At 70.7% G+C, this 56581-nt stretch carries 54 protein-coding genes and 2 pseudogenes (2 of these 56 only partly in view); 33 read left to right on the top strand and 23 right to left on the bottom strand.

Annotated elements, in window-relative coordinates; all coding sequences use genetic code 11:
- From KBX00_RS19935 to rny, 9 genes and pseudogenes are all read left to right on the top strand, one after another.
- Window positions 1-559, top strand: partial view of an acyl-CoA dehydrogenase family protein gene (locus tag KBX00_RS19935; RefSeq protein ID WP_210829156.1) — the final stretch only. Its footprint begins 581 nt before the window's first position; the window shows 559 of its 1140 coding nt (coding positions 582-1140); its start codon lies off the left edge, out of view; its stop codon occupies window positions 557-559.
- A 68-nt stretch (window positions 560-627) separates the two neighbouring features.
- Window positions 628-2010 (top strand): MFS transporter, encoded by a 1383-nt coding sequence (locus tag KBX00_RS19940; protein ID WP_210829157.1) that lies wholly within the window; start codon window positions 628-630, stop codon window positions 2008-2010.
- Window positions 2011-2014: 4 nt separating this feature from the next.
- A complete protein-coding gene (locus KBX00_RS19945; protein WP_210829158.1) occupies window positions 2015-2215 on the top strand; it encodes a DUF3046 domain-containing protein in 201 nt (66 codons plus the stop codon).
- Window positions 2216-2400: 185 nt separating this feature from the next.
- Window positions 2401-3015, top strand: a pseudogene (recA, locus tag KBX00_RS29400) (recombinase RecA); the annotation flags it as partial.
- Window positions 3016-3339: 324 nt separating this feature from the next.
- Window positions 3340-3879, top strand: a pseudogene (locus KBX00_RS29405) (LAGLIDADG endonuclease); the annotation flags it as partial.
- A 171-nt stretch (window positions 3880-4050) separates the two neighbouring features.
- Window positions 4051-4551, top strand: coding sequence for a hypothetical protein (locus KBX00_RS29410; RefSeq protein WP_374225335.1), 501 nt, complete (start codon window positions 4051-4053; stop codon window positions 4549-4551).
- 9 nt (window positions 4552-4560) lie between these two features.
- On the top strand, window positions 4561-5325 hold the full coding sequence (locus KBX00_RS19955) for a regulatory protein RecX (RefSeq protein WP_210829159.1): 765 nt from the start codon (window positions 4561-4563) through the stop codon (window positions 5323-5325).
- Between the two features lie 661 nt (window positions 5326-5986).
- Window positions 5987-6112 (top strand): hypothetical protein, encoded by a 126-nt coding sequence (locus KBX00_RS29415; RefSeq protein WP_301548273.1) that lies wholly within the window; start codon window positions 5987-5989, stop codon window positions 6110-6112.
- The gene (rny, locus tag KBX00_RS19960; RefSeq protein WP_210829162.1) at window positions 6109-7875 is read left to right on the top strand and encodes a ribonuclease Y; all 1767 of its coding nucleotides are present in this window, start codon (window positions 6109-6111) and stop codon (window positions 7873-7875) included. The genes KBX00_RS29415 and rny overlap by 4 nt, the downstream gene beginning before the upstream one ends.
- Before the next feature lie 105 nt (window positions 7876-7980).
- Here the strand turns inward: rny and KBX00_RS19965 are convergent, their stop codons facing one another.
- The 4 genes from KBX00_RS19965 to KBX00_RS19980 are packed head-to-tail and all read right to left on the bottom strand — an operon-like array spanning window position 7981 to window position 11384.
- The gene (locus KBX00_RS19965) at window positions 7981-8967 is read right to left on the bottom strand and encodes an amino acid ABC transporter permease (protein WP_210829164.1); all 987 of its coding nucleotides are present in this window, start codon (window positions 8965-8967) and stop codon (window positions 7981-7983) included.
- Window positions 8964-9671, bottom strand: a complete 708-nt coding sequence (locus KBX00_RS19970; RefSeq protein ID WP_164445613.1) for an amino acid ABC transporter permease — start codon at window positions 9669-9671, stop codon at window positions 8964-8966. Before KBX00_RS19970 ends, KBX00_RS19965 begins: the two co-directional genes overlap by 4 nt.
- Before the next feature lie 24 nt (window positions 9672-9695).
- Complete coding sequence (locus tag KBX00_RS19975) at window positions 9696-10577, bottom strand: glutamate ABC transporter substrate-binding protein (protein WP_210829166.1); 882 nt, start codon at window positions 10575-10577, stop codon at window positions 9696-9698.
- Window positions 10578-10637: 60 nt separating this feature from the next.
- A complete protein-coding gene (locus KBX00_RS19980; protein ID WP_210829168.1) occupies window positions 10638-11384 on the bottom strand; it encodes an amino acid ABC transporter ATP-binding protein in 747 nt (248 codons plus the stop codon).
- A gap of 188 nt (window positions 11385-11572) precedes the next feature.
- On the opposite strand from KBX00_RS19980, the gene selD reads away from it, so the two are divergent.
- Both selD and KBX00_RS19990 read left to right on the top strand, forming a co-directional pair.
- Window positions 11573-12562: a selenide, water dikinase SelD gene (gene selD, locus KBX00_RS19985; protein WP_210829170.1), complete on the top strand. Its 990-nt coding sequence runs from the start codon at window positions 11573-11575 to the stop codon at window positions 12560-12562.
- Between the two features lie 218 nt (window positions 12563-12780).
- Window positions 12781-13260 (top strand): hypothetical protein, encoded by a 480-nt coding sequence (locus tag KBX00_RS19990; RefSeq protein ID WP_210829172.1) that lies wholly within the window; start codon window positions 12781-12783, stop codon window positions 13258-13260.
- 4 nt (window positions 13261-13264) lie between these two features.
- Here KBX00_RS19990 and KBX00_RS19995 read toward each other — a convergent pair whose 3' ends face one another.
- Window positions 13265-13495 (bottom strand): DUF2277 domain-containing protein, encoded by a 231-nt coding sequence (locus KBX00_RS19995; protein ID WP_210829174.1) that lies wholly within the window; start codon window positions 13493-13495, stop codon window positions 13265-13267.
- Window positions 13496-13548: 53 nt separating this feature from the next.
- Here KBX00_RS19995 and miaB point away from each other — a divergent pair, with 53 nt between their 5' ends.
- From miaB to KBX00_RS20020, 5 genes are all read left to right on the top strand, one after another.
- Window positions 13549-15072, top strand: coding sequence for a tRNA (N6-isopentenyl adenosine(37)-C2)-methylthiotransferase MiaB (gene miaB, locus KBX00_RS20000; protein ID WP_210829176.1), 1524 nt, complete (start codon window positions 13549-13551; stop codon window positions 15070-15072).
- A gap of 122 nt (window positions 15073-15194) precedes the next feature.
- Complete coding sequence (locus KBX00_RS20005; protein WP_210829178.1) at window positions 15195-16211, top strand: tetratricopeptide repeat protein; 1017 nt, start codon at window positions 15195-15197, stop codon at window positions 16209-16211.
- A 3-nt stretch (window positions 16212-16214) separates the two neighbouring features.
- Window positions 16215-16565, top strand: a complete 351-nt coding sequence (locus tag KBX00_RS20010) for a hypothetical protein (RefSeq protein ID WP_210829180.1) — start codon at window positions 16215-16217, stop codon at window positions 16563-16565.
- Window positions 16546-18825, top strand: coding sequence for a CHAT domain-containing protein (locus tag KBX00_RS20015; RefSeq protein WP_307868944.1), 2280 nt, complete (start codon window positions 16546-16548; stop codon window positions 18823-18825). Before KBX00_RS20010 ends, KBX00_RS20015 begins: the two co-directional genes overlap by 20 nt.
- Window positions 18822-19790, top strand: a complete 969-nt coding sequence (locus tag KBX00_RS20020; protein WP_210829181.1) for a tetratricopeptide repeat protein — start codon at window positions 18822-18824, stop codon at window positions 19788-19790. The genes KBX00_RS20015 and KBX00_RS20020 overlap by 4 nt, the downstream gene beginning before the upstream one ends.
- 51 nt (window positions 19791-19841) lie before the next feature.
- Here the strand turns inward: KBX00_RS20020 and KBX00_RS20025 are convergent, their stop codons facing one another.
- Window positions 19842-20804 carry a GntR family transcriptional regulator gene (locus tag KBX00_RS20025; protein WP_210829182.1) on the bottom strand — a complete coding sequence of 321 codons (963 nt, stop codon included), beginning with the start codon at window positions 20802-20804 and terminating at the stop codon, window positions 19842-19844.
- A 219-nt stretch (window positions 20805-21023) separates the two neighbouring features.
- Here KBX00_RS20025 and KBX00_RS20030 point away from each other — a divergent pair, with 219 nt between their 5' ends.
- Window positions 21024-22148 (top strand): helix-turn-helix domain-containing protein, encoded by a 1125-nt coding sequence (locus tag KBX00_RS20030; protein ID WP_307868960.1) that lies wholly within the window; start codon window positions 21024-21026, stop codon window positions 22146-22148.
- Window positions 22149-22461: 313 nt separating this feature from the next.
- Here KBX00_RS20030 and KBX00_RS20035 read toward each other — a convergent pair whose 3' ends face one another.
- Both KBX00_RS20035 and KBX00_RS20040 read right to left on the bottom strand, forming a co-directional pair.
- Window positions 22462-23901 carry an RICIN domain-containing protein gene (locus KBX00_RS20035; RefSeq protein WP_210829184.1) on the bottom strand — a complete coding sequence of 480 codons (1440 nt, stop codon included), beginning with the start codon at window positions 23899-23901 and terminating at the stop codon, window positions 22462-22464.
- Window positions 23902-24328: 427 nt separating this feature from the next.
- Window positions 24329-25537, bottom strand: a complete 1209-nt coding sequence (locus KBX00_RS20040) for a DUF349 domain-containing protein (RefSeq protein WP_210829185.1) — start codon at window positions 25535-25537, stop codon at window positions 24329-24331.
- Window positions 25538-25788: 251 nt separating this feature from the next.
- On the opposite strand from KBX00_RS20040, the gene KBX00_RS20045 reads away from it, so the two are divergent.
- Genes KBX00_RS20045 through dapF form a run of 3 tightly spaced genes read left to right on the top strand, consistent with a single transcriptional unit; the run spans window position 25789 to window position 28281 of the window.
- Complete coding sequence (locus KBX00_RS20045) at window positions 25789-26520, top strand: class III extradiol dioxygenase subunit B-like domain-containing protein (RefSeq protein WP_210829186.1); 732 nt, start codon at window positions 25789-25791, stop codon at window positions 26518-26520.
- The gene (gene miaA / locus KBX00_RS20050; RefSeq protein WP_374225336.1) at window positions 26403-27434 is read left to right on the top strand and encodes a tRNA (adenosine(37)-N6)-dimethylallyltransferase MiaA; all 1032 of its coding nucleotides are present in this window, start codon (window positions 26403-26405) and stop codon (window positions 27432-27434) included. Before KBX00_RS20045 ends, miaA begins: the two co-directional genes overlap by 118 nt.
- A 7-nt stretch (window positions 27435-27441) precedes the next feature.
- Window positions 27442-28281 carry a diaminopimelate epimerase gene (dapF, locus tag KBX00_RS20055; protein ID WP_210829189.1) on the top strand — a complete coding sequence of 280 codons (840 nt, stop codon included), beginning with the start codon at window positions 27442-27444 and terminating at the stop codon, window positions 28279-28281.
- 22 nt (window positions 28282-28303) lie between these two features.
- On the opposite strand, the gene KBX00_RS20060 is transcribed toward dapF, so the two are convergent.
- On the bottom strand, window positions 28304-29776 hold the full coding sequence (locus tag KBX00_RS20060; RefSeq protein WP_210829190.1) for an NAD-dependent malic enzyme: 1473 nt from the start codon (window positions 29774-29776) through the stop codon (window positions 28304-28306).
- A 175-nt stretch (window positions 29777-29951) separates the two neighbouring features.
- Here KBX00_RS20060 and hflX point away from each other — a divergent pair, with 175 nt between their 5' ends.
- Window positions 29952-31400 carry a GTPase HflX gene (gene hflX / locus KBX00_RS20065; protein ID WP_210829193.1) on the top strand — a complete coding sequence of 483 codons (1449 nt, stop codon included), beginning with the start codon at window positions 29952-29954 and terminating at the stop codon, window positions 31398-31400.
- Window positions 31401-31464: 64 nt separating this feature from the next.
- Window positions 31465-33159: a hypothetical protein gene (locus KBX00_RS20070; protein ID WP_210829194.1), complete on the top strand. Its 1695-nt coding sequence runs from the start codon at window positions 31465-31467 to the stop codon at window positions 33157-33159.
- A gap of 57 nt (window positions 33160-33216) precedes the next feature.
- Here KBX00_RS20070 and lexA read toward each other — a convergent pair whose 3' ends face one another.
- On the bottom strand, window positions 33217-33999 hold the full coding sequence (gene lexA / locus KBX00_RS20075; RefSeq protein ID WP_210829195.1) for a transcriptional repressor LexA: 783 nt from the start codon (window positions 33997-33999) through the stop codon (window positions 33217-33219).
- Between the two features lie 552 nt (window positions 34000-34551).
- On the opposite strand from lexA, the gene nrdR reads away from it, so the two are divergent.
- The 3 genes from nrdR (at window position 34552) to KBX00_RS20090 (ending at window position 39251) form a co-directional block, all read left to right on the top strand.
- Complete coding sequence (gene nrdR, locus KBX00_RS20080) at window positions 34552-35040, top strand: transcriptional regulator NrdR (RefSeq protein ID WP_210829196.1); 489 nt, start codon at window positions 34552-34554, stop codon at window positions 35038-35040.
- 66 nt (window positions 35041-35106) lie between these two features.
- The gene (locus KBX00_RS20085) at window positions 35107-37986 is read left to right on the top strand and encodes a vitamin B12-dependent ribonucleotide reductase (protein WP_210829197.1); all 2880 of its coding nucleotides are present in this window, start codon (window positions 35107-35109) and stop codon (window positions 37984-37986) included.
- 296 nt (window positions 37987-38282) lie between these two features.
- Window positions 38283-39251, top strand: coding sequence for a DUF2332 domain-containing protein (locus KBX00_RS20090; protein ID WP_210829198.1), 969 nt, complete (start codon window positions 38283-38285; stop codon window positions 39249-39251).
- Window positions 39252-39285: 34 nt separating this feature from the next.
- Here KBX00_RS20090 and KBX00_RS20095 read toward each other — a convergent pair whose 3' ends face one another.
- Window positions 39286-40467: an RNA polymerase sigma factor gene (locus tag KBX00_RS20095; RefSeq protein ID WP_210829251.1), complete on the bottom strand. Its 1182-nt coding sequence runs from the start codon at window positions 40465-40467 to the stop codon at window positions 39286-39288.
- A gap of 86 nt (window positions 40468-40553) precedes the next feature.
- Window positions 40554-40895, bottom strand: coding sequence for a YciI family protein (locus KBX00_RS20100; protein WP_210829200.1), 342 nt, complete (start codon window positions 40893-40895; stop codon window positions 40554-40556).
- A 91-nt stretch (window positions 40896-40986) separates the two neighbouring features.
- Between KBX00_RS20100 and KBX00_RS20105 the strand changes: the two genes are divergently transcribed.
- Complete coding sequence (locus tag KBX00_RS20105) at window positions 40987-41226, top strand: DUF5522 domain-containing protein (RefSeq protein ID WP_210829202.1); 240 nt, start codon at window positions 40987-40989, stop codon at window positions 41224-41226.
- A gap of 11 nt (window positions 41227-41237) precedes the next feature.
- On the opposite strand, the gene KBX00_RS20110 is transcribed toward KBX00_RS20105, so the two are convergent.
- Window positions 41238-41930: a metal-dependent transcriptional regulator gene (locus tag KBX00_RS20110; RefSeq protein ID WP_210829203.1), complete on the bottom strand. Its 693-nt coding sequence runs from the start codon at window positions 41928-41930 to the stop codon at window positions 41238-41240.
- A gap of 98 nt (window positions 41931-42028) precedes the next feature.
- Here KBX00_RS20110 and KBX00_RS20115 point away from each other — a divergent pair, with 98 nt between their 5' ends.
- From KBX00_RS20115 to KBX00_RS20125, 3 genes are all read left to right on the top strand, one after another.
- Window positions 42029-42871 carry a sulfurtransferase gene (locus KBX00_RS20115; protein WP_210829204.1) on the top strand — a complete coding sequence of 281 codons (843 nt, stop codon included), beginning with the start codon at window positions 42029-42031 and terminating at the stop codon, window positions 42869-42871.
- Window positions 42872-42991: 120 nt separating this feature from the next.
- On the top strand, window positions 42992-44173 hold the full coding sequence (locus KBX00_RS20120; RefSeq protein ID WP_210829205.1) for an acetoin utilization protein AcuC: 1182 nt from the start codon (window positions 42992-42994) through the stop codon (window positions 44171-44173).
- Between the two features lie 36 nt (window positions 44174-44209).
- Window positions 44210-46768: a bifunctional GNAT family N-acetyltransferase/acetate--CoA ligase family protein gene (locus tag KBX00_RS20125; protein WP_210829206.1), complete on the top strand. Its 2559-nt coding sequence runs from the start codon at window positions 44210-44212 to the stop codon at window positions 46766-46768.
- Between the two features lie 12 nt (window positions 46769-46780).
- Here the strand turns inward: KBX00_RS20125 and KBX00_RS20130 are convergent, their stop codons facing one another.
- From KBX00_RS20130 to sigB, 4 genes are all read right to left on the bottom strand, one after another.
- Window positions 46781-47188: a VOC family protein gene (locus KBX00_RS20130; protein ID WP_210829207.1), complete on the bottom strand. Its 408-nt coding sequence runs from the start codon at window positions 47186-47188 to the stop codon at window positions 46781-46783.
- A complete protein-coding gene (locus KBX00_RS20135) occupies window positions 47185-47676 on the bottom strand; it encodes an SRPBCC family protein (protein WP_210829208.1) in 492 nt (163 codons plus the stop codon). The genes KBX00_RS20130 and KBX00_RS20135 overlap by 4 nt, the downstream gene beginning before the upstream one ends.
- Window positions 47673-48026: a helix-turn-helix transcriptional regulator gene (locus KBX00_RS20140; protein WP_210829210.1), complete on the bottom strand. Its 354-nt coding sequence runs from the start codon at window positions 48024-48026 to the stop codon at window positions 47673-47675. Before KBX00_RS20140 ends, KBX00_RS20135 begins: the two co-directional genes overlap by 4 nt.
- 121 nt (window positions 48027-48147) lie before the next feature.
- Window positions 48148-49158, bottom strand: coding sequence for an RNA polymerase sigma factor SigB (sigB, locus tag KBX00_RS20145; RefSeq protein WP_301548275.1), 1011 nt, complete (start codon window positions 49156-49158; stop codon window positions 48148-48150).
- A gap of 248 nt (window positions 49159-49406) precedes the next feature.
- On the opposite strand from sigB, the gene KBX00_RS20150 reads away from it, so the two are divergent.
- Window positions 49407-50195, top strand: a complete 789-nt coding sequence (locus KBX00_RS20150; protein ID WP_210829212.1) for a sporulation protein — start codon at window positions 49407-49409, stop codon at window positions 50193-50195.
- Window positions 50196-50218: 23 nt separating this feature from the next.
- On the opposite strand, the gene KBX00_RS20155 is transcribed toward KBX00_RS20150, so the two are convergent.
- From KBX00_RS20155 to KBX00_RS20175, 5 genes are all read right to left on the bottom strand, one after another.
- Complete coding sequence (locus KBX00_RS20155; protein ID WP_210829214.1) at window positions 50219-50659, bottom strand: SRPBCC domain-containing protein; 441 nt, start codon at window positions 50657-50659, stop codon at window positions 50219-50221.
- Between the two features lie 89 nt (window positions 50660-50748).
- A complete protein-coding gene (locus KBX00_RS20160) occupies window positions 50749-51087 on the bottom strand; it encodes a metalloregulator ArsR/SmtB family transcription factor (RefSeq protein WP_210829216.1) in 339 nt (112 codons plus the stop codon).
- Window positions 51084-51542 (bottom strand): SRPBCC family protein, encoded by a 459-nt coding sequence (locus KBX00_RS20165; protein WP_210829218.1) that lies wholly within the window; start codon window positions 51540-51542, stop codon window positions 51084-51086. Before KBX00_RS20165 ends, KBX00_RS20160 begins: the two co-directional genes overlap by 4 nt.
- Before the next feature lie 78 nt (window positions 51543-51620).
- Window positions 51621-52043 carry a D-aminoacyl-tRNA deacylase gene (gene dtd, locus KBX00_RS20170; RefSeq protein ID WP_210829220.1) on the bottom strand — a complete coding sequence of 141 codons (423 nt, stop codon included), beginning with the start codon at window positions 52041-52043 and terminating at the stop codon, window positions 51621-51623.
- A gap of 52 nt (window positions 52044-52095) precedes the next feature.
- Window positions 52096-53580 carry a methyltransferase gene (locus KBX00_RS20175; RefSeq protein ID WP_307868962.1) on the bottom strand — a complete coding sequence of 495 codons (1485 nt, stop codon included), beginning with the start codon at window positions 53578-53580 and terminating at the stop codon, window positions 52096-52098.
- A 177-nt stretch (window positions 53581-53757) separates the two neighbouring features.
- Here KBX00_RS20175 and KBX00_RS20180 point away from each other — a divergent pair, with 177 nt between their 5' ends.
- Window positions 53758-54978, top strand: coding sequence for a S8 family peptidase (locus KBX00_RS20180; RefSeq protein ID WP_210829222.1), 1221 nt, complete (start codon window positions 53758-53760; stop codon window positions 54976-54978).
- A gap of 190 nt (window positions 54979-55168) precedes the next feature.
- Here the strand turns inward: KBX00_RS20180 and KBX00_RS20185 are convergent, their stop codons facing one another.
- Window positions 55169-55546: a GNAT family N-acetyltransferase gene (locus tag KBX00_RS20185; protein ID WP_210829224.1), complete on the bottom strand. Its 378-nt coding sequence runs from the start codon at window positions 55544-55546 to the stop codon at window positions 55169-55171.
- A gap of 123 nt (window positions 55547-55669) precedes the next feature.
- Here KBX00_RS20185 and KBX00_RS20190 point away from each other — a divergent pair, with 123 nt between their 5' ends.
- Together KBX00_RS20190 and KBX00_RS20195 are read left to right on the top strand one after the other, a co-directional pair.
- Window positions 55670-56251: an HhH-GPD-type base excision DNA repair protein gene (locus tag KBX00_RS20190; RefSeq protein WP_301548276.1), complete on the top strand. Its 582-nt coding sequence runs from the start codon at window positions 55670-55672 to the stop codon at window positions 56249-56251.
- A gap of 35 nt (window positions 56252-56286) precedes the next feature.
- Window positions 56287-56581, top strand: the 5' portion of a protein-coding gene (locus KBX00_RS20195) for a low temperature requirement protein A (protein ID WP_210829227.1). Its footprint extends 932 nt past the window's final position; the window shows 295 of its 1227 coding nt (coding positions 1-295); its start codon is at window positions 56287-56289; its stop codon lies off the right edge, out of view.

The raw sequence follows: 56581 nt of genomic DNA on the forward strand, positions 1-56581 counted from the left end.
CCGGGGCCGCCGGCTGGCCAAGGTCGGCCTGAAGGCCAACGACACCGCCGAACTCTTCTTCGACGACTGCCGGGTGCCGGCGGCCAACCTCGTCGGCACCGAGAACCACGGCTTCTACCACCTGATGGCCAACCTGCCGAGGGAACGGCTCAGCATCGCCATCGCCGCGGTCGCCGCCGCGGAACGGCTGCTCGCCCTCACCCTGGACTACGCGCGTACCCGGGAGGCGTTCGGCCGGCCGATCGGAAAGTTCCAGCACAACCGGTTCCTCCTCGCCGAACTGGACACCGAGGTCACCATCGCGCGGACCTTCGTCAACCACTGTGTCGCCGAGTTCAACGCCGGCCGGCTGTCGGTGACCGACGCGGCCAAGGCCAAGTGGTGGACCACGGAGCTACAGAACCGGGTCGCCGACCGGAGCGTGCAGTTGCACGGCGGCTACGGCTTCATGGCGGAGTACCCGGTGGCGCGGGCCTGGCTGGACAGCCGGGTGCAGACCATCTACGGCGGCACCACGGAGATCATGAAGGAGATCATCGGTCGCGGCCTGGGGCTGTGACGAAAACCGGGCTGCCGACCGTCGGTCGGGTGCGAAAAGATGGTCACCCCTTACCAAGGAGCCTCCCGTTGGCCACTGACCTGACGACCACACCGGCGCACCCGGACGTCGCGCCGATCCAGCGGCGCACCCTGCGGCTGCTCTTCACCACCCAGGTCGTCGGCGGCATCGGCGTGACCATCGGCATCGCCGTCGGCGCCCTGCTCGCCGCCGAGATCGCCGGCACCGCTGTGGCCGGCCTGGCGCAGAGCGCCGCCGTGGTCGGCGCGGCCCTGCTCGCCGTACCGGTCACCCGGATCATCACCGGGCACGGCCGCCGCCCCGGCCTGGCCGTCGCGTACCTGGTGGGGGCGCTCGGCGGAACGCTTGTCGTGCTCGCCGCGGCGACCCGGTCGGTCCCGCTGCTCTTTCTCGGCATGCTCCTCTTCGGCGGCGGCTCCGCCGCCAACCTCCAGGCCCGCTACGCCGCGGTCGACCTCGCCGAACCGGACCGGCGTGCCCGGCAACTGTCGCTGATCGTCTGGGCCACCACCATCGGCGCGGTCGCCGCCCCGAACTTCGCCGCCCTCGCCGACCGCACCACAAGCGGCTGGGGACTGCCGGCACTGTCCGGCCCGTTCGCGTTCAGCGCCGTCGCGTTCGTGCTCGCCGCCGGCGTACTGCTGCTGTGGTTGCGGCCCGACCCGCTGCTCACCGCGCGCCGGCTCGCGACGGGCCGGGCCGGCGAGTCCGAGCCGACCCCACCCGGACCGCCACCGGCACCGGCCGAGCCGGCCCAGGCGGCGTCCGCGCTCGCTCCGGCCGGCCCGGTCCCGGCACCGGCAGCGCCGGCCCGGAACGGCGGAGGCATGCGCGCCGCCTGGTCGGTGGTACGCGCCCGGCCGGCCGCCCGGCTCGGTGTGTCCGCCGTGGCCGTGGGGCACCTGGTGATGGTGGCGGTGATGGCGATGACCCCGGTGCACCTGCGGGAGTACTACGCCGTCGACGAGGTGCTGCCGGTGGTCGGGCTGGTGCTCAGCCTGCACATCGCCGGCATGTACGCGCTGGCGCCGGTGGTCGGTTGGCTCGCCGACCGGTTCGGCCGCCGCCCGGTCATCCTCGGCGGGATCGGCACGCTGCTGGCCGCCTGCGCGGTCGCCGGCACCGCCGGGCACCACACGCCCCGGCTCACCGTCGGGCTCATCCTGCTCGGGCTCGGCTGGTCGGCCACCATGGTGGCCGGCTCCACCCTGCTGTCGGAGTCGGTACCGGACGAGGTGCGGCCCAGCGCCCAGGGACTGTCCGACCTGCTCATGGGGCTGGCCGGAGCGCTGGCCGGCGCACTCAGCGGGTTTGTCATGCAACTCGCGGGTTATCCCGTGCTCACCCTGCTCGCGGCGGTCGCGGTGGCACCCCTGCTGGCGCTAGCGTTGCGTCCGGTGCCGGTGGGTGCACCGGACAGGAAGGACTGATCACGTGCGGCTTACCGACTTCTGGTCGCGCCTGGCCGAGGCGTTCGGGCCGGCGTACGCGGCCAGCATCGCCAGCGACCAGGTGCTGTCGGAACTCGGTGGACGAACCATCGAGCAGGCCCTCAGGGCCGGCGTGGAGACGCACGTGGTGTGGCGCGCCGTGGTCGCGGCCTATCCGGACCGTGTCCCCGCCCGGCTACGCTGAGCAGCCGATTCGTTACTTCCGCGTGTCTCTTGCCGAGTCGTACACCTGTTCGGCTATTGTCCACAGCGGGGTGCTCGTCCACAGGCCACGGCCAGTCGGCTGGTTTTCTGTCGGACCCAGCGCCTAGCGTGTCCCGCGTGACGCGAAGCTCAGGAAAGACGCCGGCGAAGGCAGGGGTGGCAACGATGGCGGCAGGTCCTGACCGGGAGAAGGCGCTCGACCTTGCTCTCGCTCAGATCGACAAGCAATTCGGCAAGGGCTCGGTGATGCGGCTGGGGGAGCGGCCGGTCATCCAGACCTCGGTCATTCCGACCGGTTCCATCGCGCTCGACGTGGCGCTCGGCGTGGGCGGTCTGCCCCGTGGCCGGGTCGTCGAGGTGTACGGCCCGGAGAGCAGCGGTAAGACCACGGTCGCCCTGCACGCGGTGGCCAACGCCCAGCGGGCCGGCGGCATCGCCGCCTTCATCGACGCCGAGCACGCGCTCGACCCGGAGTACGCCAGGGCCCTCGGTGTCGACACCGACGCCCTGCTGGTCTCCCAGCCGGACACCGGCGAGCAGGCGCTGGAGATCGCGGACATGCTGGTCCGCTCCGGCGCGATCGACATCATCGTGATCGACTCGGTCGCCGCGCTGGTGCCGCGCGCCGAGATCGAGGGCGAGATGGGCGACAGCCACGTCGGTCTCCAGGCCCGGCTGATGAGCCAGGCGCTGCGGAAGATCACCGGCGTGCTCAACAACACCGGCACCACCGCGATCTTCATCAACCAGCTCCGCGAGAAGATCGGCGTCATGTTCGGATGTGGATCTTGGGATACCAAGGTCACTCTTGCCGACGGCTCTCAGCAGCTCCTAGGCAAGATTGTTACCGAGAAAATGGACGTCGAGGTGCTCTCCTACGACGGAGAGCTGGGCTGCCTTGCCCCGCGCCGGGTCGTCAACTGGTTCAACAACGGCACGACTGATGAGTTCCTGCGGTTCAAGGTCGAACGGGCAGGCGGTGGCACCGGCCGAGGCCAGGCGACCATGTCGATGACCCGTAACCATCTGATCATGACTCCGGGCGGTTGGCGCGAGGCAGGCGAGCTGCTTCCCGGTGATCGGGTGATGTTGGCCCAACCTCACATGTTGGGTCCGCAGCAGTGGCAGTTGGTGCTCGGGTCACTGATGGGAGACGGCAACCTTTCGGCGCCTGTTCGGCGAGACGCAGAGAGCGCCCGCTTCCGGATGGGCCACGGCGTGAAGCAGGCCGACTACCTTGACTGGAAGATTTCCCTGCTCAGCAACGTCCGGCACAGTCGAACGACCAACGACAAGGGCGCAGTGTTTGCCGACTTCACCCCTCTCGCGGAGCTCGGAGAGCTGCGGCAGGCGGTCTATCTGGGCGATGGTAAGAAGCATCTGAGCTGGGATTACCTCAAGGAACTGACCCCCTTTGCCCTCGCTGTCTGGTACATGGATGACGGATCCTTCACCCTGCGTTCCAAGGGCCTACAGCAGCGGACTCAAGGAGGTAGTGGCCGCATCGAGATCTGCGTCGAGGCGATGAGCGAAGGCAGCCGCCAGCGTCTGGCGGAGTACCTGCGCGACAGTTGGCGTCTCGATGTGAAGCTCAGCAAGCGTGGGCAGCGTCAGATCAACGTTCTGCGCTTCACCACAGCGACTTCCGAGAAGTTTCAGGAGATCGTCGCGCCCTACATCCCCGAGTGCATGGAGTACAAGCTCCTGCCGAGATTCCGTGGCCGTTGTGAAGTGATCCCGCAGTTCACCAAGTCGACGTTGTACCCGTTGCCTGCCCGGATTCTCCAGATCGAGGCTAGGCGCGACTACAAGAACATGGACCGGTTCGACATCGAGATTGAAGGCTCGCACAACTATCTCGCTGATGGAATCCTGGTGCACAACAGCCCTGAGACCACCACCGGTGGGCGGGCGTTGAAGTTCTACGCCTCGGTCCGGCTCGACGTGCGGCGCATCGAGAGCCTGAAGGACGGCACCGACGTGGTCGGTAACCGCACCCGGGTCAAGGTCGTGAAGAACAAGGTCGCCTCCCCGTTCAAGCAGGCCGAGTTCGACATCATGTACGGCAAGGGCATCTCCCGTGAGGGTTCCCTGATCGATGTCGGCGTCGAGCAGTCGATCATTCGCAAGTCCGGTGCCTGGTACACCTACGAGGGCGACCAGCTGGGCCAGGGCAAGGAGAAGGCCCGCGAGTTCCTCCGGGAGAACCCGGACGTGGCCGCCGAGATCGAGAAGAAGATCCTGGAGAAGCTCGGCGTCGGGGTCGGCGCGGGCGACGCCGCCGGTGGCCCGGAGCTGCCGCCGGTCGACTTCTGATCCTGAGTCGTGGCAGGACGACGTGCCCGCTCGGGGCGGGGCTGGGATGCCAGTCCGCCCCGCGCGGGTGACGCCACACCACGTCCCCGTCGGGGCCGCCGCGCTGCCGGCAACACCTCCGACCCGGGTGACCCGTCGGCTCCGGACGTGTCGGCTCCAGGTTCCCCAGCCTCGGGCAGGGCTGGTTCCACCCGACGGGCCGGCGGTTCGGCACGCGAGGACGCAGCTGCCGCGCCTCGTGACGAGGCTGAGGTGGCCCGGGAGATCTGTCTGCGACAGCTCGCGGTGCGTCCGCGTACCCGTGCCGAGCTGGCTGCCGCGTTGGCGCGGCGGGGCATCTCCGAGGAGACCGCAGCCCAGGTCCTCGACCGGTACGACGAGGTCGGCATCATCGACGACGCGGCGTTCGCCCGGGCCTGGGTGAGCAGCCGACACGCCGGCCGTGGGCTGGCTCGCCGAGCACTGGCCAACGAGCTGCGTCAGCGCGGCGTGGACGGCGACACGGCCAGCGAGGCGCTCGACGAGTTGGACGAGACCACCGAGGCGGAGACCGCTCGCGCCCTGGTGGAGCGGAAACTGCGTACCGCCCGGGGTGAGCCGGACGCGGTGTTCCGGCGGCTGGTCGGCATGCTGGCCCGCAAGGGCTACCCGGCCGGTGTCGCGATCCGGGCGGTGAAGGACGCGATCGCCGCGCAGAGCGCCGAGGCGGCCGAGTTCGCCGAGCAGATCGACGCCGACGCCCTCGCCGACGCCGAGGGTGAGATCGACCGCTGACCGCGCGTTCGCGCTGTCGTGCCGTCCACCAGCTGTGATCTCGGCCAGGCCCGTCCCGGGGGCTGCGGGTGATGCGTTGGGCGCCGGTGCGACGACCACCTCCGTGACGTGACCAGCCTTGATGGGTCACCTCGGCGTTGGCCGTTCGTCTTTTTTGCCCGCTGGCGTCCGAGTGTTCATTGGCGGAGGGTGACGAGTTAACTTCTCTCCGTCCGGGTGGTTTGATCATCTGTTCTTGACCGGAGGCCGGTTGAGACCTAGCCTCGCCATAAAGGCTCACATTGCCCGACCAAGCGCAGGCTAAGCGCACAACATAGATCCCGTAACAGAACAGCATCACTTTGGCCGGCACCTTCGGCCGCGTACGTCAGCTCCGGACAGGCCGGTCCGGGCTCGCGTGACACTGCACCCGGCCCGCCCGCGGCCGTCAGGACGTCGGCGGAGGAAGCCAACCCACGGCCATGCGCTCCGGTCGGGCGTCCAGAGTCGCAGGAGCGTGCCCACCCGGCAGGCTGTTGCGGCGCGACGGTTCAGGGGAGGCGCGCCATGGCGAGGCGGCACAGGTTCACCGGAGTCCCGGCATGAGCGAGCGGAGCGGGTCGGCCGTGCGGCACTGTTCGGCGCTGCCCGTCAGGGGTGCGCGACGGAACGGAGCGTCGGCATGAGCGCGGGGGCGGGTGCTCCCGGTGCGGCGGATTCCGGGGCCGGCGACGACGGTGAGCAGAGTTCCGGTCCACCAATCGTTGCCGTGGTGGCCGGCGACGGGCCGGACGGAGCCGGCCGATGAGCGCCTTCGATGTCGTGATCCTGGTCGCCGTGCTGGTGTTGACCCTCGTGGTGCTCGGCGCGGTCCTGTTCGGCGTGCGGCTGATCCGGGGTCTGTTGACCCGTCCGACACCGGAGGATCCGGCGTACGTCGCGGAGAAGGATCGGCAGGAGCAGTCGCTGGCCGCGCTGCGTACCGCCGCCGACGAGGTGAACAGCACCATCGATGTGGCGAAGTCGGCGGCTGCGGCGGCTCGTGCCGAGGCGGCGGGGGCCAAGGCCGAGGCGAAGGCCGCCCGGGCGGAGGCGCGTCGGGTGCTCGACGACGCCCGTGCCGAGGCGGACACGGTGCTCGAACGGGCGCACAAGCAGGCCGAGGCGGACGCCGAGCAGTTGCGCACGGCGGCCCGGCGCAGCGGTGAGCGGGAGGTGGCGGTGCTGGCCGCGACCACCCGGGAGCAGGCCGCCGAGGTGGAGCGGCGGGCGACCCGGATGGACGAGCGGGAGCGGCTGCACACCGAGGAGGTGGAGCGGCTCGCGGAACGGGAACGTCAGCTCACCGCGGCCAACGCCGCGCTGGCGGCCCGTGAGGCGGCGCTGGCCGAGCGGGAGGCCGCCCTGGCCGAGGTGGAGAACCAGCGACGCCGTGAGTTGGAGCGGGTCGCCGGGTTGACCGCCGACGCCGCCCGGGCCGAGTTGGTCGAGGCGATCGAGGGCCAGGCGAAGCGGGAGGCCGCGCTGCTGGTCCGGGACATCGAGTCCGACGCGAGGTCCACCGCCGAGCAGCGGGCCCGGCACATCGTGGTCGACGCGATCCAGCGGGTGGCGAGCGAGCAGACCGCCGAGAGCGTGGTCAGTGTGCTGCACCTGCCGGGTGACGAGATGAAGGGGCGGATCATCGGCCGGGAGGGCCGCAACATCCGGGCCTTCGAGTCGGTCACCGGGGTGAACCTGATCATCGACGACACCCCCGAGGCGGTGCTGCTGTCCTGCTTCGACCCGGTCCGCCGGGAGGTGGGCCGGTTGACGCTGGAGAAGCTGGTGCTGGACGGCCGGATCCATCCGCACCGCATCGAGGAGGTGCACGAGCTGGCCCGTCAGGAGGTGGACCAGCTCTGCCACCGGGCCGCCGAGGACGCCCTGGTGGAGGTCGGCATCACCGAGATCCACCCGGAGCTGGTCACCCTGCTGGGCCGGTTGCGCTACCGCACGTCGTACGGGCAGAACGTGCTCAAGCACCTGGTGGAGACCGCGCACATCGCCGGGGTGATGGCGGCCGAGCTGCGGCTGGACGTGCCGTTGATCAAGCGGTCGGCGTTCCTGCACGACATCGGCAAGGCGCTCACCCACGAGGTGGAGGGCAGCCACGCCATCATCGGCGCGGACGTGGCCCGTAAGTACGGGGAGAGCGAGGACGTGGTGCACGCCATCGAGGCGCACCACAACGAGGTGCCGCCGCAGACCGTGGAGGCGGTGCTGACCCAGGCGTCGGACGCCTGCTCGGGTGGGCGGCCGGGAGCGCGGCGGGAGAGCCTGGAGGCGTACGTCAAGCGGCTGGAACGCATCGAGGAGATCGCCGCCGGCAAGGTCGGGGTGGACAAGGTCTTCGCGATGCAGGCGGGCCGCGAGATCCGGGTGATGGTCAAGCCCGACGACGTCGACGACATCGGTGCGGCGGTGCTGGCCCGGGACGTGGCCAAGCAGGTCGAGGAGGAGCTGACCTATCCGGGGCAGATCCGGGTGACGGTGGTCCGCGAGTCCCGGGTGACCGAGATCGCCCGCTGATCCCGACGGCTGTGCAAGACGACGCGGCGCCGGCCATCAGGCCGGCGCCGCGTCAAGGTTGTACCGGTGTGGGGTGGGTCTGATGCCCGCCGGTGCGGTGCGGCGTCAGGTGGCGGTCCCGGCTACCGCTTCGGTTTCCTGGACAGTGCCCGATTCGCCTCCGGTCGTCGCCGGCTTCGACTTGCGTGCGCTACGCCGCCCCTTGGCGAGACGCCGCTGGGTGTACTCGGCCAGCTTCGACAGCAGGTAGTTGACGGCGATGTAGATGACGCCGACGACGACGTACACCTGGATCGGGTTGTCCAGCACCTGGATGATGAAGCTGCTCTTCCGCAGCACTTCCTCGTAGCTGATGATGAAGCCGAGCGACGTGTCCTTGAGCACGACGACGAGCTGGCTGATCAGTGCCGGAAGCATGATCCGGAACGCCTGCGGCAGCAGGATCATGCGGGTCGCCTGGAATGAGGTCAGCCCGATCGCGTCGGCCGCCTCGCGCTGGCCGCCGGGCAGGCCCTCCATGCCGGAGCGGAGGATCTCACCGATCACCACGCCGTTGTAGATGGTCAGACCGAGCACCAGGTACCAGAGGATGTCGCCGAGGTCCACGCCGAGCACCGGGAGGCCGCTGGCGCAGAAGAAGATCGTGATGACGACCGGCAGCCCTCGGAAGACCTCGACGAAGAACCTGGTCACCCCGTTGAGGAGCCAGCTCAGGGCGCGTACGGCCAGTGCCACCGGCGCGGGAAGGCTGTCGAACCGGCGGCGCATCAGCGACTTGAGCTGCACCCGCAGCACCGCCAGGAGGGTGCCGAAGGCCAGCGAGCTGACGATGGCGAGCGCGGCGGCCGTCAGGGTCGCCTGGAAGCCCTGTCCGAGCTGGGTCCACACCTGTCCGAAGACCTCGTTGCCGGGGTCGATCAGGGGGCCCCACCGCTCCATCGAGAACTGGCCGCGTTCGTCGAGCGGGCGGTAGACGAGGAAGTACAGCCCGGCCGCTGCGGCGAGCGCGGCGAGGATGCTCGAGATGAGGGTGATCCGGCGGGCCCGGGGTCCCGGGGCGTCGTAGAGGACCGACATCGAATCGTTGCTCATCGGGCCACCGCCTGCCGGCGCTCCACCCGGTCCAGCAACAGGCCGAGGGGCACGGTGAGGATCAGGTAGCCCAGGCTGATGCCGATGAAGACGGGGATGATCGGGAAGCCGCCGGCGCTGGTGAGTGACTGGGCGCTGGCGGACAGGTCACCGGCGACGCCGAAGAAACCGGCCAGGGCCGAATTCTTGATCATGGCGATCAGGACGCTGCCGAGCGGCACGACCGCTCCTTTCCATGCCTGGGGCAGGACGACGTACCGCAGGTTCTGGGTGAAGGTGAGCCCGATTGCCCGGGCCGCCTCGGCCTGGCCGCTGGGTACACCGTTCACGCCGCTGCGGATCGCCTCGGCCACGAACGCGGCCGTGTAGACGCTGAGCGCGATGAGGGCGAACCGGAAGTACGGCAGGTCGGTGCCGAGACGTTTGAAGATCTGGTCCAGTCCGGGTATCCGGAGGAAGTCCGCGTTGGAGCCGAGGGCCGGCAGGGCGAACGCGGCGAAGAACATGACGATCGTGAGCGGGCAGTTGCGCAGGACCGTGACGTACGTGCTGCCGAGCCAGCGCAGCGGTGGCACGGGTGAGATCCGCATCACGGCCACGAGGACGCCGATGATCAACGCCCCCGTGGCCGCCAGGATGCAGAACTGAAGGGTGACGAAGAATCCGTTGCGAAAGACGTCGAAGTTGTTGACGAGAACGTCCACAAAATCACCCTTCAGCTGCGGGGATCAGTAGCGGTTGACGGTGGGGATCTTCGGGTCGGCGGAGTCGATCTTGCCGGCGGTGTCCTTCCACGCCTGCAGGTAGCGACCGTCCTCGAAGATCTTCTCCAGGGTGTCGTTGAGGAAGGTGCGGAAGTCGTTGTCGCCCTTCTTGAGGCCGATGCCGTACGGCTCCTCGGTGAAGGTGTCACCGACCAGCTTGAACTGGCCCTCGTTCTGCGACATGTAGCCGCTGAGGATCACGTTGTCGGTGGTGATGGCGTCGACCTGACCGCCCTTGAGCGCGTCGAGGCACTTGGTGTAGACGTCGAAGACGACCAGCTGCTCGCCCACGTTGCTCAGGTACTGCTCGATGTTGGCGGCGGGCGTGGAGCCCTGGACCGAGCAGACCTTCTTGCCGGTGGTCTTGAACGAGTCGGGGCCGGTGATCTCGTTCTCGTCGGCCTTGACCAGGATGGTCTGACCGGCGATGTAGTACGGGCCGGCGAAGTCGATCCGCTCCTTGCGGGTGTCGTTGATCGTGTAGGTCGCCACGACGATGTCGACGGCGCCCTCCTCGATGCGCTGCTCGCGTACGGTCGACGGGGTCTCGACCCACTCGATCTTGTCCTCGGGGATACCCAGCTCCTCGGCAACGATCTTGCCGATCTCGACGTCGAAGCCCTGCGGCTTGCCGTCGAGCCCCTTGAGGCCGAAGAGCGGCTGGTCGAACTTCGTGCCGATCTTGATGGCCTGTGCCTGGTTCAGCCGCTCCATCGTGCTGCCAGCAGCGAAGTCCTTGTCGGTGCCGGCACCGGTGCCCTCACCGGCGTCGTCGCCGCCACAGGCGGCCATGCCGAGCGTGAGGGTGGCAGCCGCGGCGATCGCCGCTATGCGCGTCATACGCATGTTCATCTCCTTCTACGACGGAACCCGCCGTCGATCGACGGCGTGCCCCACTACGGACGGCTAGTGCGTGAGGATTTTGGAGAGGAAGTCCTTGGCCCGTTCACTGCGCGGATTCGCGAAGAACTCGTTGGGCTCGGCCTCCTCGACGAGCTTGCCGTCGGCCATGAAGATGACCCGGTTCGCGGCGTGCCGGGCGAAGCCCATCTCGTGGGTGACCACGACCATGGTCATGCCGTCGCGGGCCAGCGAGGTCATCACGTCCAGCACCTCGCCGACCATCTCCGGGTCCAGCGCGCTTGTCGGCTCGTCGAAGAGCATTGCCTTGGGCTGCATGGCCAGCGCGCGGGCGATCGCGGCGCGCTGCTGCTGGCCGCCGGAGAGCTGGGCCGGGTACTTGTCGGCCTGGTTGGCGATGCCGACCCGGTCGAGCAGGGCCAGCCCTCGCTCCCGGGCGGCCGCCGGCTTCTCCTTGCGGACCTTGATCGGGCCGAGGGTGACGTTCTCCAGGATCGTCTTGTGCGCGAAGAGGTTGAACGACTGGAACACCATGCCGACCTCGCTGCGCAGCTTGGCCAGGGCCTTGCCCTCGGCCGGCAGTGCCCGCCCGTCGAAGGTGATGGTGCCGGAGTTGATCGGCTCCAGCCGGTTGATGGTGCGGCACAGGGTCGACTTGCCGGAACCGGACGGGCCGATCACCACGACCACCTCGCCCCGGCCAACCGACAGCGAGACGTCGTCGAGTACGTGTAACGGCCCGAACCACTTGTTGACCGAGTCCAGCACGATGAGCGGTTCACCCGTCGCCACGTCGTCTGTCCTCCTCGTCGCTGTCGGGAGTCGGTCGACCCCCGGTAGCGGCCACTGTAGGCGGGGTGAAGTGGCGGAACACAACCCAGATGGTCACGGAGCGGTAACACCATGGATGATCCGACTCCGGCGTCCGAATTTGCCCCGCGCGGCTGGCGTACCGCCCTCGTGACGGAGATCATGAGGGGATGACCGAGCCCGTGCGGTTGACCCGCTACGCCCGTGGCGGCGGCTGTGCCTGCAAGATCCCGCCGGGCGAGCTGGAGGCGATGGTGGCCGGCCTCGGCCCCACCGCCGGCACCGCCGAGCTGCTGGTCGGACTCGACCACGGCGACGACGCCGCGGTGGTCCGGCTGGACGAGCGCACCGGTCTGGTCACCACGGCGGACTTCTTCACGCCGGTGGTCGACGACGCGTACGACTGGGGCCGGATCGCCGCCACCAACGCGCTGTCCGACGTGTACGCGATGGGCGGCAGCCCGCTTGTCGCACTCAACCTGCTCTGCTGGCCGCGTGATTTGCTGCCGCTGGAGCTGGCCCGCGAGGTGCTGCGCGGCGGCTTGGACGTGGCCCGCGCGGCCGGGTGTCACCTGGCCGGCGGGCACAGCGTCGACGATGACGGTCCGAAGTACGGCCTGGCCGTCACCGGGCTGGTCCGGCCGGAAGAGTTGATCACCCTGGACGCGGGGCGGGCCGGGCTGCCGCTGTCGCTGTCGAAACCGCTCGGCGTCGGCGTGCTCAACACCCGCCACAAGAGCACCGGCGAGAGCTTCCCGGCGGCGGTGGCGGCGATGACCACCCTCAACCGGGACGCCGCGCGGGCGGCGGTGGCGTCCGGCGTGCGCTGCGGCACCGACGTGACCGGATTCGGTCTGCTCGGGCACGCCTCGAAGCTGGCCCGGGCGAGCCGGGTCACGGTGGCGATCGACACCGCCCGGGTGCCGTACCTGGCCGATGCCCGCGAGGCGGTCCGGGACGGGTACGTCAGCGGTGGTTCCCGCCGCAACCTGGAGTGGGTGACCCCGTGGACGGACTTCGGCGCGGCCACCGAGCAGGACGCGCTGTTGCTGGCCGACGCGCAGACCTCCGGCGGGCTGCTGGTCGCCGGGGAGATACCGGGCGCCCCGGTGATCGGTGAGCTGCTGCCCCCCGGCGACCACCGGGTCGTCCTGCGCTGAACGCGGTGCCGCCGGGTCGCGTGCCGCTGCGTGGAAACACGCACCATACCCGATAAACTGTCATCTTCCCGCTACCTGGAGCGATGAAGCTCCGGGAAATTTGGGCCAGAATGGTCACAGACCGGTAACTTGCCCACGGCTGGGGGCAAATGCCCCCCACCATCGTCGGTAAGGCCCGATCCGGAGGCCGGTGGGGACGAGCACAGCGAGGAGACGGCATGACCGAGCTGTGGAACTGGAGAATCGACCAGGTACGACCGGTGGAGGTCTACCCGGCGCTGGCCGACGCGCTCGGTCGGGTGGTGATGCCACTGGCGGTGGCTGACCCGCTGCGGCTGCCGACGTACGCGGTGGTCTGCGACGTCTGGCAGGCGCCGGGGGAGTTCGCCACGATCGTGGACTGCTACGGCGTACCGGACGAGCTGCCCGAGCTGCCCAGCATCGCGGCGCTGGCCCGGCTGCTCGGCCGCAACTGCCTGCTGCGTGACGACACGCTCGACGACACCCGGCACCTGCTGGTGGCCCCGGACGGCAGCATCCGCCCGGTGCACTTCGACGTGCGGGAGACCGACGAGGGCGAGGTGCTCAGCGACCGCCGGCTGTGCACCGAGGCCGACCCGCGCTGCCGGGGCTGGTCGCGCTGCCACCGCTCCCGCTGGGCACCCGACTCGGTCAACCCGGCCCTGGCCGCGGCCTGAGGTGCTACGGCGTGGCGGCCGGCCGGGTGCCGCCGCGCACGACCAGCTCGTCGAGCAGGGTGCGGGTGGCGCCGGCGATCGTGGCCACCGCCGCGTCGAACGCCTCGGCGTTGTGGGCCGCCGGGGCCCGGAAACCGGAGATCTTCCGGACGTACTGCAACGCCGCGGCCCGCACGTCCGCGTCGGTGACCTCGGGGGTGTACGGCTCACGCAGGGTCTTGATGCTGCGGCACATGGCTTCTCCTCGTTTGCGTCCGATTCCTCGGACCCGGCTACGCTGTGCACGTCATGACTACCGCAGCGGCGGGCGGCCCGCGCACCTACCAGGTGCGCACCTACGGCTGCCAGATGAACGTGCACGACTCCGAGCGCATTTCCGGCCTGCTGGAGCAGGCGGGTTACGTCCGCGCGGGCGAGGCCGAGGACACCCCCGACGTGGTGGTGTTCAACACCTGCGCGGTCCGCGAGAACGCGGACAACCGACTGTACGGCAACCTCGGTCACCTGCGTCCGGTCAAGAACCGGCACCCGGGGATGCAGATCGCCGTCGGTGGCTGCCTTGCCCAGAAGGACCGGGGCGACATCGTCCGCCGGGCGCCCTGGGTGGACGTGGTCTTCGGCACCCACAACATCGGCTCGCTGCCGGTGCTGCTGGAGCGTGCCCGGCACAACGCCGCCGCCGAGGTGGAGATCCTCGAATCCCTCGACGTCTTCCCGTCGACGCTGCCGACCCGCCGCGAGTCGACGTACGCCGGCTGGGTGTCGATCTCGGTGGGCTGCAACAACACCTGCACCTTCTGCATCGTGCCGTCGCTGCGCGGCAAGGAGAAGGACCGCCGCCCCGGCGACATCCTCAGCGAGGTACGAGCGCTCGTCGACGAGGGCGTGCTGGAGGTGACCCTGCTCGGGCAGAACGTCAACTCCTACGGCGTCGAGTTCGGCGACAGATACGCCTTCGGCAAGCTGCTGCGGGCCTGCGGTGAGATCGACGGGCTGGAGCGGGTGCGGTTCACCAGCCCGCACCCCAAGGACTTCACCGACGACGTGATCGCGGCGATGGCCGAGACACCGAACGTCTGCCCCTCGCTGCACATGCCGTTGCAGTCCGGCTCCGACGACGTGCTGCGCGCGATGCGCCGCTCGTACCGGTCGGAGAAATACCTGGGCATCATCGAGAAGGTCCGCGCCGCCATGCCCGACGCGGCGATCACCACGGACATCATCGTCGGCTTCCCCGGCGAGACCGAGGCCGATTTCGAGCGCACCCTGGACGTGGTCCGCGAGGCGAGGTTCTCCTCCGCCTTCACCTTCCAGTACTCCAAGCGGCCCGGCACCCCGGCCGCGAGCATGGACGGTCAGCTGCCCAAGCAGGTCGTGCAGGAGCGGTACGAGCGGCTGATCGCCTGCGTGGAAGAGATCACCTGGGCGGAGAACAAGAAGCTGGTCGGTGAGACGGTCGAGGTGCTTGTCGCCGTCGGCGAAGGCCGCAAGGACGAGCGCACCGGCCGGATGTCGGGGCGGGCCCGCGACGGCCGCCTGGTGCACTTCGCGACGGGTGGTGCCGGCGAGATGGGCGACGCCGGGTCGATCCGCCCTGGCGACATCGTGCACACCACGATCACCTACGCCGCACCGCACCACCTCAACGCCGACGGTGCGCCGCTGTCGCACCGTCGGACCCGGGCCGGAGACGCGGCCGAGGCGGGGCGTTCACCGCGTACCCCCGGGGTGTTGCTCGGGCTGCCCACGATCGGCGCGCCGGCCGTCGCGTCCGAGCCCACGACCGGCTGCGCCGTCTCGCCCCTGAGCTAGGTGTCGGCCTGTCTCCGGGCCCAAGCGCCCGCCGGTAGCTGTCTTGGTCGAACCCGCGAAGGCACCCTCGTAGCCACACCGTCCTGATTCGACGGTGCTGACGTGCTCCTCAGTGTCAGATCATGGTCGTTGTGATTTGCCGGATCGGTGCCGGCCGTATCGTGCTGACCGGTGTGGAGGATCTTTTGACTCGCTCACGGTCGGCTGCCACGGTGGCGCAGTGGGCGGAGGTGCACCGGCTGGCGGTGGCGGGTCGGGAGCCGGTGATCGCCCGGTACGTCGGGGCTCGGGTGGCGAGGGTGTGGCTGCGGACGTCCCGGTTCGTGGATGCCGATGCCCTCGCGACCGCCACCCTGACCCTCGGCCCGGACGCTGGTGCCTTCTATCACCTGGGGTGGGCCCAATTCGCCACCGGACGAGCTCGGCGTGCGCTGGACAGCTACGAGCGGGCCCTGCACCTTTACCGTGAGGCGGACGACCGCGCCGGTGAAGCCGTCACCCTCACCAACATCGGCAGTGTGTACGACGGGCTCGGCGACTGGCAGCAGGCCCTCACCTACTACCAGCAGGCCCTACCCACCCTCCAGGAGGTGGGCGACCGTGCCAACGAAGCTGCCACCCTCACCAACATCGGCGCCGTGTACCACGCGCTCGGCGACTGGCAGCAGGCCCTCACCTACCACCAGCAGGCCCTACCCACCCTCCAGGAGGCGGACGACCGTACCAGCGAAGCTGCCACCCTCAACAACATCGGCGCCGTCTACCACGCGCTCGGCGACCGGCAGCAGGCCCTTACTTACTATCAGCGAGCCCTATTCATCCGGCGGGATGTGGGCGACCGGGCCGGCGAAGCCACCACCCTCAGCAACATCGGTGGAATCCGATTCCAGGAGGGTGATCTCGTTGGGGCGGGGGCCGCGCTCGTCGACGCGGTCCAGGTCCTCCGCTCGATCGGTGACCGCGGGTCGGAGGCCCTGGCGAGCTTCAACATGGCCTACCTGTTGCTGCGGATGGAGCGAGTGGACGATGCCATCCAGTTCCAGCGTCGAGCGGTGGCGCTGGCCGAGGAGACGAGCCATCCGGATCTAGACCAGATGCGGGCGTTCCTCAGTGACCTTGAGCAAGAACAGAAGGGGTAGCCGGTGGGAACTGCCGTTCTTGAGGTGTCGGGGTCGGATGCCACGCGTTGGGCTGCGGAACTGCGCGGCGCTTTGGCCGCGAAGGCCGGGCCTGGTGATGAGGTGTCGCCGGTTGAGGTACGGCGTTCAGCCGAGCTGGTGGTCGCCGTGATCGGGTTGGTGTTCGGCGGGATCGGTGCGGCCAAGACGATCTGGGACTGGTGGCAGTCCCGCCGCCCGCAGGGCGTCAGCGTCACGATCCTGCTGAGCGACGGCACCCGGGTCACGCTGTCCGATGTCAGCAGTGGCGAACTGGAGATTGCGTTCCAGCAGGTCGAATCGCGGCAAGCTGAGGGTGGGAACCAGAATGGGTGAGCTGCGCACGTACGAGTTGGAGGTCTTCGAGCAGACCTGCGACTATGCGGAGTTACGCCTGTCGACCGGTGGAGGCCCATCGAAGACCCGTGGCCTGGACAGGGCGGCTGTCGACCGGCTGATCGGGATGGTGGAACGCGACTACAGCCAGCACGCGGTCGCGCAGCAGGTGTTCGGGGCGCCGCAGCTACGAGATCTCGGCGCGAAACTGGCCACCTTTCTCGACGGCGATGAGCGGTGGCTGACCCCGGTCCTGGACAGTCCGCCCGGCATCACGTTGCGCATCACCGCCGCGGAACGGTTGCGGCACCTGCCCTGGGAACTGCTCGCCCCAGCCGGCTCGTATCTGACCGCCTCCGCCAGTGCGCCGCTGCTACCGGTGCGGTCAATCGGCACCAACGCCGCGCTCACGGACCAGGTCAAGCCGGCGAACCGGCCGTTGCGGGTGCTGTTCATGGCCACGTCCCCCGAGGGGGTCGAGCCGGTGCTCGGCTACGAAGCGGAGGAAGCGGCCATCCTGGACGCCACCTCTCGCACCGGAACGGAACTGGTGGTGGAGGAAAGCGGCACCCTGGAAGGTCTTCGCTTCGTCAGTCTCGACCACGGCGCGGGATACTTCGACGTCCTGCACCTGAGTGGCCACGCCAACGTCGGCGCGGACGGCCAGCCCCTCTTCCTGGTGGAGAACGAGTTCGGTGGGCGCGCCCATGCCACCGCTGACCAGATCGCCCAGGCGTTGGGCGGTCGCTGGCCCCGCCTGGTCTTCGTCTCCGGCTGCCTGACCGCCAGCGCCCCCGACGCGGGCGCGTTCCCGTCGATGAGTGAGAGCCTGGTCCGCGCCGGAGCCCCGGTCGTGTTGGGGTGGGCGCTGCCGGTCGGTGACGTCTCCGCGACCGAATTCGCCGCCGAACTCTACCGGTCGCTGGCTGCCGGGCAGGCCCTCGACCGGGCCGTGGTCGAGGCCCGCCAGCGGCTCTACGCGAACAAGCGCGGCAACTGGCATCTGCTGCGCGTCTACGCCGACAGGTCTCCTCTCGCCCCTATGGTCACGCCCCTGCACGAGAAGGGGCGTGCCCGGATTCAGACCCGCCCCGCCGAGCAGGAGTTCCTGGACCCGCAGACCCAACTGTCCCGGGTCGCTTCCCGCGCCGCGTTCGTCGGACGACGGCGGGTCATCCAGCGCTGCCTGCGTACCCTCAAACAACCGCACGGCGGCGACGGCGCGGCGCAGGCCCTGGTCCTGGCCGGTATGGGTGGTCTTGGTAAGAGCAGCCTGGCTTCCCGGCTGCTGGAACGCATGCCCACCCACCAGCGTGCCGTCTGGTACGGCCGCGTCGACCTGCCCAAGTTCCGGGAACTCACCACCAAAATCGACTTCCCGACGATGGAGCAGCAGATCGAAGCGACCAAGCTGCTCGACACCACCGAGGCTCCCCTCCTGGTCCGGCTGCGCCACCTGCTGCACGTCGACGGACCTCTCGGGCAGACTCCCTGTCTGTTCGTGTTCGACGACTTCGAGGACGGCAACCTCGACGAACGCGACGGCGGGCATGTGCTGTCCCCGGAGATGGCCGACATCCTCCCAGCCCTGCTGACCGCCATCCGCGACACCGGCAGCCCCAGCCGGGTCATCATCACCAGCCGCTACCGCTTCCCCACACCCGCCGGCACCAGCATCATCATCGAGTCACTGGAAACCCTCACGGATATCGAGCAGGCCAAGAAGCTCGCGAGCCTGTCCAACCTGCGCCCCGGCTCCCCGATCGACCCCGACGTACGCCAACGCGCCATCGAAGCCGCAGCCGGCAACCCTCGCCTGCTCGACTGGCTCGACCGGATCGTCGCCGCCCCCGACCTCGACATCGACGGCCTCATCACCGCCATCGAGGCCGAAGTCGACCGGTTCCGCCGGGAAACCATCCTCGCCAAGAACCTCTTGGCCTCCCAACCCGCCGAGCTACGGAAGATGCTCGCCAAGGTCAACGTCGTCGAGCTGCCCGTCCCCGCCGAGACCGTCCGGGCCGTCCACGACCACCCCGACGCCACCGATCACATCGCACGTGCCGTCCAACTCGGCCTGATGGAAGAAGGCACCGACCCGGAAACCCGCCAACCCCGCTACTACGTCTCCAACGTCCTACGCCCCCTCATCCGCCCCCTGCTCACCGACGACGAATACACCCAAGCCTGCGCCGCCGCCGCCCGATCCCTCTACAAACTCTGGATCACCGACCCCGCCACGACCGAGCCCACGTCATGACCACACTCGCCCACTGGGTGGAGATGCACCGGCTGGCGGTGGCTGGCCGGGAGCCGGTGATCGCCCGGTATGTCGGGACCCGCGTGGCGAGGGTTTGGCTGCGCACGTCCCGGTTCGCCGATGTCGAGACCCTCGCGACCGCGACCCTGACCCTCGGCCCGGACGCCCGCGCCTTCTACCACTTGGGGTGGGCCTACTCCGCCACGGGGCGGCCCCGACCCGCCCTGGACAGCTTCGAGCAGGCCCTGCGCCTGTACCGCGCAGCCAATGACCACGGTAACGAATCCGCCACCCTCAGCAACATCGGTCTTGTGTACGACGGGCTCGGTGATCGTCGGCAGGCTCTGGCCTTCTACGAGCAGTCGTTACCCATCGCGCGTGAGGTGGGTGATCGTGCTGGTGAGGCTGCCACCCTGAACAACATCGGTCGCCTGTATGCCGGGCTTGAGGATGGACGGCGGGCGCTGACCTTCTACGAGCAGGCGCTACCCATTCTGCGTGAGGTGGGTGATCGTGCTGGTGAGGCTGCCACCCTGAACAACATTGGCGGCGTGTATGCCGGGCTTGGGGATCGGCGGCGGGCGCTGACCTTCTACGAGCAGGCGCTACCCATTCTGCGTGAGGTGGGTGATCGTGCTGGTGAGGCTGTCACTCTGAGCAACATCGGTCTTGTGTATGCCGGGCTTGGGGATCGGCGGCGGGCGCTGACCTTCTACGAGCAGGCGCTACCCATCGCGCGGGGAGTGGGTGACCGTGCCGGCGAAGCTGTCACCAGATACAACATTGCGATGATCCATCGTGGCGAAGGGCGTCTCGGCGAGGCGATCGGCGAACTCGAAGTGGTCGTCGAACTCGACCGCCAAGTGGGCCACCCGGACCTCGCAGTCGACGCCGCCATGCTCGAACGACTACGCCAAGAGCGAGCAGCCGCTCAGCGAACTGATCCGAGCCCCGGCCAAGGCTGAAACACCTGCGGCGCTCAGGTGGTGCGGATCGACGAACGGCGACCTTGTGTGTCAGGGCAAGTCGGTCTCCTCGTCCGGTGACCAGGGGTCGATGGGTATCTCGTAGACGAGGCGGTAGCGGTCGCCGGGGAAGACGATGTCGGCGGTCTCGACTCCGGTCGGCCCGGCGTAGTAGGTGCGTTCGATCGCGATTACCCACCGGCCGCCGCGCTTGTCGAGGTCGAGGGCTGTGATCTCCGCAGGCGTTGCCGGCCGGGTGGTGACCTCTTCGATGAACCGGTCGATGTTCACGCCGATGAAATCCATCCGGGCGACGACGCCGATGATCGGCCCCTGCTCGGGGTACTCGACCTGGGTGCCGCCGGTGACGGCGATCGGCTCGTACGAGTCGGCCAGCTGGATGGGATTGCCGTCCGCGAGGTATCGGTACCTGGTGTGCATCACGGTGTCGCCTGGTCGGATTCCGAGTCGTTCCGCGATGTGCGGCGTCGCGGGGATCTTCTCGCTTTCCGACTCCCAGCTCGGTTGGCGCCCGGCTGCTTCGCTGTCTCGCCCGAATGGCGATGTGCTGCCGAGGCGCTTGCGCATGTCTCGGGAGTGGGCGCGACGCACGAGCTGACTCCGGTCGCGTACGTAGTTGCCGGAGCCGCGTCGACCCTCGATGAGCCCTTCGCTGCGCAGCAGGGTGAGGGCGTGCTTGACGATCGTGGTGGAGTAGCCCCAGCGCTGTTGTAGCACCTTCTCGGTGGGGAGCTTGTCACCCGGTGCCAGTTCACCAGAGAGGATCCGCGAGCGCAGGTCGTCCACGACGCGCTGGTAGTTCGGCGGTTCCTTGTCGGTCATCGACAGCCTTTCCGGCTGGGTGCAGGTGTTCGCGTCAAGTCGACCATGCTCCCAGGGCCGTAGCAACGAGGGCACCATCGTGACCTGAGCATAGTTCGTGCGCTCAAATCCTTCACTGAAGTAAGTTAGTGCGATAACTTTGAGTGAAGACAGGAGAAAGCCCTTGGTCATTCGACCAAGACGCTCCGGTGTGAGGGCTTGCCAGAACCCCGAAGGGATCTGCGGTGGTGATGATGGTGCTCAGTGGAGTGCTGCTGGGGTTCCTGGCCGGGCTGTTCGCGTTTCGGGTGAAGTCGCGGTGGTGTCCGCGCTGCGGGGCGTCCACTCATGCCATGCCGGTGCAGGGGGACCGATGAACCGTCCCCACCGGCGTGACCACACTCCGTACCCATCGGGCGGCGGGTCGCCGAGCTGCGGGCCCGCCGGGGGATGAGCCAGCAGGCGTTCGCCGACCGGCTCGGCAAGTCGAAAAGCTGGGTCGACAAGATCGAGCGTGGCGTACGCCGGCTCGACCGCTACTCGGTCTTCCGGGAGATCGCCGACGTGCTGCGTCTCGACCCGGACCTGCTCCTCGGCCCCCGCCAACCACCACCCACCGCACCCAGCCTCGACGGCATCGACGCCGTCCGCGCCGCTCTGACCCGCTACCACGACCGACCCCAACGCACCGTCACGGCACAGCAGGCCAGCCGGCAGGTCGCGTACGCCTGGATGGCCTACCAGCACGCCCGCTACCCGCAACTCCTCGACGCCCTACCTACCCTGCTCGACGCCACCCACGGCACCCGGAGCCTGCTGGCATCCACCTACCGGATCACCGCCGCCGTACTGATCAAACTCGACCACCCCCACCTCGCCTGGCTCACCGCCGACCGGGCCGTCACCGCCGCCGACGGTCCCACAGGCACCGGCACTGCCACGATCGCCGTCGCGCAGGCCCTGCGCGCCCTCGGCCACCACCACCTCGCGCTAACCGCCGCCCTCACCGCGACGGACACCGCAGACGACCCTGCCGTACGCGCAACCCTGTACCTCCAGGCTGGACTCGCCGCCGCCGGCAGCGGCGACCGCCGCAACGCCCGCGACCTGCTCGACCACGCCGCCGCCCTCGCCGACCGGCATGCCAGCGACACCGACCCGTACCACACCGACCCGCACCACACCGGCTTCGGACCCGCCGCTGTCCGGGTGGCCCGCTTCCTCGCCGCCCACCACCTCGGCGACACTAGCGAGGCCATTCACCGCCACGTGCACGCGATCCGCAGCGACGGCTGGCGACGGCTACCTCCCGAACACCGTGCCGCCCACCTCGTCGACGCCGCCCGCGCCTACCTCGACACCGGCGACCCCGCCCAGGCTGGGCAAACCCTGCTGCACGCCGACCGCATCGCCCCCGCCGAAGTCCGCAGCCGCCCGGCCGCGCGTACCCTCCTCGCCCAGGTCATCCAACGCGGACCCGCAGCTGCCGACGTCGCGCGCCTGGCCACCATCGTCGGCCTGACCCGTCAACCCTGACCCGCGCGACTCGCAGGCCGAGTGCTGCTCTCCGGCAGCGTGTCCCCGCCGAGCCACCACCCACCACCCACCACCTGGCGTCCTTTGCTCTGCTTCAACCCACGCAACGGTGAGCCGGCGAAACCATTGCGTGGAGTGAAGCAGAGCAAAGGAGCCACCACACACATCCGCCGGGACCCGGCTGTGGCCGCGTCACGCAGCCCTGGGCGGCCTGTGTCGAAGTCGGCAGCCGGCCTGCGGGCGGGCGGGCGCGCGACGCCTGGCTGGACGCCGCCTCGACCGAGGACTTCGACACAGGCCCTGACCCTGCGGGTCAGACCGAGATCCGACCGGCGCCCGCGCCGCCCGTCACGATCGACTTGACGTTGCTCGGGGTGTCCAGGGTGTACGAGTACGGGATGCCGGCGACGCTGCCACCGGTCTGGCCGCCGCCCGAGTTGACGAAGTGGTTGTTGCGGGCCACCAGGGAGCCCGGGCCGGAGCTGCCCTCGCCCAGGTGGTACGGGTCGGGGGTGTTCTCGAAGTAGTTGCCCTCGACCAGCACGCCGGCGTTCATCGTGGACGCCACACCGTAGCCGCGCACGTTGCTGTAGTAGTTGTTGTAAACGTGCACCGGGTTGCCGAAGCGGACCCGGGGGTGCCGCTGGTTGCTGCCGTCGAACCAGTTGTGGTGGTACGACACCCGCAGATGGCCGGCGTCCTGGCTGGCGTTGTCGTCGCTGTGCCCGAGCAGCATCGACTTGTCGTGGCCGTAGACGCGGTTCCACGACACGGTGATGAAGTCGGAGCCGCGCTTGATGTCGACCGCGCCGTCGTAGCCGGCGGTGAAGCTGTTGTGGTCGATCCAGATGTTGGTGGCGGACTCCTGCACGTTTATCGCGTCGTCGTCCCAGTTCCGGAAGGTCAGATTCCGGATGATGACGTTACGGTCGCCGTTGATGTTGAAGCCGCAGCCGGCGATCGTGGCACCGGAGTTGCCGAGGATGGTCTTGTTGGAGCGGACCCGCAGCATCCCCGAGCAGTTGATGGTGCCGGAGACGCGGATCACCGCAGCGCTGCTGGAGTTGAGCGCGCTGGTCAACGCCGAGGCGCTGGTGACGGTGGTGGTGCCGGCGTTGCCGCCGCCGGTGGTGCCGCCGTTCTGGGTGGCCCAGCCGACCAGCCCGGTCTGCGGGCCGGGGTTGGGCGGGGGAGTGGGATTGGTGCCGCCGCTCAGTCGCACCAGCTGCCACCGCTGGTTGGCGCCGTCCAGGTCGGCGTACTGGGAGATCATCGCCCCGTCGGCGGTGGACCATCCCCACAGGTCGAGGACCTTGTTGCTGTGCCGGTTGACGAACCGTACGTCGCCGTTGGCGGAATCCGCGAGCCGCCAGTGCTGCTTGGTGTCGCTGCTCGCGGTGACCTGGGTGACCTGCACCCCGTCGTTGGAGTTGGGGACGGTGACGACCTTGCCGGAGTGCCGGTTGCGCAGCTGGTAGTAGCCGCTGCCCACGTCGACGAACTGGAACTGCTGGTTGTTGCCGTCGAGGCGGCTGAACTGCCGGATCTCGCCGCCGTCGGCGGTGGACCAGTTCCACAGATCCATGGCCTTGCCGCTGTGACGGTTGACGAACACGTAGTAGGCGCCGGTGTCGACGGTCGCCGCGGCGGCCGGAGTGATGGTCACCGCGACGGCGGCGGCGGGCAGCGCGACGGCCGTTGCGGCCAGCACCGCCAACCGTCGCGTCAGGCGAGGCTTGACGTCTGCAAGCACGGTGGTTCTCCTCATCCTCGTTATCTGGGACGGATCGGATGACGCTTCGGCGCACCAGGGGAACCGGCGGTCAGCACCGGCCCGCTCCGGTCCGTGACGTGGGCGGCCACGGCGGCTGCGGGGGTGGTGGGCCGTGGTGGACGCCCGGATGCGTCATCCGGTGCGGTCGGCAGGGGGTGCGCCCCGGCGGTGGAGGCTGCCGTGCCCGGCGGCAGCGATGCCGTGGCGGTCGCAGGATGCGCCCTGCCGTGGGATGAACTGGTCGGAATGGCTCCCGTGCCTCGCCCCTGGGGAGGGCAAGCGCTTTCCCCAGATAATCACAGATCGACGTCGATGTAAATGTCGTACGCTAACATCGCCGGGGCCTGCGGAAACGACGATGCCCCCGGCCCCCGTGTGGGGTAGCCGAGGGCATCGGACGTACGGCTCAGCCGGCCTGCTCGGCCAACTGGAGGAACTGACGCTTCGAGGCGAGCGCCTGCTCGGCCTCCTTGATCCGCCGGGTGTCGCCGGCAGCCTGCGCCCGGGACAGCCGCTCCTCCGCCTCCGCGACCTGCGCACGCATCTGGGCCAGCAGCGGGTTGTCCTCCCGGCTGGTGCGCCGCCAGGCGGAGTCCATCACCTCACGGACCTTCTCGTCGACCGCGCGCAACCGGCGCTCCAACCCGGCGGCCGCCTCGCGCGGCACCCGACCGGCCTCGTGCCACTGCGCCTGGATCTCCCGCAGCTTGGCCTGGGCGCCCTTCGGGTCACCGTCCACGTCGAGCGCCTCGGCCTCGGCGAGCAGCGCCTGCTTGCGCTCCAGGTTGGCGCGCTGCTCGTTGTCGCGGGCGGAGAAGACCTCACTACGCCGGCTGAAGAAGGCGTCCTGGGCGGCGCGGAATCGTTCCCAGAGCTTCTGCTCGGCTTCCTTCGACGCGCGCGGCGCGGCCTTCCACTGGGTCATCAGGTTCTTCAGGTGGTTTGCCGTCACCGCCCAGTCGGTCGACTCGGCGACCTTCTCGGCCTCGGCCACCAGCTCCTCCTTGACCGTCTGCGCCTGCTTGCGCTGCGCGTCCAGGGAGGCGAAGTGAGCACCCCGGCGGCGGGTGAAGGCGTCCCGCGCAGCGGCGAACCGCTTCCACAGCTCACCGTCGGTCTTCTTGTCGACCCCCCGGATGGTCTTCCACTCGTCGAGGATCTCCTTGAGCCGGTCACCGGCGGTCTTCCAGCCGGTCGACTCGGCCGCCAGCTTCTCGGCCTCCTCCACCAGGGCGGTCTTGCGGGCGAGGGCCTCGACGCGGGCGGCCTCCTTGGCGGCCCGGGCCTCGCCGGCCTTCTCCTCGGCCACGGTGGCGAGCTTGTCGAGCCGGGCTGCCAGGGCATCGATGTCGCCGACGACGTGGGCCTCGGCGAGGGAGCCACGGATCCGCCGGATGGTGGCGAGCGAGTGGTTAGCGTCCGCCGCACCGGAGTTGAGCCGTGCCTCGGTCAGATCCACCTCGGTCACCAGGTCGGCGAAGCGGCGGGCGAAGTGTGCCAGCCCTTCCTCCGGTGCTCCCGCCTGCCAGGATCCGACCACCCGCTCGCCCTCGGCGGTCTTGACGTAAACGGTGCCGTCCGCGTCCACCCGTCCGAAGGCAGTCCAGTCGCTCATGTGCCCATCCTCGTTCTCCCGGCACCAGGGAGCAGCCTCCCGGGCGCCGCCACGGCGCAGCCAAGTTTCTCCGGGCATTGTCACAGGTGCGCCCCGGTCCGCGTCGAGCGCCTATCGCCGACCGTGACCATACGGTGTCCTATGGCCTGTCTGCGCCATCCGACCGGCGTGCCGCTGTCGACCGTAAGGCGTGTCGCCCCTCCCGGGTGGCACGCGGCACCCGACCGAAACCGGGCCGCTACGGTTGCCTGGTGCCACTGGTCGCCGCCGCCGTCTGCCCCCACCCGCCGCTGCTCGTCCCCGAGATCGCCGGTGCCGCCGCGTCCGAGCTGGACGACCTGCGCACCGCCTGTGACACCGCCGTCGCGCGGCTGCTCGACTCGGGAGCGCGGACAGTCGTGGTGGTCGGGGCCGGCGACCGCAGCACCGATGTCGACGCACCGTTCCGGGGCAGCTTCGCGCCGTGGGGGGTGCCGACCGAGGTACGCCTCGGCAACCATCCCGACGGTTTGGCGGGTACCGGGCAGCTCCCACTCAGCCTGCTGGTCGGCGTTTGGCTGCTGGGTCGGCGGCCGGCGGCGGCGACCGACGGCGTCAACTGGCGACTGACCACCGTCGGGGCCGACGAACAGGTCCAGACCTGCGCCGACCTCGGTGCCCGGCTCGATTCGCACCAGCCGTGGGCGCTGCTGGTGATGGGGGACGGTTCGGCCTGCCGGTGCGAGAAGGCGCCCGGCTACGCCGATCCGCGCGCCGAGGCGTACGACGAGACGGTCGCCCGGGCCCTGGCCGAGGCGGACGGCGACGCCCTGCTCGGCCTCGACCCCGGCCTGTCGGCGCAGCTCAGGGTCGCGGGACGGGCACCCTGGCAGGTGCTCGCCGGTGCGGCGCGGGCGGCGGGCGGCGACTGGCGCGGCGAGCTGCGCTACCACGCGGCGCCCTACGGGGTGGGCTACCTCGTGGCGAACTGGGAGCGGCCGTGAGCACCCCGGGCACCGTGGTCGCGGTCGTCGGGCCGACGGCCGCCGGCAAGTCGGCGTTGAGCATCGCGTTGGCGCACGCACTCGACGGTGAGGTGGTCAACGCCGACTCGATGCAGCTCTACCAGGGCATGGACATCGGCACGGCCAAGCTCACCGTGGCCGAACGCGACGGCGTGCCGCATCACCTGCTCGACATCTGGGAGGTCACCGAGCCGGCCAGCGTGGCGGAGTACCAGCGGCTGGCCCGGGCGGCGGTCGACGACGTGCTCGCCCGGGGCCGGGTACCGCTGCTGGTCGGTGGGTCCGGGCTATACGTGCGGGCGGTGCTCGAACAGTTCGAATTCCCCGGCACCGACCCCGCGCTGCGCGAGCGCCTGGAAGGCGAACTGGCCGCGCTCGGGCCGGCGCCGCTGTACGCGCGGCTGCGCGAGGCCGACCCGGTCGCGGCGGCCGGCATCCTGCCCGGCAACGGCCGGCGCATCGTACGGGCGCTGGAGGTGATCGAGCTGACCGGCGGGCCGTTCACCGCGGCGCTGCCCGAGCCGACGCCCTACTACCCGGCGGTGCAGATCGGGGTGGACCTGGACACCGCCCGGCTCGACGAGCGGATCGCGCTGCGGGTCGACCGGATGTGGGCCGACGGCCTGGTCGCCGAGACCCGGCGACTTGTCGAGCACGGCCTGCCGCACGGGCGCACCGCGAGCCGGGCCCTCGGCTACCAGCAGGTGCTGCGTTTCCTGGCCGGCGAGCTGACCGAGACCGAGGCGTACGACGAGACGGTCCGGGCCACCCGTCGCTTCGTCCGCCGTCAGCGCTCCTGGTTCCGGCGCGATTCCCGGGTGCACTGGCTCGACTCGGCCGCCCCGGAGCTGGTCGGGGACGCGCTGCGGATCGTCGGTGGGACTGCGCGATGATGGAGTCGTGGAGTTCACCAAGGGACACGGCACCGGCAACGACTTCGTCATCCTGCCCGACCCGGACGGCGCGCTCGACCTGACGCCCGAGCTGGTGGCGGCGATCTGCGACCGGCGTCGTGGCCTCGGCGGGGACGGGGTGCTGCGGGTGGTCCGCGCCGCCAAGCACGCCGACGGCGCCGCCCTGGCCGGCGAGGCCGAGTGGTTCATGGACTACTGGAACTCCGACGGCTCCTTCGCCGAGATGTGCGGCAACGGTGCCCGGGTCTTCGTCCGGTACCTGCTGGAGACCGGGCTGGCCGCACCGGCCGGCGACGCGCTGCCGGTGGCCACCCGGGCCGGCGTCGTGCGGGCGCGGGTCGACGGCGAGGCGATCGCCGTCGAGATGCGACGACCCCGGCTGTACGACGCCTCCGCCGCCGCCCTGGGCGGGCTGACCCTGCCCGGCACGGCGGTGGACGTGGGCAATCCCCACCTGGTCTGCCCGCTACCCGCCGGGCTGGACCTGGCCGGGCTGGACCTGACCCGCGCTCCCGACGTCGACCCGGCGGTCTTCCCCAACGGGGTGAACGTCGAGTTCACCACCGCCGGTGGACCGGTCCCCGGCGTCGACGCACACGTGCTGATGCGCGTCCACGAGCGCGGCTCCGCCGAGACGCTCTCCTGCGGCACCGGTGCCTGCGCCGTCGCCGCCGTGGCCCTCCGCGACGTCGACCGGCAAACCGGAACGGTCGCCGTCGACGTCCCCGGCGGCCGCCTGACCGTGACCGTCACCCCCGACTCCAGCTGGCTCTCCGGCCCCGCCCTCCTCGTCGCCACCGGCACCCTTACCCTCCCGACCCGCTGAGCCGGGGTTGGGTTCCCGTGTGTCAGGGCGTGGCGGAGGCGGAGGCGGCGATTTCGGGGAGGTCGGCCGGGCCGGGGTCGGCGGCGGGGGGAGGGGTGGTGGTCGGGTTCTGGGCGGCGGCGCGGACGGCTGCGGCGACGGCCGGAGCGACCCGGGAGTCGAAGACGCTGGGCACGATGACCGTCGGGTTGATCTTGTCCTCACCGACCACGTCCGCGATGGCCCGGGCGGCGGCGATTGCCATCTCCTCGGTGAACTCCTCGGCGTGCGCGTCGAGCATGCCCCGGAAGACGCCGGGGAAGGCGAGCACGTTGTTGATCTGGTTCGGCTGGTCGGAACGGCCGGTGGCGACGACCGCGGCGTGCTTGCGCGCCTCCCGAGGGTCGACCTCCGGGTCCGGGTTCGCCAGCGCGAACACGATCGCGTCCTTCGCCATGGTGGCGATGTCGTCGCCGGTGAGCAGGTTCGGGGCACTCACCCCGATGAAGACGTCGGCACCGGCCAGCGCACCGGGCAGGTCGCCCGAGTAGCCGTCCCGGTTGGTGTTCTCGGCCAGCCACCGCCAGGCCGGGTTGAGGTCGGCCTGGCCACGGTGCAGGGCGCCCTGCCGGTCGTACGCGATGATGTCACCGACGCCCTGACGCAGCAGCAGCTTCATGATCGCGGTGCCCGCCGCGCCGGCCCCCGAGACCACCACCCGCACGTCCGCGAGCTGCTTGCCCACGACGCGCAGCGCGTTGGTGAGTGCGGCCAGCACGCAGATGGCGGTGCCGTGCTGATCGTCGTGGAAGACCGGGATGTCCAGCGCCGCACGCAACCGGGCCTCGATCTCGAAGCAACGCGGGGCCGCGATGTCCTCCAGGTTGATCCCGCCGTACGCCGGTGCGATCGCCTTGACGATGGTGACGATCTCGTCGGTGTCCTGCGTGTCCAGCACCACCGGCCAGGCATCCACCCCACCGAAGCGCTTGAACAGTGCCGCCTTGCCCTCCATCACCGGCAGCGACGCGGCGGGACCGAGGTTGCCCAGTCCCAGCACGGCCGAGCCGTCGCTGACCACCGCCACCGTGTTGCGCTTGATGGTCAGTCGCCGGGCGTCGGCCGGGTTTTCGGCGATTGCCTGGCAGACCCGGGCCACCCCCGGGGTGTACGCCCGCGACAGCTCGTCCCGGTTCCGCAGCGCGACCTTCGGACTCACCTCGATCTTCCCGCCGAGGTGCAGCAGGAAGGTGCGGTCGGAAACCTTGCGTACGTCCACGCCGTCGAGCGCGCTGAGCGCGTCGACCACTTGGTCGGCGTGACCGGAGTCGGCGGTGTCGCAGGTCAGGTCGACGATCACGTTCGTCGGATCGGAATCGACCACGTCCAGCGCGGTGACGATCGCCCCGGCCTCACCAACCGACGTGGTGAGCCGGCCGATCGAGGAGGCGTCGGCGGGCACGGCGATCCGGATCGTGATCGAGAATCCGGCACTGGGCAGTCGGGTCGTGGCCACGCAGGTCCCTCCGTCGGCGCTGAACGGCTCGTCCGCATTTCTACTCGCCCGCCCCGGGCGGCCGGCATCCACCCCCGCTTCGGCTGATCCGAAGGTGGGCATATACCAGGTGCACCAGGCGTTGACACATGTCAGGATTGCTTGGTACGTGCACAGAACGGACAGGAGAGATCGCTTGCGAGACCAGGAGACCTACGTTTCCATCCCCGACGACGAGCTCGACACCACCACCGGCGAATACGAGCTCTCCGAACGGCAGGCGCTGCGGCGGGTCCCCGGTCTCTCCACCGAGCTGACCGACGTCACCGAGGTCGAATACCGGCAGCTCCGGCTGGAGCGGGTGGTGCTGGTCGGCGTCTGGACCGAGGGCAACCAGGTCGACGCGGAAAACTCCCTCACCGAGCTGGCCGCGCTTGCCGAAACCGCCGGCTCGCAGGTGCTCGAAGGGCTCATCCAGCGACGCAACCGCCCCGACCCGGCGACCTACATCGGCCGGGGCAAGGTCGACGACCTCAGTTCGGTGGTGCTGTCCGCCGGTGCCGACACGGTGATCTGTGACGGGGAGCTGTCCCCGTCCCAACTGCGCAACCTGGAGCAGCGCACCAAGGTCAAGGTGGTCGACCGCACCGCGCTGATCCTCGACATCTTCGCCCAGCACGCCAAGAGCAAGGAGGGGCGGGCGCAGGTCGAGCTGGCCCAGCTGGAATACCTCCTGCCTCGGCTGCGCGGCTGGGGCGAGACGCTATCCCGGCAGACCGGTGGGTCGGGCCGGGGTGGCGGTGCCGGCGGTGGCGTCGGCGTCCGTGGCCCGGGTGAGACCAAGCTGGAGACCGACCGGCGGCGCATCCGCCACCGCATCGCCCGGCTACGCCGGGAGATCAAGGCCATGCGGACGGTGCGCGAGACCAAGCGCGCCCGCCGTACCCGCAACGCGGTGCCCGCGGTGGCGATCGCCGGCTACACCAACGCCGGCAAGTCCAGCCTGCTGAACCGCCTGACCGGGGCGGGGGTGCTGGTGGAGGACGCGCTGTTCGCCACGCTCGACCCGACCACCCGCCGGTCCACCACGTCCGACGGGCGGGTCTACACCCTCAGCGACACCGTCGGTTTCGTCCGGCACCTGCCGCACCAGATCGTCGAGGCGTTCCGGTCGACGCTGGAGGAGGTCGCCGAGGCGGATCTGGTCGTGCACGTGGTCGACGGCGCCCACCCCGACCCGGAGGAGCAGGTCCGGGCCGTCCGCGAGGTGCTCGGCGAGGTCGGCGCCGACAGGTTGCCGGAGCTGCTGGTGGTCAACAAGACCGACGCGGCCGACGAGGAGACCCTGCTGCGGCTCAAGCGGCTCTGGCCCGAGGCGGTCTTCGTCTCCGCACACAGCGGCCGGGGCATCGACGCCCTCCGCGAGACGATCGAGCGGCGGCTGCCCCGCCCGGCGGTCGAGGTGCGCGTGGTGCTGCCGTACGACCGGGGCGACCTGGTGGCCCGGCTGCACCGACAGGGCGAGGTGCTCAGCACCGCCCACCTGCCGGAAGGGACGATGCTGCACGTACGGGTCAACGAGGCACTCGCGGCCGAACTGACCCCGTACCATGACACGGCGCAGGCGGCCCGTATCGCGCCGTGACCGGCTGCGGTGGCCGGGCCGCCGCGTCACCCGACGGAAACCTGCGGCATGCGACACTTCTTTCATGCTCCGCACTGTTTCCTCCGTCACGGTTGCCCTCGGCCTGGTCGGGGCCACCGTGGCGGTCACCGGTGCCGCGCTCACCGCGCCCGGCTCGACCCCCGCCAAGGCAGCGTCTCCCCTGGTGGCGGCCCCTCCGGCCGCCGTGGTGGGGTCGCCGGTCACCGCGGCGGGCAAGAAGCAGTGCTCGGTCACCGACTCGCGGCTGCGCGAGCTGTCCGGCCTGATGGCGACCAAGAACGGCTACATCGTCGTCAACGACAGCACCCAGCAGGACAACCGCAAGCGGGTCTTCTACCTCAACAAGGACTGCCAGGTCGTCCGCGAAGTTCCCTACTCGGGGGCGGGGCCGTTCGACACCGAGGATCTCGCGGTCGCACCGGACGGCAAGACGTTGTGGATCGCCGACACCGGCGACAACGTGACCAGCCGCGAGCGTCGCGAGCGGGTGGCGGTCTGGAGCATGCCGATCGGCGGTGGCAGCCAGCCGAAGCTGCACCGGCTGTCGTACCCGGACGGCAAGCCGCGCGATGCCGAGGCGCTGCTGATCGGCGACGACAAGCTGCCGTTGATCATTACCAAGGTCACCGCCGGCAAGGCCGAGATCTTCACCCCGGACGGGCCGCTCAAGACCGGTGACACCGAGCCCGTGCCGATGAAGAAGCTCGGCGACCTCGAACTGCCGAGGACGGACACCGAGAACCCGCTGAGCACCTTCGGTCGCGTCGCGATCACCGGTGCGGCGCGCTCCCTGGACGGCTCACGGGTGGTCCTGCGCACCTACGCCGACGCCTTCGAGTACGACGTCGCCAACGGCGACATCGTCACCGCCCTCACCACGACCACTCCCCGGGTAACCGCGCTGGCCGACCCGTTCGGCGAGGCGATCTCCTACTCGACCGACGGCAAGACGTTCCTGACCGTCTCCGACGCCGGCCACCTGGAGGACGACGACCCCGTCAACATCCTCAGCTACACCCCCTCCACCGAGGGGCCGAAAGGCCTGGCGAACGATCCCGACGCGGCGCAGAAGTCCGGCCAGTCGTTCCTCGACGGGCTGACCCCGACCGACATCATGTACCTGATCGCCGCGGTCGGCGTGCTCGGCGCGCTGCTGGTCGGCGCGGGCATCTTCGGCATCCTGCGCGCCCGCAAGCGCCCGGCACCGGCCGGCCGAAACCGCGACGGCGACAGCGACATGAAGGGCGACGGATTCGGCCCGGCCCAGGACCGGGGTCGGGGCGGGGTGTACGGCGGGGCGCAGTCCGGTGGCGTCTACGGCGGCTCGCCGGTCGGCGAGCGGCCCGCTGGTGGCGCACGCCCGGGCGGCGTCTACGGCGGCGGTAATGGCCGACCGGCCGCCGGCAACGGTGCTCGCCCGGGGCAGGGCGGTGGAGGCGTCTACGGCGGCGGTGGCGGCCGGCCCGGCGGTGAGGGTGCTCCCGTCTACGGCGGGCGGCCGGGCAGCGGTCGACCGTCCGGCGGCGGTGGACGCCCGGGCGGTGGCGTCTACGGCGGCGGCGGTGCCCGTGGCGGTGGACAGCCCGGCGCCGGAGGGCGCGCGGAGCCACCCAGACGTGGCGGCCCGGCCGAACCCGACTACCGGGGGCGACGCTCCGGCCGTTACCGGGAGGACGACGGCGAACCGTACGGTCAGGTGCGCGGCGGCCACTACGGCTACCGGGGTGACCGGTACTGACGTGACGACTGTGACGACCGGGTAGCCGGCGGGTACCCGGTGTCACCGGCCGCCGAGTCAGATGCGGCGCAGCACCGCGACCACCCGGCCCATGATGGTGGCGTCGTCGCCGGGGATCGGGTCGAAGGCCGGATTCTGCGGCATCAGCCAGACGTGACCGTCCCGCAGACGGTAGGTCTTCACGGTCGCCTCGCCGTCGAGCATGGCGGCGACGATCTCGCCCGAATCCGCGGTCGGCTGCTGCCGGACGACCACCCAGTCACCGTCGCAGATCGCCGCGTCGAGCATCGAGTCACCCTTGACCTGGAGCATGAAGACCTCGCCCTCGCCGACCAGCTCGCGCGGCAGCGGGAAGACGTCCTCCATCGACTGCTCGGCGAGGATCGGACCACCGGCGGCGATGCGACCGAGCATCGGGACGTAGGCCGGCGTGGGGCGCTGGGACCGGCTCAGCTCGTCGTCGACGTCGTTCGGGGAGCGGACGTCAACGGCCCGGGGCCGGTTCGGATCGCGCCGGAGGAAGCCCTTCTTCTCCAGCTCCTTGAGCTGGTAGGCGACGCTCGACGGGGAAACCAGCCCGACCGCCTCGCCGATCTCACGCACGCTCGGCGGGTAGCCGTGGCGCTCGACCCAGGTGCGGATGAAGTCCAGGATGCGACGCTGCCGCGCGGTGAGGTCGACGGTCGCCGGGTCGGGGAAGCTGCTGACCACCGGGGTCACCGGACGCACGGCCGGCTGACCGGAGCGGGCGCGGGTGACACTCCGGCGTCGGGCGGCCGGGAGGCCCGCCTCGATGCTCTGCTGCGGGCTCTGTGGCCGGTTGGCCCGGTCCTCGGTCACGTCCGTCCTCCCTGGTCGGCGCTGGGTGCCTCGGCGGCTCGTGGTGCGCGCGGTGGTCTGCTGGCCGGCGGGTCGACCATGGTCACCTCCGGTTGTTCATGACCGTATAGGTGAGATCGGTCTTTTTCAAACATCTGTACGACCTTCGGCCGCGTGTCGATCCGGAAATCAGCGCGACACCCCGCCCTTACTGATAAATAGTACGAGTGTTCGAGTGGTTGGGAATTGTCGACGCTCGCGCCGGGCCGGGTGGTAACCGGCGCGGGCGGCGGGCCGTTGGTTCTCCGGTTGTGGAAAACGGAAGGTGCTGGTGGGGTTTCGGGGTGACGCGCCGGACACGCCGACCAACTTGACCCCGGATCGCCAGCGGCCTACCGTCGACCCCTAGATGTAGTAGTCACATGGGCGTAAGTTGCCTACAGGTTGGGTTCGACTACCGACCGCACTCCCGTACCGCCGAGCTGGTGGCCATCCTGCGGGGATGGCTCCGGCTTACCGAGGCGTGCCCGGAGAGCGGCGGGCGGACCTGTGGTCGATCAAGGAGGTCGGGCGATGCGGTGTCCGTACTGCCGGCACGCCGACTCCCGGGTGGTCGACTCGCGCGAGGCCGACGACGGCCAGCTGATCCGGCGGCGGCGGTCCTGCCCCGAGTGCGGCAAGCGGTTCACCACCGTCGAGGAGGCGGTGCTCGCCGTGGTCAAGCGCAGCGGCGTGACCGAGCCGTTCAGCCGGACGAAGATCATCGGCGGGGTGCGCAAGGCGTGCCAGGGCCGGCCGGTCGACGAGGACTCGATCGCGCTGCTGGCGCAGCGGGTCGAGGAGACCGTCCGGGCCAAGGGGGCCGCCGAGATCCCCAGCCACGAGGTGGGGCTGGCCATCCTGGGACCGCTGCGGGACCTGGACGAGGTCGCCTACCTGCGGTTCGCCAGCGTCTACCGGTCGTTCGACTCGCTCGCCGACTTCGAGCGGGAGATCGACACGCTACGGGCCGCCGCGCGTGCCCGCGAGGCTGCCGGTGCCGAGCCGGCCAGCGCGCAGTGATTTTCAAGCAGTACCAGTGACAGTCGGATCGCGCGGCGGGCCCGCGCGGACGAGGGGGCGGATGAGATGCCGGGGGACGGTGTGACGACAAGCAGGTCACGAAGCAAGGCAGGCGCGGGGCTCAAGGTCGAGCGGGTCTGGACGACGCCGGGAGTGCACCCGTACGACGAGGTCACCTGGGAACGCCGCGACGTCGTGATGACGAACTGGCGGGACGGCTCGATCAACTTCGAGCAGCGGGGCGTGGAGTACCCACAGAGTTGGAGCGTCAACGCGGCCAACATCGTGACCACCAAGTACTTCCGGGGCGCGGTGGGGACCCCGGAACGCGAGTGGTCGCTCAAGCAGCTGATCGACCGGGTGGTCACCACGTACCGCACCGCCGGTGAGGAGTACGGCTACTTCGCCTCCCCGGCCGACGCCGAGGTCTTCGCGCACGAGCTGACCTGGATGCTGCTGCACCAGGTGTTCAGCTTCAACTCCCCGGTCTGGTTCAACGTCGGCACCCCCTCACCCCAGCAGGTATCAGCCTGTTTCATCCTATCTGTGGATGATTCGATGGATTCCATCCTGGATTGGTACAAAGAGGAAGGGCTGATCTTCAAGGGCGGCTCCGGCTCCGGGGTCAACCTGTCCCGGATCCGTTCCTCCCGGGAACTGCTCTCCTCCGGCGGCACCGCCTCCGGTCCGGTCAGCTTCATGCGCGGTGCCGATGCCAGCGCCGGCACCATCAAGTCCGGTGGCGCCACCCGGCGCGCGGCCAAGATGGTCATCCTCGACGTCGACCACCCGGACATCGAGGAGTTCGTGGTCACCAAGGCGCGCGAGGAAGACAAGATCCGCGCGCTGCGCGACGCCGGGTTCGACATGGACCTGGGTGGTTCCGACATCGTCAGCGTGCAGTACCAGAACGCCAACAACTCGGTCCGGGTCTCCGACGAGTTCATGTCGGCGGTGGAGAACGGCGGCGGCTTCGACCTGCGCGGCCGGCTCGACGGGCAGACCATCGACACCATCGACGCCAAGAACCTGTTCCGCACCATCTCCCAGGCCGCCTGGGAGTGCGCCGACCCGGGCCTGCAGTACGACGACACCATCAACGACTGGCACACCTGCCCGGAGACCGGCCGGATCACCGCGTCGAACCCGTGCTCGGAGTACCTGCACCTGGACAACTCCTCGTGCAACCTGGCCTCGCTGAACCTGATGAAGTTCCTCCGCGCCGACGGCGGCTTCGAGGTGGAGAAGTTCGTCAGGAGCGTCGAGCTGGTCATCACCGCGATGGACATCTCGATCTGCTTCGCCGACTTCCCGACCGAGAAGATCGGCGAGACCACCCGGGCGTACCGGCAGCTCGGCATCGGCTACGCCAACCTGGGCGCCCTGCTGATGGCCTCTGGCCTGCCGTACGACTCGGACCAGGGCCGCTCGCTGTCGGCCGCGATCACCTCGCTGATGACCGGCACGGCGTACCGCCGCTCGGCCGAGCTGGCCGGCATCGTCGGCGCGTACGACGGCTACGCCCGCAACGCGGAGCCGCACAAGCGGGTGATGCGCAAGCACGCCGCGGCCAACGACGAGATCAAGCCGTCCGGCACGGTGGCCACCGCCCTGGTCCGCGAGGCCACCAAGCAGTGGACCCAGGGCAACAAGATCGGCGACAAGAACGGCTGGCGCAACTCCCAGGCCAGCGTGCTCGCTCCGACCGGCACCATCGGCTTGATGATGGACTGCGACACCACCGGTGTGGAGCCGGACCTGGCGCTGGTCAAGTTCAAGAAGCTGGTCGGCGGCGGGTCGATGCAGATCGTCAACCAGACCGTGCCGCGCGCCCTGCGCTCCCTCGGGTACCCGGAGGAGCAGGTCGAGGCGATCGTCGAGCACATCGCCGACCAGGGGCACGTGGTGGACGCCCCCGGCCTCAAGCCGGAGCACTACCCGGTCTTCGACTGCGCCATGGGCGAGCGGTCCATCGCGCCGATGGGGCACGTGCGGATGATGGCGGCGGTCCAGCCGTTCATCTCCGGTGCCATCTCCAAGACGGTGAACATGCCGGAGCAGGCCACCGTCGAGGATGTCGAGAAGATCTACTTCGAGGGCTGGAAGCTCGGCCTCAAGGCGCTGGCCATCTACCGGGACAACTGCAAGGTCGGCCAGCCGCTGTCGGCGGCCAAGAAGAAGGCCGCCGAGCCGGAGGCGACCACCACCGCCGTCGAGCCGGTGGTGGAGAAGGTCGTCGAGTACCGCCCGGTGCGCAAGCGGCTGCCGAAGAAGCGCCCGTCGGAGACCATCTCCTTCTCCGTGGGCGGGGCCGAGGGCTACCTCACCGCCTCGTCGTACCCGGACGACGGTCTCGGCGAGGTCTTCCTCAAGATGTCGAAGCAGGGTTCCACGCTGGCCGGGGTGATGGACGCCTTCTCGGTGGCCATCTCCATCGGCTTGCAGTACGGCGTGCCGCTGGAGACGTTCGTCAGCAAGTTCACGAACATGCGCTTCGAGCCGGCCGGCATGACCGACGACCCGGACGTGCGGATGGCCGCCTCGGTGATGGACTACATCTTCCGTCGCCTGGCGCTGGACTTCCTGCCCTACGAGCGCCGCGCCGAGCTGGGCATCTTCACCGCCAAGGAGCGGGCCGCCCAGCTCGCCGCCGAGGCCGAGGCCGAGGCGAACGGCACCGACCTGACCGCGATGGCCGCCTCCGCTCCGGTGGAGGCCAAGCCGGAGGAGCCGAAGGCCGGCCCGGTCGCCCAGCCGGCCCAGGAACTCGCCGACGTCGCCGCGGCCAAGCCGGCACCGTCGGTCGGTTCCAGCACCGAGCTGCTGGAGGCCGTGATCGGCAAGGCCGCCGACGCACCGCTCTGCTTCACCTGCGGTACGAAGATGCGCCCGGCCGGAAGCTGCTACGTCTGCGAGGGCTGCGGCTCCACCAGCGGCTGCAGCTGACCCGACAGAGCCCCGGGCGGTAATCCGCCCGGGGCTCTGCCGTTCGTTGCGATCTTGGACCGGAACGGCCCTCCCAAGGGCATCTTCGTACCAAGATTGGTCAAGCTGGCGTTTCGGTAGCGAGGTGGCCGCGCAGCTCGATGGCGAGGAATCGACGTGACGTGCCGGCGGGGTACCAGCACCAGCCAGCCACGGGATCTTGGTGCGAAGACGCCCTCGGAGGGGCAGTTTCGCACCAAGATTTCGTGACGAGCGGGGGGATGGGGGTTACCGATGGCCGGGACGGCTTTGTTGCGATGATCGGCCCTGTGACGATCGCTCAGCGCTACGTCTGGTTCGCCGACCGCGAGGCGCGCGGGGTTTCTCCCTCGTACGAGCGGCTGGCCCGCTTCGTCTCCGGGGACGCGAGACTGCTCGGCCTGCTGGGCACCCTGCCGGCGGCCAAGCAGCAGCCGAACCTGATCTTCGGCGTGGTACGCCTGCTCGGCGGTCCGGTCGACGATCCGGCCGCCTTCCGTGACTACACGCTGGCCAACTGGTCGACGGTCGAGGCGGAGGTCCGTGCCCGGGTCACCCAGACCAACGAGGCCGGTCGCTGCGCCGTACTGCTGCCGTTGTTCGCGGCGCTGCCGCAGCCGCTCGCGTTGCTGGAGGTCGGTGCCTCCGCCGGGCTCTGCCTCTACCCGGACCGGTACGCGTACCGGTATGCCGGCAGCGACGGAAGCCCGGGTGGCCACCTGGTCGGCGCGGGGGAGCCGGTGCTCGACTGCGTGGCCACGAACCTGACGCCGCCGGACCACCGGCCGGAGGTGGTGTGGCGGGCCGGCCTGGACCTGAACCCGCTCGACGTGACCGAGCCGGCCGACCTGGCGTGGCTGGACGCGCTGATCTGGCCGGAGAACGAGCACCGCCGGGACCGGCTACGGTCGGCGGCGGCCGTCGTCGCCGCCGACCCGCCGCTGCTGGTCCGCGGCGACCTGGTCGACGACCTGCCGGCACTGGCCGCGCAGGCGCCGGCCGACGCCACCCTGGTGGTCCTCCACACCAGCGTGCTCTACCTGGTGCCGCCACCGCGCCGCGCGGCCTTCGCCGAGGCGGTACGCGAACTGCCCGGCCACTGGATCTCCAACGAGGGGCCGGCGGTGCTGCGGTACGCCGGGCTGCCGCAGCCGCCGAGCGACGCGCACCTAAACGTGCTCGCGCTCGACGGACAGCCACTGGCCTGGACGCGCGGGCACGGGCAGGAGATCACCTGGTTCGGGTAGCGGCCACGGGCTGCGCGGACCGGAGGCGGAGCCCTCACAAGGCGGCAAGTTCGCCGAGGCGGATGGTGAGGAAGTCTCGTTCGGCGTCGTTGTCCACCAGGTCCAGGGCAGCTCGGTACGCCTGTGCCGCCTCGGCGTCGCGGCCGAGCCGGCGCAGCAGGTCGGCCCGGATCGCCGGCACGTAGTGGTAGCCGGCCAGCCGCGGATCCCGGGCGAGCGCGTCGACCTCGCTGAGCGCCACGGCCGGCCCGTCCACCATCGACACCGCCACCGCCCGGTTCAACGCGACCACCGGCGAGGGCCAGCGGTCCAGCAGCAGGTCGTAGAGCTTGACGATCTGCGGCCAGTCGGTCGCCTGGTAGCTGGGCGCGAGGGCGTGCAGCGAGGCGATGGCGGCCTGGATCGCGTACCGGCCGGCGCGTCCGGTGTGGAACACGTCGAGCACCAGGCGGCGTCCCTCGGCGATGGCGTCCCGGTCCCAGCCGGAGCGGTCCTGGTCCTCCAGCCGCAGCAGCCGGCCCTCGGTGTCGGTGCGGGTGGCCCGGCGCGCGTCGGTGAGCAGCAGCAGCGCGAGCAGGCCGCGTACCTCCGGCTCGTCGGGCAGCAGGGCGGCAAGCATCCGGGCCAGGTGCAGCGCCCGGTCGACCAGGTCGGCGCGGACCAGGTCGCCGCCGCTGGGCGCGGTGTGCCCGGTGGTGTAGAGCAGGTGTACGACCGTGAGCACCGCGTCGAGCCGTTCGGGTAGTTCGGCGGCCTCGGGGACCCGGTAGGGGATCCGGGCGGCGGCGATCTTCTTCTTGGCGCGGGTGACGCGGGCCGCCATGGTCGGCTCGGGGACCAGGAAGAGGTGGGCGATGTCGGCGGTGCTCACGCCGCAGACCAGGCGCAGGGTGAGCGCGACCTGCGCCTCCTTGGCGAGCGCCGGATGGCAGCAGGTGAAGACCAGGCGCAGCCGGTCGTCCGGCACCGCCACCTCGTCCGGGACGTCCGGCTCCGCCTGGTCCGGTGCCACGAGCAGGGGCAGCTTCGCGCGGAGCACCTGCCGTCGGCGCAGCACGTCGAGGGCCTTGCGCCGGGCCGTGGCGGTGAGCCAGGCACCGGGACGGTCCGGTACGCCGTCCCGGGCCCAGGCGCCGAGCGCGGCCACGTACGCCTCCTGGACGCTCTCCTCGGCGAGGTCGAAGTCACCGGCGACGCGCGCCGTGGCGGCGAGCACGAAGGCCCACTCGCGGCGGTGGGCGTCCGCGACGGCCCGTTCTACCTCGGCGGCGGTGGCCGGCACGACGCCGCGCTCGCGGTCGCTCACTCGGCGGGCGGCACGAACAGTGGCCGGACCTCCACCCCGCCGTGAATGGTGGCCGGGTTCAGCTTGGCGATTCGCACAGCGGTGTCCAGGTCGGGCGCCTCTAGGACGAAGAACCCGGCGACGACCTCCTTGGCCTCGACGAACGGGCCGTCGGTGACGAGGTCGCCGCGTACCGCGGTGGCGGTGGTGCTCGGTTGCAGGGCGAAGCCCGTCACGATCTGCCCGCCAAGCTCGGCCACCTGCGCGGGGTACCGGTCCAGCAGGGCGACGTAGTCGGGGGTGAGGTCCATCGGGTCGGCCGGTGCCGGCGAGTAGATCAGGACTGCGTATTGGGCCATGAGGTTTCCTCCATCGACTTCATCCTCTGCCCCAGCCAGCGGACAGGACCAGTGCGGATCGATGCCGCCGGAAAAACCTAGACTGCTGGTGATGAGCGGAGAACGACGGCCCCTGGCGGCGCGGCCGCTGACCGAGCCGCACCCGTCGCGGTTGCCGCTCGACCACCCCGGCCGGCAGCGCATCCTCGCCGAGCACGCCGCCGCCCTGGCCACGGGCGACGCCGGCTACCTGGATCCGGAGACCGGGCTGTTCGTCCTCACGGCCGGCTTCCTGGCCCGCCGGGGCACCTGCTGCGGCCGGGGCTGTCGACACTGCCCGTACGTGGACTGAGGGCAGCGTGCTCAGGCGGCGGCGGCGACGAAGACGCGGGAGGCGATCTCGCGGGGCAGCCGGACGCTCTCGCCGGAGCGGTCGATCGACACGGCGTCGCGTTCCTGCGCCACCGTCACCGTGGCACCCGGGTCGACGCCGGCCGCGTGTAGTTGCCGGAGCACCTCGGCGTCGGTCTGCACGCTCTCGCAGATCCGTCGCACGATGACCGTGCCGGTCAGACCGGGGAAGGCCAGGTTGCGCTCGACGTCCGCCGGCTCGGGCTCGGACTGGCCGGGTGAACCCAACTCGTCCAGGCCGGGAATCGGGTTGCCGTACGGCGACCGGGTCGGCCGGTTGAGCAGGTCGTAGACCCGCTTCTCGACCGCGTCGCTCATCACGTGCTCCCAGCGGCAGGCCTCCTCGTGAGCCTCCTCGTAGGGCATCCCGATCACGTTCACCAGCAGCAGCTCGGCGAGCCGGTGTTTGCGCATCACCGAGACGGCGGCGTTGCGCCCCTGGTCGGTGAGGCTGAGGTGCCGGTCACCCTCGACGGTGAGCAGGCCGTCGCGTTCCATTCGGGCAACGGTCTGACTGACCGTGGGGCCGCTCTGGCGCAGGCGTTCGGCGATCCGGGCGCGCAGCGGAGGCACACCCTCTTCCTCGAGTTCGAGGATCGTACGCAAATACATTTCGGTCGTATCGACCAGGTCGTGGGACTTCATGGTGTCAGCGGCCCTCCAGGCCTCGATGGTACCCTGCCGCACCCTGGAGGTCGGTTGCCGAACCGTCGGGCATGTCACTCGTGGTGTTGACTGGGGCCATGCCCGCTAGCGAGGAACTTCTGGTCGAGGCCGAGCAGCTCGCCGCCGAACTCGACGGCACCGACCCACCCACCCTGCTCGATGTCCGCTGGCGCCTGGTCGGGCCGCCCGGACGGGACGACTACCTGGCCGGGCACCTGCCGGGCGCGGTCTACGTCGATCTGGACACCGCGCTGTGCGGCGCTCCGGGCCCGGCCGGTCGGCACCCGCTGCCCGAACCGGCCGCGTTGCAGGCGGCGTTGCGCGCGGCCGGCGTACGGGCCGGGCATCCGGTGGTGGTGTACGACGGCGGTGACGGGATGTCCGCGGCTCGGGCCTGGTGGACGCTGCGCTGGGCCGGGCACCCGGCGGTCCGGCTGCTGCACGGCGGCTACCCGGCCTGGACGGCGGCCGGTCTGCCGGTCAGCACCGACCAACCCGCTCCGGTGCCGGGCGACGTGACCGTCCGCCCGGGGGCCCTGCCGGTGCTTGACGCCGCAGCCGCCGCCCGACTGGCGGCCGGCGACGGTGTCCTGATCGACGTGCGGGCCGTGCCCCGCTACCGGGGCGAGCACGAGCCGATCGACCCGGTCGCCGGCCACATCCCCGGCGCGGTGAACCTGCCCGCGCCCGAGTACGTCGCCGAGGGCCGCTTCCCGTCCGCCGAGATCCTGCGGGACCGTTTCGCCACTGTCGGCGTGGCCGCCGAGGCTCCGGTCGGGGCGTACTGCGGCTCGGGGGTGACCGGAGCCCAGGCTGTGCTCGCGCTGCATCTGGCTGGCCGCACGGACGCCGCGCTCTACGTGGGTTCGTGGAGCAACTGGGTCGCCGACCCGGACCGACCGGTGGCCACCGACACCTGACCGAGCCGACACCTGACCGCCGCGTCGCCGGTCCGGCGGCGTCTACCGCTGGCGACGCCGGGCCTTCGGCGCCGGCCCGGCCGCCGGGCCGCCGGTCGGCCCTCGTGCGACCATGGGCAGATGTCCGACGACACGGTGGTGGTGTGGGACGAGTCACTGCTCGCCTACGACCTCGGTGACCACCCGCTCGATCCGGTGCGGGTGGAGTTGACCATCGCCCTGGCTCGGGAACTGGGCGTGCTGGAACGGGCCGGGGTGCGGCTGGTGCCGCCGGCGCCGGCCGACGACGACCTGCTCACCCGGGTGCACGACCCGCGTTACCTGGACGCGGTCCGGATCGCGCCGCGCGACCCGCTGTTCGCCGGGTTCGGTCTGGGCACCTCGGACAACCCCGTCTTCGACGGAATGCACGAGTCCAGCGCGCTGGTCGCGGGGGCGAGCGTGATCGCGGCCGAGGCGGTGTGGCGGGGCACGGCCAGCCGGGCGGTGAACGTCGCCGGCGGCCTGCACCACGCGATGCCGGCCCGGGCGGCGGGGTTCTGCGTCTACAACGACCCGGCGGTGGCCATCGCCCGCCTGCTCGACCTGGGCGCCGAGCGCATCGCGTACGTCGACGTCGACGTGCATCACGGCGACGGGGTGCAGCAGATCTTCTGGGACGACCCCCGGGTGCTGACGGTCAGCCTGCACGAAACCCCGCTCGCGCTGTTCCCGGGCACCGGCTTCCCCGACGAGACCGGCGGCCCGAACGCCGTGGGCACCGCGGTCAACATCCCGTTGCCGCCCGGGGTCGAGGACGCCGGTTGGCAGCGTGCCTTCCACGCGGTCGTGCCGTCGGTGCTGCGGGCGTTCCGCCCGCAACTGCTGTTCACCCAGTGCGGGGCGGACGCCCACCGGGTCGACCCCCTCGCCGACCTGCACCTGTCCGTCGACGGGCAGCGCGCCACCTACCTGGCGTTGCGGGCCCTCGCCGACGAGCTGTGCGACGGCCGTTGGGTGGCCACCGGCGGTGGCGGGTACGCCCTGGTCGAGGTGGTGCCCCGGGCCTGGACACATCTGCTGGCGGTGGCCACCGGCGCGCCGTTGGATCCGGCGACGCTGACCCCGCCGGCCTGGCGGGAACTCGCCACCGCCCGCCGGCCCGGCTTCGACGTGCCGCTGCGGATGACCGACGACGTCGACCCGGGGTACGAGCCGTGGCAGCCCACGGGGGAACCGAGCCCGGTGGACCGGGCGATCGCGGCGACCCGCAAGGCGGTCTTCCCGCTGCTCGGCCTCGACCCACACGATCCGCGTGACTGACTGACTGACTGAGCCGGCCGGGGAGGGCCGTCCGAGGTGACCACAGCCGAACACGCCGTGGACGTGCTGCTCAGCGACGGCAGCACGGTCCAGTTGCGGCCGATCGAGCCGTCCGACGCGCCCGAGATCGTGGCGATGCACTCCCGGTTCTCCGAGCGCACCCGCTACCTGCGCTACTTCTCGCCGTACCCCCGGATCCCGGAGCGGGACCTGCGCCGCTTCGTCAACGTCGACCACCGGGACCGGGAGGCGTTCGTGGTGCTGGCCGGCGACCGGATCGTCGCCGTGGGCCGCTACGAACGGCTCGGCCCCGCGTCGCCCGATGCCGAGGTGGCCTTCGTCGTCGAGGACGCCTACCAGGGGCGGGGCATCGGCTCGGTGCTGATGGAGCATCTCGCCGACGCCGCCCGCCGGGCCGGGATCGTCAACTTCGTGGCCGAGGTGCTGCCGGCCAACGGGCAGATGCTGCGGGTGTTCGCCGACTTCGGGTACCAGATCCAGCGCCAGTTCGCCGACGGGGTGGTGCATCTGAGCTTCCCGATCGCGCCCACCGAGGCGACCCTGGAGGTGCAGCGCGGGCGGGAGCACCGTACCGAGGCGCGGTCCATCGCCCGGCTGCTCGCCCCGCGTGGCGTCGCCGTCTACGGCGCCAGCGCCACCGGCCAGGGGGTCGGTGCGGCGGTGCTCGGGCACCTGCGCGACGGCGGGTTCACCGGGTCGGTGGTGCCGGTGCACCCGAGTGCCGCGCGGGTGGCCGGGCTGCCCGCGTACCCGTCGGCGGCCGATGCCGGGCTGCCGGTCGACCTGGCGGTGGTGGCGGTGCCCCCGGAGGCCGCCGCCGCGGTGGTCGCCGATGCCGCGGCGGCCGGGGTGCACGGCCTGGTCGTGATCTCCGCCGGCTTCGCCGAGGCCGGTGTCGAGGGCGCCGCCGCGCAGCGTGCGCTGGTCCGCGCGGCCCACGCCGCGGGCATGCGGGTGATCGGCCCGAACTGCCTGGGGGTGGCCAACACCGACCCGGCGGTACGCCTCAACGCCACCCTCGCCCCACGCCTGCCGGTGTCGGGCCGGGTCGGCATCTTCAGCCAGTCCGGCGCGTTCGGCGTGGCGCTGCTGGCGGAGGCGGACCGGCGGGGGCTAGGGCTGTCCAGCTTCGTCTCGGCCGGCAACCGGGCCGACGTCTCCGGCAACGACCTGTTGCAGTACTGGCAGGACGACCCCGGCACCGACGTGATCATGTTGTATCTGGAGACCTTCGGTAACCCGCGCAAGTTCGCCCGGCTGGCCCGGCGCATCGGCCGGGACAAGCCGGTGGTGGCGTTGGCCTCACCGGCCCGCCGACGGGGGACAGGTGACGTCGCCGGCCCGGACTCCACCGCCGTGAGCGCACTGTTCGCCCAGTCCGGGGTGATCCGGGTGGACACCGTCGGCGAGCTGCTCGACGTCGGGGTGCTGCTGGCCAACCAGCCACTGCCGGCCGGCGACCGGATCGGCGTGGTCGGTAACTCCTCGGCGCTGACCGGGCTCGCGGCCACCGCCTGCGCGGCCCAGGGGCTCACCGTCGCCGACGGCTACCCGCGTGACGTGGGGCCGAGGGCGAGCGCGGCCGAGTTCGCCGAGGCACTTGCCGGTGCCGCCGCCGACGATTCGGTGGACGCCCTGGTGGCACTCTTCGCCCCGCCGCTGCCCGGCCAGTTCACCGGCACCGATGCCGACCTCACCGCCGCCCTGCCCGCTGCGCTGTCCGGCGGCAAGCCGGCCGTGGCCACCTTCCTGGTCGGCCGGGCACCGGCCGGAATGCCCTCGTATCCGAGCGTGGAGGAGGCGGTCCGGGCGCTGGCCCGGGTCACCGCGTACGCGCAGTGGCTGCGCCGGCCGACCGGCACCCTGCCGGAGTTGCCCGGCGTCGACCCGGGGGCGGCACAGGCGGCGCTGCGGGCGGACGACACCGACGTGGTGGCACTGCTGGCCGCGTACGGCATCGAGGTGGTCGAGTCGGTGCCGGCCGCCTCGGTCGACGAGGCGGTCGAGGCGGCCACCCGGCTCGGGTTCCCGGTGGCGCTCAAGGCCGCGGCCCCGGGGCTGCGGCACCGCCTCGACCTCGGTGCGGTCCGCCTCGACCTGTCGGACGCCGCCGCCGTGCGCCGCGGCGGTGCGGAGCTGGCGGCGGCCTTCGGCGCGGACGTTCTGGTGCAGCCGATGGTGCCGCCTGGAGTGGCCTGCGTGGTGGAGCTGGTCGAGGATCCGGCGTTCGGGCCGGTGGTCGGGTTCGGACTCGGCGGGGTCGCCACGGAACTGCTCGGCGACCGGGCGTGGCGGGCGGTGCCGTTGACCGACCGGGACGCCGCCGAGCTGGTCGACGCGCCCCGGGCGGCCCCGTTGCTCCGTGGCCATCGGGGGGCCGCGCCGGTCGACCGCGCCGCCCTGGCGGACCTGCTGCTGCGGGTCGGTCGTCTCGCCGACGACCAGCCCCGGGTGCGGGCGCTGACGCTGAACCCGGTCCTCGCCCGGCCCGACGGTCTGTCGGTGCTGCACGCGAACGTCCGGATCGGCTCCGCCGACGTGCCCCGCCCCGACACCGGCCCCCGCCGGCTGTGAGTGGGTGGCCGGTCAGGCTCGGCTGGAGATCTGCTGCACCGCCCAGGCGTTGCCGTCGGGGTCGGCGAAGAAGACGAAGCCGACGTTGTCCAGTGGGTCCGGCACCGGGCGGGGGTTCTCGCCGAGCATTTGGATCTCGCTCACCTCGACGCCGCGTTCGAGCAGCTCGGCGCGGGCCTTGCCGAGGTCCGGTACGACGAGTTGCAGGCCCTTCAGCGACCCCGGCGGCATCTGCGGCACAGCACCCTTGCCGATGACGATCGAGCAGCCCGACCCGGGTGGGGTCAGCTGGACGATGCGGACGTCGTCGTTGATCACCGTGTCGTGGTCGACGGCGAAGCCGAGCCGATCGGCGTAGAACTCCTTGGCCCGGTCCACGTCGGAGACCGGTACGACGACCACTTCCAGCGTCCAGTTCATTGCAGTCCTCCAGTGTCCGCCGCCAGCAGTGCGGCGAGTCGGGTGAAGCTTTCGGTGACCCCACGGACCATCGGGTACCGCAGGGCGGTGTCGCGTCCCTCGGGGGTGGCGTAGCGCAGCGCGGTGGTGACGGTGGTCCGCCCGGCAAGTTCGGTGAATGTGTGGCTGACCAGGGTCTCGCCCGGGTACGACTGCTCGTCGAAGCGCTCGGTGCAGACGATCTCGTGCGGCGGGTCGACCGTCCGGTAGACCCCGTGCTGGACCATCCGCTGCCCGTCGGGGCCCTGCGACTCGAAGCGCCAGCGCCCGTCCACCCGTAGGTCCACCTCGCACCCGACCAACTGCCAGCCGCGTGCTCCGTACCAGCGGACGAGCAGTTCAGGACGGGTGAAGGCGGCGAACACGAGCTGTGCCGGTGCGTCGAAGACCCGGCTCAGCACGATCTCCCGATCGCCCGGCGTCTCGACCACCAGATGGTCGTCGATCACCGGGCCGTACCGCCGTGCTGTTCTTCCCCGGCCGCGCGCAGCTCGTCGAGCAGGGCGTCGAGACGCTGGTAGCGCTCGGCCCAGTGCTCGCGGTACGCGGCCAGCCAGGCGGTGGCCTCCCGCAGCGGCGCGGCTTCGAGGCGGCACGGGCGACGCTGGGCGTCCCGTCCCCGGCTGACCAGTCCGGCACGTTCCAGCACCCGCAGGTGTTTGGAGACGGCTGGTTGACTCATCGCGAAGGGCGCGGCGAGTTCGGTGACGGTGGCCTCGCCGGCCGCCAGCCGGGCGAGGATGGCCCGCCGGGTCGGGTCGGCGAGGGCGGCGAAGGTGGCGTCCAGGTCGGTGAGCACGTCATATAACCTTTCGGTTTGATAACCAAGAGGTTTCTATCCGGCCGCGTCCCTGCCGTCAAGTGGGGACAGCACATCGGCCCCCGGCGAACCGCCGGGGGCCGATGGCCGAACGCTCAGCTCAGCAGGCGTACGCCTCCAGCCGCTGCGCCCGCTCCGGAGCCCGCAACTTGAGCAGCGTCACCTTCTCGATCTGCCGGATCCGTTCCCGGGAGAGGCCGAACTCGCGGCCGACCTCGTCCAGGGTGCGCTGCCGGCCGTCGTCGAGGCCGAACCGCAGCCGGATCACGGCCTGCTCGCGCTGCGAGAGTGTGGCCAGCACGATGCTCACCTCGTGGCGCAGTTCGCCCTGGCTGGCGGCGTCACCCGGACCGGCGGCCGGGTCGACGGCGGCGACGAAGTCACCGAGGGCGCTCTCACCGTCCTCGCCGACAGCCTGGTCCAGACTCACCGGCTCCCGGTCGTAGGAGATCAGCTCGATCACCTGGAACTCCGGCACGTCGAGCGCCCGGGCCACCTCGGCGACCGTGGGCTCCCGGCCCAGCGACACCGCCAGCTCCCGACGGGCGCGGACCATCCGGTTCACCTGCTCGACCATGTGGACCGGGATGCGGATGGTGCGGGCCTGGTCGGCCATGGCGCGGGTGATGGCCTGTCGGATCCACCAGGTGGCGTAGGTGGAGAACTTGTAGCCCTTGGTGTAGTCGAACTTCTCGACGGCGCGGATGAGGCCGAGGTTGCCTTCCTGGATGAGGTCGAGGAAGGCCATGCCCCGGCCCGTGTACCGCTTGGCGATGCTGACCACCAGCCGCAGGTTCGCCTCCAACAGGTGGTTCTTGGCCGCCCGGCCCTGCCGCGCGACGAGTTCCAGATCGGCGCGCAGTTCCTCGGAGACCGGGATGCAGGTGTTGAGCTTCTCCTCGGCGAACAGGCCGGCCTCGATCCGCTTCGCCAGGTCCACCTCCTGTACGGCGGTGAGCAACTTGGTCCGACCGATTCCGTTGAGGTATGCCCGGACCAGGTCGGTGGAGACGCCGCGCTCGTCGGTGGCGTCCAGGTCGGTCAGGGTGTCGACGCCGTGCTCCGCCTCGGTGCCGGCGTGCGTCCGGTGCTCCGTCATCTGCTGGGCCATCTCAGTCTCTCCCCGTGTCCACGTCCGTGCCGTGTCCGCCGGCCAGTCGCGCGCCGGTGACAAACAGCTTGGCGGTCGGGGCGTAAAACGGGAGTGAGGCGATCGGGGAACCGACAGTCGCTGAGTCGGCACTCGGCGACTCGGCGGTTCGGCCGGCCGGGCTTGTCGGCGCCGGTTACCGTGCCAGCGGTCGGCCGTCGGGCCGGCGTACCGGCCCGGATGCGGGCGATCGAGCGACGGAGGCAATCGTGGTGTTCAAACGGCTCATGCAGGCGATGGGAGTCGGTGGTCCGTCCGTGGAGACGGTGCTGTCGAATCCGAACTGCCGGCCGGGCGGCCACCTGGAGGGCAGCATCGCGGTCACCGGCGGCGACCACGGGGTCGACGTGTCCTACGTGGCCCTGGGGCTGCTCACCCGGGTGGAGGTGGAGAGCGGCGACGACGAGTACACCACCAACCAGGAGTTCCAGCGCCAGCAGGTCACCGGCCCGTTCCGGCTGGAGGCGGGGCAGCGCTACGACGTCCCGTTCCGGTTCGAGGTGCCGTGGGAGACGCCGCTCACCGAGCTGTACGGGCAGCACCTGCACGGCATGACGATGGGTCTGCGTACCGAGCTGGAGGTGGCCCGCGCGGTCGACAAGGGTGACCTGGACGCGGTGGCGGTGCACCCGCTGCCGGCCCAGGAGCGACTGCTGGAGGCGCTGCTACGGCTCGGGTTCCGGTTCTCGCGTGCCGACGTGGAGCGCGGGCACATCTACGGCGTCCACCAGACGTTGCCGTTCTACCAGGAGATCGAGTTCTACCCACCGCCGCAGTACGCGGGCGCGATGAAGCAGTTGGAGGTCACCTTCGTCACCGACCCGCGGCAGGTGCAGGTGGTGTTGGAGCTGGACAAGCGGGGCGGACTGTTCACCGAGGGCCGCGACGTCTTCGGTCGCTTCGCCGTCGAGCACGCCTCGGCGGCCACCACCGACCTGGCCGCCCAGCTCGACGGCTGGCTGCGTCAGTCGCTGCAACGCCGCGGCCTCTTCGGCTGAACTGCGCGATCCCGCGCCGTACCTCAGTGCCAGTTGCTGATCTGCACGTCGTGCGGCGCGGGCTCGCCCTTACCGGTCTCGACCAGCCGCTTGAGACTCATCAGGTATATCGCCCACTTGGTGCTGCAGTGGTACATGAACTCCACCGGCTCCCGCCAACCCTCGTGCCGGAACAGCACGATCGTGAAGTCGTCCTCCCGCTTCAGCTCGAAGCGGACCCGGGTGCCGATCCACTCCTCGGGGCCGTCGACGACCTCCCAGAGCACCAGTTCGGCCGGCCGGCTCTCCAGGACCTTCATGTCGAAGCCGCCGGGGATGAACCGGAACCGGAGCACCCCGCCGACGTCACCGTCGCCGTCCGTCTGCTCCGTCCACCAGTTCGCGAGCCCGTCGACGGTGGTCAGGGCCGCGTAGACGTCCTCGGGAGCCGACGTGACGCCGACCCGGTGCAGGATGTCCAGCATCGTGATACCTCGTTTCTGTGGAGGGTGCCCGAATGCGGGCAGGATGGATCGCGCCGCCACGCAGGTGGCGACGGTCGTTCCGGTGGATTTCAGCTCTGCTGGCCGCGCTGGATCGCCTCGGCGATCCGCTTGATCCGTCGCAACCGCGCGTCCCAGGTGGCGCCGACCGACGACAGTTGCGCGACCGCGCGGGCGAGTTGCGCCTCGTCGACCTCGTAGCGGCGCTCGCGGCCGGACGGCGTGCCGTGCACCAGCCCGACCCGGCCGAGTACACCGAGGTGTTTGGCGACCGCCTGCCGGGTGACCGGCAGCTGCTCGCTCAGCGTGGTCGCCGTGCCGCCGCCGTCGGCCAGCAGCAGGTCGAGCATCCGCCGCCGGGTCGGATCCCCGACGGCGGACCAGAGTTCGTCGTCGACGGCGACGCTCATCGAGTCGACACCAGCCGTGCCACGTACGCCACGAGGCGCGGCAGGAAATGGTCCCAGCCGGTGACGTGGTCGCGGTAGTGCTCCTCGAGTACGGCCGCCTCCCAGCCCCGCTCCCGGAACCCGGTCTCGGTGAGCCGCAGCAGCGTCCCCGAGCCCGACGGGACCAGGTCGAAGGTCACCAGGAGCGAGTTGGTCGGCGTCGCGACGGCGAGGTCGTCGTACACCCACCGGAACGAGAAGTGCCGGGGCGGGTCGGCCGCCACCACGGTCAGCGGCATTACCTGGGTGTTCGACGTGTCGCCGAAGGTGATCGTCCCGGTCGCCCCGGGGACCGGCTCAAGATCCGCGTCGTCCGGCCACCACTGCCGGATGTGTTCGGGCGCGGTGACGACCTCGTAGACCACCTCGGGGGTGGCGTCGATGTGGATCTCCCGCTCGATGCTGCCGTACTCCATGCGCTTCTCCAGACCTGCAACCTATGGTTGCGTCTGACCCTAGCGGGTGGTCGGTGGAACGCGCAACAACTAGTTGCGCTAGAGGTCGAGGAGGATGGTTCGGGGGCCGACGTTGACGCTCTCCACCAGCATGTGCGAGCGGAATCGGCCGGTCTCCACCGTCGCGCCGCGCTCGCGCAGTGCCCGGACCGTCTCCTCGACGAGCGGTTCCGCCACCTCGGCCGGGGCGGCCGCGGTCCAGGTCGGACGACGGCCCTTGCGCGCGTCACCGTAGAGGGTGAACTGGCTGACCACGAGCAGCGGCGCGCCGACCTCCGCCGCCGACCGCTCGTCATCCAAGATGCGCAGCTCGTGCACCTTGCGGGCCATCGTCCGGGAAGTTTGCGGGGTGTCGGTGTGCGTCACCCCGAGCAGCACCAGCAGCCCGTCGTCGATCGCGCCGACCACCTCGCCGTCGACGGTCACGCTGGCCCGGGCGACCGTCTGCACCACCGCCCGCATCAGCCGACCACCGACGCGAAACCGCTTGCCGACGGTGCAGGCAACGGGCGCCTCACGGCTGCACCGGTGCGATGAACCCGCGCTCCACCAGGTGCGCCACGATCGGCCCGGCCGCCTCGGCCAACTCCTCGGCGGCGACGTCGTGCGCGACGGCGAGCAGCGCCAACTGGTCCCGCAGCGGCAACCGCCCGTCGGCCCCGCCCACCAGGGCCAGCACCAGCGGGTCGATCTCCTCGGTCCAGCGCAGTCCGTCGGGCAGGGCGAGGACCTGCCGGTCCACCCCCCAGCCGTCGGAGCCCATCGTCGCCTCCTGGCGCAGTTGGAGCCCGTCGGCGGCGCGGTAGCGCGCGGCCAGCAGGCCGTCGGTGTCGCGTCCGCGCAGCCAATCCTGCCGGTCGAACCAGTCGGCGATCCGATCGCCCATCGGCGGCTGCACCCGCTGGCGCAGGTCCTCCACCCGCAGCACCGGGTCGTCCCGGTCGCTACGGCGCAGCGAGACGATGCCGAAGCCGATCGCCTCGACCTTGTGCGCGTCGAACCAGTCGAGCCAGTCGGCCATCCGCTGTGGGTCGGTGGCCTCCCCGACATCGGTCAGCCACAGGTTGACGTACGCCATCGGGTCGGCGACCTCGCGCTGGATCACCCAGGCGTCGAGGCCGGTACCGGCGAACCAGCCGGCGACCCGCTCGCCCCAGTCCTCGCCGGCCACGTGCACCCAGTTGGCGAGGTACTGCATGGTGCCGCCCTCGGTGAGCAGGCCCGGGGCGGCGGCGGCCAGTTCGGCGCCGATCGCGTCGCCGACCCGACCGGAGTCGCGGTAGACGTGGGTGGTGATGCCCGGGCCGACCACGAACGGCGGGTTGCTCACCACGAGGTCGAACCGCCGGCCGGCGACCGGGGCCACCAGGTCGCCGTGCAGCAACTCCCAGTCCTGACCGTTGAGGGCGGCGGTGGTGGCGGCGAAGCGCAGCGCCCGCCGGGACACGTCCGTGGCGGTGACCCGTCGGGCGTGGGTGCCCAGGTGCAGCGCCTGGACGCCCGAGCCGGTGCCCAGGTCCAGCGCGCTGTCCACCGGCCGTCGGACGGCCGCCCCGATCATCGTCTGCGTCGCGCCGCCGATGCCGAGCACGTGTTCGGCGTGCAGCGGGCGGCCCGGGCGGGCGCTGGCCGGCACGTCCGCGAGGACCCACCAGTCGTCGCCGTACGGCTCCAGGTCCAGTCCCATCCGCAGCCCGTCGCCGTGCCGTTCGACGATCCCGGCGGCGAGCGCGTCGGTAAGCGGCAGCGGCGCCAGCGCGGCGGCCACCGCCGCCTCCGGCTCGGTCTGCTCGCAGATGAACATCCGGATCAGGGTGGCCAGGGGATCCCGGTCGGCGGTGGCGCGCAGCGCGGCCCGGAAATCGTTGCGGGCGACCCCGCCGGTCGCCTGCGGGCCGAGCCGTGCGGCGATGCCGTTCGCGGTGAAGCCCGCCCGGGTCAACGCGGTCCGCAGCGCTTCGACGCCGGCGGGGGAGAGCAGCATGTCGTGTCCGTCCACACCGTCATCCTGCCTGGTGACGTCGGGTCCGGAGACCGCCACCCGTGACATCGAAAGTTAATCTACCGCCATCTATGTCATGTTCGTCGATCTGACGCTAGCATTCCCTCCAACTCAGTCCAGGGTGCGGACCGCCCGGCCAGAAGCCCGGTCGGCCGCCCAGGTAAGGGAGGCACGATGTCCTCAGGGTCCACCGCGCGACGGCAGCTCATCCGGGCGCTCGCCGTCGTCGCCACCGCGGCGGCCGTCTCGGCGGCCGGCACCACCGCGGCGGTCGCCGCACCCACCGGCGAGATCCGTGGCGCTGGCGCGTCGAACGCGGTCAGCGGCAGCTACCTGGTCGTGCTGCGCACCGACGCCGTTGGTGCCGCCGGTTCGTCGACGGCTCGTTCCGCCGTTCCGGACCGGGCCAACGCCCTCGTCAAGCGGTACGGGGGCAGTGTCTCCGACACCTACAGCGCCGCGCTCACCGGTTTCGCGGCGAAGATGACCGCCACCCAGGCGGCCCGGCTCGCCGCCAACCCGGCGGTGGCCTACGTGGAGCAGGACCAGGTGGTCACGATCCAGGCGACCCAGACCAACGCGACCTGGGGCCTGGACCGGATCGACCAGCGGAACCGACCGCTGAGCACCACCTACACCTACCCGAACACCGCCTCGAACGTGCGGGCGTACATCATCGACACCGGAATCCGGACCTCGCACAGTCAGTTCGGCGGCCGGGCCACCTGGGGCACCAACACCGTGGACAGCAACAACACCGACTGCAACGGCCACGGCACCCACGTCGCCGGCACGGTCGGCGGTTCGACCCACGGTGTGGCCAAGGGGGTCCGCCTGATCGCGGTAAAGGTGCTCAACTGCTCCGGCGGCGGCACCGTCACCAGCGTGGTGAACGGGGTGAACTGGGTGACCGCCAACGCGGTGAAGCCGGCCGTGGCGAACATGAGCCTGGGTGGCGGCGCCAGCACCTCCATCGACAACGCGGTGCGCAACTCGATCGCCTCCGGCGTCAGCTACGCGGTCGCGGCGGGCAACTCCAGCGCCAACGCCTGCAACTACTCGCCGGCCCGGACCTCGACCGCGATCACCGTCGGCTCGACCACCAGCACCGACGCCCGTTCCTCCTTCTCCAACTACGGCTCCTGCGTGCACATCTTCGCGCCGGGTTCGAGCATCACGTCGGCCTGGCACACCAGCAACAGCGCCACCAACACCATCAGCGGCACCTCGATGGCCTCGCCGCACGTGGCCGGTGCCGCCGCGCTCGTGCTCGGCGCCAACCCGTCCTACTCGCCGGCCCAGGTCAAGAGCTACCTGGTCAACAACGCCACCACTGGCGTGGTGACCAACCCGGGCAGCAGCTCACCGAACCGCCTGCTGTTCGTGGTCAACTGACCCACATCCGGCACAACCGGCCCGGCGGACGGTGCGAACCGACCCGCCGGGCCGCGTCACGTCGTCGCGCTCCTGTCCGCCCGGATCGGTCCGAGGTGGTGTCGGCGCCCGTCCCGACCCCGCGTACGGGCAGGATGAGGGCAGATTGCCCGCCCAGGGAGGGGCGCCCCAGATCTTCACGGAGCTGGGTTCAGGGGCGTGGTTCGTGGATCGGCTCGGCGTCGTCCGGCCAGTTCGACGTGAAGATCCAGTCGAGGCCGTCCTCCCCGTCCGTATCCAGATGGGGCGCGCGACGCAGGCCGGCGCGTGCGGCGACCTTCAGCGACGCCGCGTTGTCGGGTCGGACTCTCGCGATGATCGGATGGTCGGGCAGGTGCGCGCTCGCCCAGTCGACGACGGCGGTGGCGGCTTCGGCACGGGTGGCGAGCGCGTCGCCCGGATTGTGGGCGTACGCCCTTGGATCTCGGTGGATTCGATGGATGGCGTTGACGTCGGCGCGGGTCGGGCGGCGCAGTGACAGCCGACGAGTCTGTAGCTCCTCGTTGTTGATCAGATCGGCGTGGCCCACGTCTGATTTTCTCCCTCCCGTGCCATTGGGGCGAGGTCAGCCCGCGGACGGGGCCGGCCCGCCAGATGGTTCTCATGGCGGTCCGCTACAGGTGGTCAAGCCTGGTGAGGGACCATGGCTGCCATGACGCTCGTACTGCCCATCGACCCGGAGGCGAACCAACTGCTGGCCCGCGACCCGCTCGCCCTGCTCGTCGGCATGGTTCTCGACCAGCAGGTCTCGATGGAGAAGGCCTTCTCCTCGCCGTACGTGCTGGCCCAGCGGCTCGGCCACGACCTGGACGCCCGGGAGTTGGCCGGCTTCGATCCCGAGGCCCTGGTGGCCATCTTCGCTCAGCCACCCGCGCTGCACCGCTTTCCCAAGGCGATGGCGGCCCGCGTACAGGAGGTGTGCCGGGTGCTGGTCGACCGCTACGACGGCGATGCCGCCCGGCTCTGGGCGGGTCCGGCCGACGGCCGTGAACTGCTCGGGCGGATCATCGACCTGCCCGGGTTCGGTCGGCAGAAGGCCCAGATCTTCCTCGCGCTGCTGGGCAAGCGCTTCGGGGTGCAGCCGCCGGGCTGGCGGGAGGCGGCCGGCGCGTACGGCGATCCAGACGCCCACCGATCCGTCGCCGATGTCACCGATGCGGAGTCACTGCGCCTGGTTCGGGAGTACAAACAGCAGATGAAGGCGGCGGCGAAGGCGAGCGCGCGCGGAGACTGACCGGGCCGCCTCCGACGACGGCAGGGGGCGGGTCGATGGCGCAGCGGGGCAGCGCGCTGCTGCGTAGCGGGCACGGCATGTCCCGGGCCACCTTCCTGGAACTCTTTCTCGACCTGGCCTTCGTCTTCGCCTTCACCCGGGTCTCGGTCCGCTTCATCGACGAGGTCGAGCACGGGCTCACCGTGCTGGGCTTCCTGAAGACCCTGATCCTCTTCCTCGCGTTGTGGCACGTCTGGACATTGATCAACTGGGTCACCAGCCGGTACGAGCCGGACGCCCTGACGATCCAACTCGTCGTGGTGGGGACGATGTTCGGCAGCCTGGTGATGG

The organism is Micromonospora sp. C95, from assembly GCF_018070465.1.
Classification (GTDB): Bacteria; Actinomycetota; Actinomycetes; order Mycobacteriales; family Micromonosporaceae; genus Micromonospora.

Excerpts from the sequence above, each read along its gene's own strand:
- KBX00_RS29410 (WP_374225335.1), top strand. The coding sequence starts at position 4,051 with ATGGACCGGTTCGACATCGAGATTGAAGGCTCGCACAACTATCTCGCT.
- KBX00_RS29415 (WP_301548273.1), top strand. The coding sequence starts at position 5,987 with ATGAGCGCGGGGGCGGGTGCTCCCGGTGCGGCGGATTCCGGGGCCGGC.
- rny (WP_210829162.1), top strand. The coding sequence starts at position 6,109 with ATGAGCGCCTTCGATGTCGTGATCCTGGTCGCCGTGCTGGTGTTGACC.
- KBX00_RS19965 (WP_210829164.1), bottom strand. The coding sequence starts at position 8,967 with ATGAGCAACGATTCGATGTCGGTCCTCTACGACGCCCCGGGACCCCGG.
- KBX00_RS19975 (WP_210829166.1), bottom strand. The coding sequence starts at position 10,577 with ATGCGTATGACGCGCATAGCGGCGATCGCCGCGGCTGCCACCCTCACG.
- selD (WP_210829170.1), top strand. The coding sequence starts at position 11,573 with ATGACCGAGCCCGTGCGGTTGACCCGCTACGCCCGTGGCGGCGGCTGT.
- KBX00_RS19990 (WP_210829172.1), top strand. The coding sequence starts at position 12,781 with ATGACCGAGCTGTGGAACTGGAGAATCGACCAGGTACGACCGGTGGAG.
- KBX00_RS19995 (WP_210829174.1), bottom strand. The coding sequence starts at position 13,495 with ATGTGCCGCAGCATCAAGACCCTGCGTGAGCCGTACACCCCCGAGGTC.
- miaB (WP_210829176.1), top strand. The coding sequence starts at position 13,549 with ATGACTACCGCAGCGGCGGGCGGCCCGCGCACCTACCAGGTGCGCACC.
- KBX00_RS20005 (WP_210829178.1), top strand. The coding sequence starts at position 15,195 with ATGGTCGTTGTGATTTGCCGGATCGGTGCCGGCCGTATCGTGCTGACC.
- KBX00_RS20020 (WP_210829181.1), top strand. The coding sequence starts at position 18,822 with ATGACCACACTCGCCCACTGGGTGGAGATGCACCGGCTGGCGGTGGCT.
- KBX00_RS20025 (WP_210829182.1), bottom strand. The coding sequence starts at position 20,804 with ATGACCAAGGGCTTTCTCCTGTCTTCACTCAAAGTTATCGCACTAACT.
- KBX00_RS20040 (WP_210829185.1), bottom strand. The coding sequence starts at position 25,537 with ATGAGCGACTGGACTGCCTTCGGACGGGTGGACGCGGACGGCACCGTT.
- KBX00_RS20070 (WP_210829194.1), top strand. The coding sequence starts at position 31,465 with ATGCTCCGCACTGTTTCCTCCGTCACGGTTGCCCTCGGCCTGGTCGGG.
- nrdR (WP_210829196.1), top strand. The coding sequence starts at position 34,552 with ATGCGGTGTCCGTACTGCCGGCACGCCGACTCCCGGGTGGTCGACTCG.
- KBX00_RS20085 (WP_210829197.1), top strand. The coding sequence starts at position 35,107 with ATGCCGGGGGACGGTGTGACGACAAGCAGGTCACGAAGCAAGGCAGGC.
- KBX00_RS20090 (WP_210829198.1), top strand. The coding sequence starts at position 38,283 with ATGATCGGCCCTGTGACGATCGCTCAGCGCTACGTCTGGTTCGCCGAC.
- KBX00_RS20100 (WP_210829200.1), bottom strand. The coding sequence starts at position 40,895 with ATGGCCCAATACGCAGTCCTGATCTACTCGCCGGCACCGGCCGACCCG.
- KBX00_RS20105 (WP_210829202.1), top strand. The coding sequence starts at position 40,987 with ATGAGCGGAGAACGACGGCCCCTGGCGGCGCGGCCGCTGACCGAGCCG.
- KBX00_RS20110 (WP_210829203.1), bottom strand. The coding sequence starts at position 41,930 with ATGAAGTCCCACGACCTGGTCGATACGACCGAAATGTATTTGCGTACG.
- KBX00_RS20115 (WP_210829204.1), top strand. The coding sequence starts at position 42,029 with ATGCCCGCTAGCGAGGAACTTCTGGTCGAGGCCGAGCAGCTCGCCGCC.
- KBX00_RS20120 (WP_210829205.1), top strand. The coding sequence starts at position 42,992 with ATGTCCGACGACACGGTGGTGGTGTGGGACGAGTCACTGCTCGCCTAC.
- KBX00_RS20130 (WP_210829207.1), bottom strand. The coding sequence starts at position 47,188 with ATGAACTGGACGCTGGAAGTGGTCGTCGTACCGGTCTCCGACGTGGAC.
- sigB (WP_301548275.1), bottom strand. The coding sequence starts at position 49,158 with ATGGCCCAGCAGATGACGGAGCACCGGACGCACGCCGGCACCGAGGCG.
- KBX00_RS20155 (WP_210829214.1), bottom strand. The coding sequence starts at position 50,659 with ATGCTGGACATCCTGCACCGGGTCGGCGTCACGTCGGCTCCCGAGGAC.
- KBX00_RS20160 (WP_210829216.1), bottom strand. The coding sequence starts at position 51,087 with ATGAGCGTCGCCGTCGACGACGAACTCTGGTCCGCCGTCGGGGATCCG.
- KBX00_RS20165 (WP_210829218.1), bottom strand. The coding sequence starts at position 51,542 with ATGGAGTACGGCAGCATCGAGCGGGAGATCCACATCGACGCCACCCCC.
- dtd (WP_210829220.1), bottom strand. The coding sequence starts at position 52,043 with ATGCGGGCGGTGGTGCAGACGGTCGCCCGGGCCAGCGTGACCGTCGAC.
- KBX00_RS20180 (WP_210829222.1), top strand. The coding sequence starts at position 53,758 with ATGTCCTCAGGGTCCACCGCGCGACGGCAGCTCATCCGGGCGCTCGCC.
- KBX00_RS20190 (WP_301548276.1), top strand. The coding sequence starts at position 55,670 with ATGACGCTCGTACTGCCCATCGACCCGGAGGCGAACCAACTGCTGGCC.